We start from the raw sequence: 54,434 nt of genomic DNA, 5'->3' as shown, positions 1-54,434 counted from the left end.
GAGACGAGCCCGGAGAACCCGGCAGCCGACCCGATCAACCCGGGAGACGAGCCCCGGGGGTCGGGGAGGTGGGCCGGGCACAGCCGGAAAGACGAGCCCGGAGGGCCGGGGAGCCAGCCGGGCGGCGCAACCCGAGAAGCGGGCCGGGCGCGGTCGGAGGGGCTGGCCCCGCGGGTAGGCCCCCCGGGGGCGGAAGCGGGTGGGGCTCTACGCCGAGCCCCTTCGTACCAGCTTCGTCGGGAGGACCACGCTTTCCGTCGGGGTCTCGCCCTTGTCGAGGAGCATGCGGGCCATCAGGCGGCCCATCTCCTGGATGTCCTGGCGCACCGTCGTCAGCGGCGGGTCCACCTGCTCGGCCACCGCCAGCATGTCGTCGAAGCCCACCACGGCGACATCCTCGGGCACCCGCCTCCCCCGCTCCCGCAGCACCCGCAGGGCACCCGAAGCCGTCAGATCGTTCGCGGCGAAGACCGCGTCGATGTCAGGAACCCGGTCGAGCAGCTCACGCATCGCCCGCTCGCCGCCCGCCGGGGTGAAGTCGCCCTGCGCGACGAACCTCTCCCCCGCGTCCGGCAGCACGTCGCGGAAGCCGTCGAGGCGGTCCACCGCCGACGTCTGGTCGAGCTCCCCGGTGATGTGCGCGATGCGGGTACGGCCGAGGGAGACCAGGTGGCGCACCGCCTCCCGCGCACCGCCGCGGTTGTCGCAGTCCACGTACGGAGAGGTCACCGTGCCGTCCGGCCACCCCGGACGGCCGCCGAACACCGTCGGCACCCCCGCGCCCTGGATGATGCCGGGCAGCGGATCGTCCAGGTGCAGGGAGAAGACGAGGGCGCCGTCCACATGTCCGCCGGACAGATAGCGTCCGACCCGCTCGTGATCGTCGCGCCCCTCCGTGAGCAGCAGTACCAACTGCACGTCGCGCGACGTGAGCTCCTTGCTGATGCCCCTCAACTGCAGGGCGAAGAACGGGTCCGCGAAGACCCGCGTCTCCGGCTCCGCGATCACCACGGCGACCGCGTCGTGACGGCGGGTCACCAGGCTGCGTGCGGCGCGGTTGGGCACGTAGCCGAGTTCGTCGACCGCCTTCCTGACCTTCTCGGCGAGCACCTCGCGCACCCCCGCGTCGCCGTTGACCACACGGGACACCGTGGCCCTCGAAACTCCGGCCCGGGCGGCCACGGCCTCCAGGGTGGGGCGCGGGGCGGCGCTCGGCGGCTCGGTCACGTGGGGCTCCTCGGGGACGTCCTGCTGGTGCGCCGGTCAGGATACGACCGGCGGGCGTGCCGAGAAGATCCCCCCTGCCCGCGTCACCTCCCCGCGTCCGCCCTGATCAGCTCGGCGGCCTTCTCCGCGAGCGCCACCGTGGGAGCGTGCGTGTGGCCGCGCGTGATGCGCGGCATGACCGACGCGTCCACGACCCGCAGCGCCGTCACGCCCCGCAGCCGCAGCTCCGGGTCGGTGACCGACTCCTCGTCGCTGCCCATCCGGCAGGTGCCGACCGGGTGGTAGAGCGTCTCGGACGCCCCCCGGATCGTCCGGGCGAGCGTCGCGTCGTCGACCGTGCCGGGGTGCGGCCCCATCGGGCCGTCCGTGTACGGGGCCAGGGCGCGGCCGGCGAACAGTTCCTCCGCGCGGCGCACCCCGGCGACCAGGGTGCTGACGTCGGCCTCCGCCGTCAGATAGCCGGGGTCTATGTAGGGCGCGGAGCCGACGCCCGGCCCCTTGGGAGTGATGCGGCCCTCGCTCTCCGGCTGGAGCAGCACCACGCCGATGGTGATGCCGTGTTCGGTGGGCGGGGTCAGGCCGTGGTTGACGAAGGGGACCGGCGCGTAGATCAACTCAATGTCGGGGGCGGTCAGTTCGGGCCTGGTCCTGATGAAGGCGACGGCCTCGCCGACGTTCGACGTGAGGGGGCCTCGACCGCCGAGCAGGAAGCGGCCCACGTTGGCCGGGGAGTCCGCGCCGGTCAGCGTGACGGGCTGCGGGCAGCGCATGGTGACCACGTAGGAGAGGTGGTCCTGGAGGTGGCGGCCCACGCCGGGGGACGCGATGCGCGGCTCGATGCCCGCCTTCGACAGGTCGTCCGGGTCTCCGACGCCGGAGGCCTGCAGAAGCTGCGGGGAGCCGATGGCGCCCGCGCTGAGGATCACCTCGCGGCGGGCGATCAGTCTGCCGGGAACACCGTCGGCGATGACTCCGGCGACGCGTGTCCCGTCGAACTCCAGTCTGCGGACGCGTGCTTCGGTGAGGATGTGCAGGTTGCGGCGGCGCCTCGCCGGTTTCAGGTATCCGTCGGCCGCGCTCCAGCGGCGGCCGCGGCGCTGGTTGACCGGGGTGAGTGCGAACCCGGTGTGGTCGGGTTCGTTCAGCTCCGTCAGCTCGCGCAGGCCCGCGTCGCGGCAGGCGTCGAGGAACGCGGCGGTGGACGGGTTGGCGGCGCGGGGCGGGGAGATCCAGAGCGGCCCCTCGGTGCCGTACACACTGTGCGCACCGGTGCCGCCCGTCCACCGCTCAGCGCGTCGGAAGTAGGGTTCGAACGCCTCGTAGGACCACTCGGGCCCGGCGGCCTCGCCCCAGGCGTCGTAGTCGTCGCGGTGGCCGCGCACCCACATCATGGCGTTCAGCGAGGACGAGCCGCCCAGGGTGTGCCCGCGCGGCCAGTACAGCTCGCGGCCGCCGAGCGCGGACTGCTTCGTGGTGGAGTAGTCCCAGTCGTAGCGCGTCTTGAACAGCTTCGGAAAGGCCGCCGGAATACGGATCTCGGGCTTCCGGTCGCGTGGCCCCGATTCGACGAGCGCCACCCGCACCGCGGGGTCCTCGGAGAGCCGGGCGGCAAGGACGCATCCCGCGGAGCCGGCACCGACGATGACGTAGTCGTACACGCTGTCCTTGCTCAACTCGACTCCCTTGAATGGCTGTTCGCGAAGGGTGCTCACAGGGGACGTAGGGGCGTTGCGCGTGGATGAGCCGTACCAGAAGTACACCCAAAGTGGACCTCTGGGTAAAGGGATGGCGCCTGGAGCGGACTGTCCTACAGGATCTCCACATGACGACCAGAAAGGCCGATGCACAGCACCCCGTCCAGCCCCCCGCGATCCCGTCCGCAGCGGCGACACCACTCACCCCGTACGCCCGGCTGCCGCGCCGCCATCACGACCGCCACATCGCGCACAGCACCGTCGACGCCTTCGGGCAGGCCCACTGGCTCCTCACCGCGCGCGAGCCGGGGCGCGAACCGGGGCGCGGACGCGGCGCGATGAAGCCGTACGACGCGCTGGTCGTCACCGCCGGTCCCGACGGACGGTCACAGGAGACGGAGTTGAGCGCGCTGCGGGCGCGCTTTCCGCTGATCGACGCGCTGCCCGACGGAGGCTTCGTCGTGGCGGACGCGCGCAGCCGCAGGTCCGAGCAGCACGTCCAGGTCTTCGACGCGCTGGGACGCGAGTCGTGGGCCTTCCGCGTCGGGGACGCCGTCGAGGACCTGCTGGCCGACCGGGCGGGCCAGTTGTGGGTCGGCTACTTCGACGAGGGCGTCTTCGGGGACGACGATCTCAGCCGTCCGGGCCTGCGGCGCTGGAGCGCGGGCGGTGAACCCCTGTGGGCGTACGAGGCGGCACAGGGCGCGAGCGAGATCTGGGACTGCTACGCGCTCAACGTGGCCGAAGAGGGGGCCTGGGTCTGCGCCTACGGCGACTTCACCCTCCTGGAGGTGCGCCCCGACGGCTCGGTGCGGCAGCGCGCGAACAGCACGAAGGGGGCCACCGCCCTGGCCGTGCACCAGGGCCGGGTGACCTTCCTCGGCGGCTACCGCGACGACCGGGACCGACTGGTCGACGCCGCACTCCACCACCGGGAGGTCCGCCCCTACGCCTCCGGCCGCCTCGTCGGCCCCGACGGCGCCCCGCTCGGGCGCCGCAGAACGGTCAGCCGCGGCCCGCGCGTCTACGTACAGGAAGAGCCGTACACCGCGTGGACGGTGCTCGACATCAGCACGCAGGGCGGGGCCGGTTCCTAGTTCCTAGTTCCTAGCCGTGATGCTCGTGGCCGGAGGCCTCGGTGTCTCCGGCCTCCTTCTCGGCTGCGGATGACTTCTTCGCGTCCCCGGAGGACTTCTTCGCGGAGGACGCGTGATGCGCCTCGTAGTCCGGGATCGTGCCGTCCGCCTTCTTCACCAGGAAGAGGCCCGCCATTCCCATGTCCGAGTGGCTCTGCACATGGCAGTGGTACATCCAGGCGCCCGCGCCCACCCCCTCCCCCGCGATGACCTGGAAGCCGAAGGAGTCGCCCGGCCCGCAGATCTTGTCGTCGAGGATCTGGCTCGGGTCGTCGGGGCCGGTCAGCAGGCCCGTGCGGTTGTCCGCCCAGCGGTGACCGTGCACGTGGAACGTGTGGTAGTACTCGCCGTGCGTGATCGAGACGAACTCGATCCGGTCCCCCACCGTCGCCTCGAAGTTGGGGGCGTCGTGGCCCGCCTTGTTGTTGATCGTCATGTCGTTGAAGACGATCGTGAAGGTCTTGTCCGGCAGCAGGTCGCCCTTGCGGCGCACAATCAGCGCTCCGTAGAGGCCCTTGCGCACGCCGCCCGTCCCGTGGTCGGTGCCGACCACGTGGTCGTGGTAGTGCCAGTAGCCCGCCGTGCCCGGCCGCCAGGTGCCGTCCTTGCGGCGGCCCGGCGCGTGCGTGCGCCAGGTGTACGTGCGCTTGCCGCCCGGCTCCACGTGGCTCTTGGTGTGTCTGGTGCCGTCGCTGGATATCTCGTAGTCCATGCCGTGGACGTGCAGGCTGGCATCGACGTCCATCAGGTTCTCGAACTCGATGTGCAGGGTGTCGCCCTCGTTCAGCTCGATGAGCGGACCGGGGATCGACGCCTTGCCCTTCTCCAGGCCGTAGCCCATCTGCCCGTCCGGCAGCTTCTCCGCGTACATCTTGATGCGGCGCGTCTCACCCCCGGCCGGCGCGGTCTTCGGCCCTTCGGCGGTGCTCGCCTCGGGCGCCGCGGCCAGCGACAACGATGTCACCCCGGCCGTCGCGGCCACCCCGCCCACGAGCATCCGCCGGTTGAAGCTCCGTCGATCCATGCCGAACTCCCCACTGCGGTACGGAGACTAGCGGGGCGCAGGTGGCCCCCGAGACGGCCACACGGTATCGGGGGGAACCTCGTTTATCCACACGCAGGACAAAGTTCGCGGAATTCCGTCCGTACCTATTGGCGAGTGGCAAAAAGAGGTCTAGCTTCATCCGCGCCTGTTGCTGTGACCGACGAGGGGTGGGTGTACTCATGCGGCTCACACCGCATCAAGAGCCCTTGGCTGTACGAGGGTTGAGCAGAGTCAGACGCAGATCGAACCCCCGGGACCAGGGCCGGAGCCCGGACCGGAACCGTAACCGGACCGGCTCGCGCCGGGCCTGGGCCGCCGCCCTGCTCTCCGGAGCCATGGTCACCGGCGCGCTCTCCACACAGTCCGCGACCGCGCGGCCGTATCCCGAACCGCCGTTGACAACGATGTCCCTTCCCTCGCCGCCCGGCCAGGCGAACGTACGCGTCCTCGTCTTCCACGGATCGGCGGCCGGCGGCGACGAGTCACCGGTCGTGAACGCCGGTATCGAGGCCATCGAGAAGATCGGCCAGAGCGGCCCGGCCGCCGAGCGGTTCAAGATCGTGGCGACCGACGACGCGTCCGTCTTCACGAACGAGGCCAAGCTCGGCAAGTTCAACGCCGTCGCCTTCCTGACCGGCGGCGGCGACATCCTCGACCCCGAGCAGGAAGCGGGACTCGAGGCCTACATGGAGGCGGGCGGCGGCTTCCTCGGCATCCATGACGCGGCCCGCGCCGAGCCGTACTCGAACTGGTTCACCGGCCTGATCGGCGCTCGCCCGGCCGATTCCAGCCCGACGAACGTACAGCGCGCCACCGTCGAGGTCGGCGACCGGGAGCACCCGGCCACCAAGGACCTGCCCCTGCAGTGGAAGCGCCCCGACCAGTGGCTGAACTGGACGAAGAACCCGACCGGCGAGGTCCACACCGTGGCCCGCGTGCGCGAGTCGACCTACCAGCCGGGCGCGAGCAAGAACGGTGCCGACCACCCGGTCTCCTGGTGCCGTGACTACGACGGCGGGCGCTCCTTCTACACCGGCATGGGCGGTACGGCGGCCTCGTACGACGAGACCGACTTCCGCCAGCATCTGCGCGGCGCCCTGAACTGGACGACCCGCATCTCCCGCGCCGACTGCAAGTCGACGATCACCGCCAACTACAAGGCGCAGCGCCTGACCCCGGCCAACCAGCCGGGCCAGAACGACCAGATCGGCGAGCCGCACGGCCTGGTCACCGCGCCCGACGGCAAGGTCCTCTACATCGGCCGGGGCGGCGCCGACTCCTCGCAGCCGGTCATCACCGACTGGAACAACCCGGACATCGGCAAGGGCAAGGGCGAGATCCACGTCTATGACCCCAAGACCAAGAAGTCGACGCTCGCCGGAGCGCTCACCGTCTTCGGCAACAAGGGCGGCGGCGACGAGCTGATCAAGGTCGAGGAGGGTCTGCTCGGCATCGAGCTCGACCCGAAGTTCGAGCAGAACGGGTGGGTGTACCTGCACTACACACCCCATTCGAAGATCAACCGCGAGACGCACATGGCCGAGCGCTACGTATCGCGCTTCACGCTCGACCGCACCACCGACAAGCTGGACATGGCCAGCGAGAAGGTGCTGCTCAAGTGGCCGGTGCAGATCCACAGCTGCTGCCACGCGGGCGGCGGGATGGCCTGGGACTCCAAGGGCAATCTCTACATCGCGACCGGTGACAACAACTCCTCGCAGTTCAGCGACGGTTACTCGGGCAACAACCCGCAGCCCAACTTCAAGGGTGTCTCCTTCGCCGACGCGCGCCGCACCGCGGGCAACACGAACAACCTCAACGGCAAGATCCTGCGCATCCACCCCGAGGACGACGGGACGTACACCCTCCCCTCGGGCAACCTCTTCACCGGCAAGGAGCCGGACGAGGGCGGCGGCAAGACGCGCGGCGAGATCTATGTGATGGGCGTCAGGAACCCGGCGCGCATCTCGGTCGACAAGAAGACCGACACGCTGTACGCGGGCTGGGTCGGGCCTGACGCGGGCGCGCCGTCGACGACGTGGGGCCCGGCGAAGTACGACACGTTCGCGGCGATCACCCACGCGTCCAACCGCGGCTGGCCGTACTGCATGGGCAACAACCAGCCCTACCGCGACCGCAATCTGCCGGACCCGACGAAGCCGCTGGGCTGGTACGACTGCAAGAACCTCAAGAACGAGTCGCCCAACAACGACGGTCTGGTCAACATCCCGCCGGCCGAGCCGAACAACATCTGGTACTCGCCGCAGGGCGGCGGCGTCGACTACCCGCGCGACGCGAAGGGCGTCCCGAGCTACAAGACGGAGGAGCAGAAGATCCTCCTGCCGTGGCTCAAGGGCGGCGGCCAGGCCACGATGAACGGTCCGGTCTACCGCTTCGACGCCACCAGCACGAGCGCGGACAAGTGGCCCTCGTACTGGGACGGCAAGTGGTTCGTCGGTGACTTCTACGACTCCGACCAGCCCCGGCACGCGGTCCTGACCGACCCGAAGACGGTCGGCAGCGGCGGCCTGCCCGTGCACGCCGAGTCCCTGAAGAAGATCATCCCGATCGGCAACGACGGCATCAAGAACCTCATGGACTGGAAGTTCGCCGCCGACGGTTCGCTCTACGTCCTCGACTACGGCCGCGGGTTCTTCACCTCGGACTCCAAGTCGGCGCTGTGGCGCGTCACTTACTCGGGCGGCGAGGCCACACCGGCCGCCAAGGACCTGGCAAGGAAGACCGGATGATGCCCACCGTGAACAAGCGAAGACTCTGGACGGCGCTGTTCGCGTCGCTCCTGATGGTGCTCGGCCTGACCTCGACGGCGGCGAGCCAGCCCGACCGTCCGGGCGCGGCGGCGGCCCAGACGCTGACCTGGACCGCCAACAACGCGATCGACAAGTACGCCTCCGCGCCCACCACGGCGGTCGCGGGCGCGACGACGATCGTCTTCGAGAACAGTGAGGCGACCGGCAACGACACCGGCATGCCGCACACGCTGACGTTCGACGTCTCGGACCCCGAGTACAACAACGACGTGCCGCTGAACATCATGGCCAACCCGAACGACGACCAGGGCGGCAAGCACACGGCGGAGGTCACCCTGACCCCCGGCCGTTACCGCTACCACTGCACGATCCCCGGCCACGGCTCGATGCAGGGCATCCTCGTGGTGACCGAGGGCGGCGGCGAGGACACCACCGCTCCCGAGACGTCGGCCAAGGTCGAGGGACAGACCAACGCCGACGGCGCGTACATCGGTTCCGCCACCGTCGCGGTGACGGCGACCGACGAAGGTTCGGGCGTCGACAAGACCGAGTTCGCGGTCGGCGCGGACGGCGCCTGGCAGCCGTATACGGCGCCCGTGGTCGTCGACCAGATCGGCACCCACAAGATCCGCTATCGCGCGAGCGACAAGGCGGGCAACGTGGCGGCGGAGAAGGCCGTCGACTTCACGGTGGTCGCGCCCGACACCAACGACAAGACGCCCCCGGAGACCTCGGCCACGGTGACCGGCGAGAAGAACGACAAGGGCGAGTACCTCGGGATGGCGACCGTCACCGTGACGGCGTCCGACACCGGCTCCGGTGTCAACAAGATCGAGTACGCGGTCGGTGACGGCGGCGAGTGGACGGCGTACACCGCGCCGGTCATGGTCCACGCGGCGGGCGCGCACAAGATCCGCTACCGCGCGTCCGACAAGGCGGGCAACCAGGCGGCGGAGAAGGCCGTCGAGTTCACCGTGGTCACGCCGCCGGTGGAGGACAAGACGCCGCCGGAGACCAGCGCGAAGGTCGAGGGCGACAAGAACTCGGACGGCGCGTACGTCGGCAAGGCGAAGGTGACGGTCACCGCGACCGACGCCGACTCCGGTGTCGACAAGGTCGAGTACTCGCTCGACGGCGGTCCGTACCTCGCGTACACCGCGCCCGTCGTCGTCGACCGCGTGGGCCGGCACACGGTGGCCTACCGCGCGAGCGACAAGGCGGGCAACACCTCGGCGGCCAAGGACGTCTCGTTCACGGTCAAGGAGGGCGGCGGTGTCCCGGCGCCCAACTGCGCCGAGTTCGACGAGCGGTTGACGGTCATCGTCGGCACGGTCGACACGGGCATCCCGAACCGGGTCACCAACAACCGGTGCCGCATCAACGAGATGATCGAGGACGAGAAGGAGTGGACGTCCCACGCGCTGTTCCTGAAGCACGTCAAGAGCGTCACGGACAAGCTCCTTGCGGCGGGTGAGATCGACAAGCGCGAGTACAACAAGATCAACAAGGCGGCCAAGCAGTCCGGCATCGGCAAGCCCGGCCAGACGGACGGCTACCGCAAGATCTTCGACGGCACCCAGGAGTCCCTGGACAAGTGGGAGCAGGTCGGCGGCGGCAAGTTCGGCCTGAACGAGGACGGTTCGATCACCAGCAGCACCACCGTCGAGGGCATGGGCATGCTGTGGTTCCCTGAGCGCAAGTACGGCGACTTCTCGCTGAAGCTCCAGTGGCGGGACGACGCGCCGGGCAACGGCAACGCCAACGGCGGTGTCTTCGTGCGCTTCCCGCAGGTCCACGACCACCCGGAGGAGTCTCGTCCGGAGTGGGTCGCCATCAAGTACGGGCACGAGATCCAGGCGCTCGACCGGCCTGACGGCGACATGTACAAGACGGGGTCGATCTACGGCTTCGACCGGGTGGGTCTCGCCGGTGCCGGCGTCACCCCGAAGGGCACGTGGAACGACTACGAGGTCAAGGTGGTGGACCAGCACTACTCGATCTACCGCAACGGCGTCCTGATCAACGAGTTCGACAACACGGGCGGCCAGGACTTCACGCCGCCGCGTGGCGACGACCCGGGCACGGACGGCCGGCGCTACTCGTCCGGCTATGTCGGCGTGCAGGTACACGGGGTCACGGACGTGATCTCGTACCGGGACATCAGGATCAAGGAGCTGTAGACCAAGGAGGTTTGACAGCCCGGCGGTTCCTCCCTGCCGATCGACCCGGCTTCGGCGCCCGTGCCCCACAGGGGTGCGGGCGCCTCTGCTGGTTCGGAGACTGACCGCCTAATTCTTCAGATCGGACCGATGCCACGCCTACCGGATACCGGTTACACCCCGCCAGTGACATCGCCACGGCGCCACGTGGAGGGCGGCTCGCCCTGTGTGCGCCCCTCCGCTGCTCCCCCTGTTCTTCCGTTCGCCGACCGCAAGGGCTGTGCAGCACCGACTCGCGGTGGGACCGTGGACAGAGCGCACTTCGGGCGCACGGGGGCGGGGGGAAGCACATGCATATCCGAGTCCGACGAGGGGCTGCACTCCCCTTCGGCGCCGCGCTTGCGACAGCGCTGATCATCGGCACGGCGGGCTGCGGTGGTACTGGTTCCGGTTCACCGGATGTACCGCCGTCCCCGGACCCGGTGTCGACCGAGCCGGACAGCTCCCTGGAACCCTCGAACACCGACGACGAGTCCGCCGACAGCGACAGCGACAACGACAACGACAACCTGAACGGCGGCGACCCCGGCATCAGCGAGGTCCCCGACCCCCCGATCGACTCGGCCGGTGCGGAGCCTCAGGCACCGGGGATCACTCCTGGAATCCCGGCGAGCCCGCTCCCGGGATGTGACGACACACCAGCGTTCGGTGAGACCGCCGAGCCACCGGCTCTGTGCCGTATCCAGCCCTCGAGTTCGACCTCCACGGAACCGGACTTCGCGCCGGAACCCACGCCCACAGAGTCCTGAGCTGCCTGATATGGGCAGGAGCGCTCCAGGGACACCCGACCGACAACCGGCGTCTACCGTGCGCCAGCGAAACCTGCGGGCACAGCGGACAAGCAGACGACGGGCCATGACCCGACCCACACGGGCGCGGGTGATCGGTACGCGACCTCCGCCACCTGATCCGGACTTGATACCAGCACCGCCCCAAGGCCAGGGCGCCACTCCCACGCCCCCCGTACATCAGAGCCACGAGACAAGCCCGGAACTGCTCAACTCGCTTCTCGGAGCGGGTTCGTTCGTCGGCGCCCTGATGCTTTACACAGGCTTCATCCACAGCAGTGCCTACTACGGCTATTTCCACCTGGACACGTTCGCCATCGGCTTCGACACTCTCGAACTGGCACTGCGCAGCCTCCGGCTGGTCACCTTCCCGGTACTGATCGCCCTCGCTCTCATGGTCCTGGGCCCGCGCCTGCCAGACCTGCTGGTCTCCTCCGGGCTGTCGCCGCGCGCCGCCGCCCGGCTGCGCAGTGCCGGGCACGCGGTGGCCCGCACACACCTGGCCCTGGTCGCCGCCGGCGTGGTGCTGATGTTGCTGTGGCGCTTCATCCAGCCCTTCGGATGGCTGCCCCCGCTCTTGGTGGCCGGAGGACTGCTGCTAGGGCAGAGCGGTCCGCAGCGGAGGGTGCGATCCGGCACGAATCCGCTGTGGGGACGGGCGATTCCGATCACCGTCGCTGCGCTCTTCCTTATGTGGGCGGTGGCCCTGGTGGCCGGACAGCTGGGACGGCAAGACGCACGTGCGGAAGCTGATCGGGTCGCACGCAGGGTCTCGGTGATCGTGGTCAGCGAGGATCGGCTGAGCATCGCCCCCGGCCCGGCCGCACCCCGCGCCGAGGACCTGGGGAAGGGCAACCACTATCGCTACCGCTACACCGGCCTGCGACTACTGGTGGAACGCAACAACCGGTACTACCTGTTGACACTTGGCTGGCGGCACGACCGCGATCCGACCTACGTGGTGGAGGATGACGACAGCGTGCGCATCGAGTTGCATCCCGGGACCCGACGGCGCTGATCCGAGTGCCCTATCGAAGCCGGCCGACGTCGGTGGGCAGCAGATTGCCGCGGCCCTCTGGTCGCTGTGCACGGCTGCTTCCGCAAGCACGCAGCTGCCGGGTATTCACTCCTCGTGCCTCGCCCGGCTCGGCTGGACCCGCTTCGGCTCGCCCGGCATCTTGGGGTACTCGGGCGGGTAGGGCAGGTCGCCCATGCCGTGGTCGCGTTCGTCGCGGGCGGCGAGGTCCAGGAGGGGTTCCAGGGAGAAGGCGTGCTGCTCCATGTCCGCGTGTACGTCGCCGATCTCGGCGAACCGCTCCGGCATCGTCGCGATGTCGAAGTCCTCCGGCACCGCGTCGTCGACCTCGTCCCAGCGCAGCGGCGCCGACACGGGGGCGTTCGGGCGGGGCCGCACCGAGTAGGCGGAGGCGATGGTCCGGTCGCGGGCGGTCTGGTTGTAGTCGACGAAGATCCGCTCGCCCCGTTCCTCCTTCCACCACGCGGTGGTGACCGCGTCCGGCATGCGCCGCTCCAGCTCGCGTCCGCAGGCGATCGCGGCCCGCCGTACCCCGGTGAAGTCCCACCGGGGTTCGATCGGCACGAAGACGTGCAGGCCGCGTCCGCCGGACGTCTTGGGCCAGCCCCGGATGCCGAACTCGTCGAGGAGCGCGCGCAGTTCATGGGCGACGCGTACCGCGTCCGCGTAGTCCGTGCCGGGCTGGGGGTCCAGGTCGATGCGGAGTTCGTCGGGGCGGTCGAGGTCGTCGCGGCGTACGGGCCAGGGGTGGAAGGTCAGGGTGTTGTACTGGGCGGCCCAGATGACCGCGGCGATCTCCGTGGGGCACATTTCGTCGGCCGTGCGGCCGCTGGGGAAGGCGATGGTGGCGGTGGGGATCCAGTCGGGGTGGTTCTTGGGGACGCGCTTCTGGTAGAAGAACTCCCCGGCGACCCCGTCCGGGAAGCGCTGGAGCGCCGTGGGGCGGTCCCGCAGGGCGCGGACGATCCCGTCGCCGACCGCGAGGAAGTACCGGGCGACGTCCAGCTTGGTGAAGCCACGCTCCGGAAAGACGACCTTGTCCGGACTGGACAGCCGCACCACCCGCCCACCCGCATCGAGCTCGACCGCTTTACCACCCATACGGCCACGCTATGCGTAAGGGACGAAATGCGCACAGCGGGCGCAAAGCGGCGTATGGCCACAGAATCGAGCCATGGATCTGCCGGTGATGCCCCCCGTCAAGCCCATGCTCGCCAAACCCGTGGCGAGGATCCCGCCCGGCATGCAGTACGAGGCCAAGTGGGACGGCTTCCGCGCGATCGTCTTCCGTGACGGCGCCGAACTGGAGATCGGCAGCCGTACGGGGAAGCCGCTGACCAGGTACTTTCCCGAGCTGACCGAGGCCCTGCTCGACCGTCTCCCGGCCCGCTGTGTCCTGGACGGCGAGGTCGTGATCGCGCGCGACGGGCGGCTGGACTTCGACGCGCTCAGCGAGCGGATCCACCCCGCCGCGTCACGGGTGCGGACGCTGGCCGAGCGGACGCCCGCCTCCTTCGTGGCCTTCGACCTGCTCGCCCTGGATGACGCGGCTCTCGTCGACACGCCCCTCACCGAGCGCCGCGAGCGGCTGGCCGAAGCCCTTCAGGGCGTGCGCGCGCCCGTACACCTCGCGCCCGCCACCACGGATCCGGAGCTGGCACGGACGTGGTTCGAGCAGTACGAGGGGGCAGGGCTCGACGGTGTCATCGCCAAGCCGCTCGATCTGCGCTACCGGCAGAACGAACGCCTCATGTTCAAGATCAAGCACGAGCGCACGGCGGACTGCGTGGTCGCGGGCTACCGCTTCCACAAGAGCGGCCCGATCGTCGGCTCGCTCCTGCTCGGCCTCTACGACGACGGAGGCGTGTTGCAGCACGTCGGAGTCTGCGCCGCGTTCTCCATGAAGCGGCGCGCGGAGCTGGTGGACGAGCTCGAACCGCTCCTCATGGAGTCGGCCGCGGGCCACCCCTGGGCCGCCTGGGGCGACGAGGCCGCCCACGAGTCCTCCCGGATGCCGGGCGCGCCGAGCCGCTGGTCGGGCAAGAAGGACATGTCCTGGGTGCCGCTGCGCCCCGAGCGCGTCTGCGAGGTGGCCTACGACCACATGGAGGGCGGGCAGCGCTTCCGGCACACGGCCCGCTTCCGCACCTGGCGCCCGGACCGCACCCCCGACAGCTGCACGTTCGCGCAGCTGGAGGAGCCGGTCCGGTACGACCTGGCGGACGTGCTGCGGTAGGCCCCTTCTGCCGGACCCGGCCTTCGACCTGACGGACCTAGCCTTCGACGCCCAGCTGCCGCAACAGCTCACCCCGCAGCGCCGCGTACTGGGGGCTTCCCTGACCGCGAGGCGCGGGAAGATCCACCGGTACGTCGGCCGCGATGCGCCCCGCGTCCAGGACGACCACGCGGTCGGCGAGGGCGATCGCCTCGTCGACGTCATGGGTGACCAGGAGCACGGCGGGGCGGTGTGCCTCGCAGAGGCGTCGCAGCAGGGCGTGCATCCGGATGCGTGTGAGCGCGTCCAGTGCGCCGAACGGCTCGTCCGCGAGGAGGAGCCGGGGCTCGCGGACCAGGGAGCGGGCGAGCGAGACCCGCTGCTGTTCACCGCCGGACAGGTCCGCGGGCCAGGCGTCCTCGCGGCCCGCGAGCCCCACCTCGGTCAGCGCGGCGCGCCCGCGGTCCCGCGCTCCGGGGCCCGTCAGGCCCAGTACGATGTTGTCCAGGACCCGCTTCCAGGGCAGCAGCCGTGCGTCCTGGAAGACCACGGAGACATCGCCGGGCGCCGAGAGGTCCCCGCTGCCCTTGACCTCGTGGTCGAGTCCGGCGAGGGCCCGCAGGAGCGTGGACTTGCCCGAGCCGCTGCGCCCGAGGAGCGCCACGAACTCGCCTGCCGCGATGCCCAGTTCGAGGCCGTCGAGAATCTTCCGGTCTCCGAAGGAGCGGACGAGACCCTCGATACGGACCGCAAGGCTCTCGTCCGTCACCCGCTCGTCCGTCGATGCCTCGTCCGCGGGCCCCTCGTCCGTCGGCCTTTCCTCCGTCAGCCCGCCAGTGTGCGTCGCCATGACAGTGCCTTCCTCTCCACGAGCCGGACGAGTGCGTCCGAGATGAGACCGAGGAGGCCGTACACGACGAGGCCGACGATGATGATGTCGGTCTGCCCGTAGGTGCGGGCGAGCTCCATCATGTAGCCGATGCCGCTGGTCGCGTTGACCTGCTCGACCACGACGAGCGAGAGCCACGCCGCGGTGACCGCGAACCGCATGCCGAGCAGGAAACCCGGCAGCGCTCCCGGCAGGACGACGTGCCGCACGAACCCGGCCCGGGAGAGCCCGACCGTTTCGGCGAGTTCGGCGTAGCGGCCGTCGATCGTGCGCAGCCCGTTGTGGGTGTGGATGTAGACGGGCACGAAGACGCCGAGCGCGATGGTGATGACCTTCATCGACTCGCCGATGCCGAACCAGAGGATGAGCAGCGGGATCAGCGCGAGCGAGGGGATGGCCCGCTTGATCTGCACGGGGCCGTCGATGATGCCCTCGCCGATCCTGCTGAGCCCGGCAATGACCGCGAGGACGAGGCCCGCCGCCGTGCCGAAGAGCAGCCCGAGAAGGGCCCGTTCGGCGGAGGTGGCGAGGTTCGACTGGAGCCGTCCCTCGGCGATCAGGTCCCCCGCCGTGCTCACCACGGTCCAGGGTGCGGAGAGGTTACGGGCGTCGATGAACCCGGCGGCCGACCCCGCCGACCAGACCGCGAGCAGCAGCAGGGGGCCGATCGCGCGGCCGTACGGGATGGCCTTGCCGGGACCGAGCCTGCGACGGCGTGTCCTGCCGGGCGCCCGGGCCGCGGGTTCGGTACGGGCGGCGGGTTCGGTACGGGTGACTGTCTTGGTCAGAGCTGGTGCTTCTGCGCTCATGTTCCCTCCCCCGCACCGGACTTGAGGGCGTCGGCCGCGACCGACTCGTAGCGCCGGTCGAAGAGGACCCCCGCGTCGAAGGGCTTCTTCCCCGTCTCCTTCGCAAGCAGATCGACCGTCTTCTGCTGACGCGCGACGGCGGAGGTCCAGTCGGCCGGGAAGTCGGGGTGGCCGACGCCTTTGACCAGGTACTCGCCGTCCTCGCGGGTCAGACCCTGGTCCTTGACGTAGTAGCCGTCGATCCACTCGTCGGGGTGCTTGTCGGCCCATTCGGCGGCGCGCGCCCAGTACTTCACGAACTCCCGGATGGCCGCCGCCTTCTGCGGGTCCTCGACCGACTCGGTCGGCACCCACAGATGTCCGGGGTCGTCGCGCAGTCCGTGCTGGATGGTCTTCGCGCCGTCCTTGCCGTACTTCGCGGGGTAGCGCTTGATGTTGACCCCGCCCAGCGGCGCCGCGTCGACCTGGCCGTTGCCGAGCGCGGAGGGGTAGACGTCGCCGGTGCTCGGCAGTTCGACGAGTTCCACGTCCTCCTTGGTGAGCCCGGCCTTGGCGAGGATGCGCAGGACGAGGGCGCCCTGCGCCTGCCCCGGGCTGTAGGCGATCTTCTTGCCGCGCAGGTCCTTCAGCCTGTCGATGTCCGCGCCGGGCGCGATGCCGAGTTCGTACACGGGGTGCTTCAGCGGGTCCTTGCGGTATTTCGCCGCGACCAATTTCGTGTCGAGGCCCGTCCAATGCGCGTGAATGGACGGTATTTCCGCCGCGGAGCACACGTCCAGGGAATTCGCCCGGAATGCCTCGGAGCACTGGGGGCCGCCGCTGATGTTGGCCCATTTCACCTTGAAGGGCAGCTTGTCGAGCTGTCCGGAGAGTTTCAGGGCGACCTGGGCGTCCGGCGCGCCGATGGTGATCGTGGTCTTCGGATCCACTTTCTCCGGGATCTTGGCGGAGACCTGCTTGGCGTCGACGGTCGTGGTCGACGAGGTGTTCCCGGCGCACCCGGCCAGGAGCAGCGGAGCGACGAGGGCGGCGCCGAGCGCCGCCCGTACATGTGTGGGCATGAATTCTTTCCCGGAGTGTGGACCTTCACGGAGGGGGAAGAGCCGCAGGAAATTCCCTGAGGCCTCGCACGAGGAATCGCGTGTTCCGAAGGTCAGCTACACAGGGCGGCGGCGACGCGCATCAGATCAACAGCGCGCCGCTGCTTGAACCGCCGGGATATTCGCATGGCGTCGAAACTAGCCACGGCCCCGCGAGAGGGTCAAGTCATCTCGCACGGCCCGGCTTTCCGGAAACGCAGCCTTCGTACTCCTGCCATACGGACGACACACCACGCCATGTCTCTGTGGCGGGCGCGCATTCACGCCAAAGTCGGCGCCCCCGCTTCCGCACCGCTTCCGGGTCACCGGCCATGAACGTAAGCTCCAGCGCCCGACACGGGAGTTACTCAAGGTAAGGGGGCCGGTACATGGGGCATTCGGAAGCTGCGGGCAGCACGAGACGTACGTTCGTCGCCGGGGCGGCCGCGGCGGGCGGCGCGGTGGCCCTGGGGGCGCGAGCGCTGCCGGCGGCGGCCGGTGAACGCGCACCGCGGGCGGACCCGGCGAAGCAGGCCGTCGCCGTGCTCGGCGGCGGCGTCGCGGGCCTGACCGCCGCCCATGAGCTGGCCGAGCGCGGCTTCGCCGTAACCGTCTACGAGCGCCGGGCGCTCGGCGGCAAGGCCCGCAGCATGGACGTGCCGAACAGCGCGAAGGGCAACCGCCGGCCGCTGCCCGGCGAGCACGGGTTCCGGTTCATCCCGGGGATCTACCACAACCTCCCCGACACGATGCGCCGCATCCCCTTCCCCGGCCACGCGAACGGCGTCTGGGACAACCTCGCGGCGCCGCGCGAGATGTCCTTCGCGCGGACCGGCCGCGAGGACATCCGGATGCCGATCCCCTGGCCGAGCAGCAAGCCGGAGAAGCTCACCCTCGACGACATCGCCCGTGCGCTCACCGCGCTCCTGGACACGGCCTTCAACCTGCCCGCGCACGAGGCCACGTACTTCGTGAACCGCGCTCTCGTCTTCCTGACCAGCTGTGACGAGCGCCGTGACGACACCTGGGAGGCGACTCCCTGGTGGGAGTTCGTGCGCGCGGCGCAGATGTCGAAGGACTATCAGCGCATCCTCGCGATCGGCGTCACCCGCAACATCGTCGCCACCAAGGCCGAGGTGGCGAGCACCCGTACCGTCGGCACGCTCGGTGAGGCCTTCGTCTTCAACCTGCTGGGCCAGGGCGCGGACGGCCCGCCCGACCGGCTCCTGAACTCGCCGACGAACGAGGCGTGGATCGACCCCTGGGTGACCCATCTCAAGGCACTGGGAGTCGAGTTCAGGACCGGCTGGAACGTACGGCAGCTGGGCTTCGCGGACGGCCGTATCTCCAAGGCGGTCATCGAGGATCCCGGCGGCGTGCGCCGCGACGTCACCGCGGACCACTACGTCCAGGCCATGCCGGTGGAGCACGCGCGCAGGACATGGAGCGCCGAAATGAAGCGCGCGGACTCGCAGTTGGCGCGCTGCGACAAGCTGGAGACCGACTGGATGACGGGCATCCAGTTCTATCTGACCGAGCGCCCGCCCCTGGTGAAGGGGCACTTCAACTGCATCGACTCTCCCTGGTCGCTCACCGGCATCGCGCAGGCGGGCCACTGGGAAGGCCGCGACTTTCCCGCGGAGTACGGTGACGGCGTCGCGGTCGAATGCCTCTCCGTGGACATCTCCGAGTGGGACAAGCCGGGAATCCTCTACGGCAAGACGGCCAAGCAGTGCACGCGCGAGGAGGTGGCCAAGGAGGTGTGGGCGCAGCTCAAGGCCGCGCTCAACGACACCGGCAAGGTCGTCCTGAGCGACGGCAAGCTGCACTCGTGGTTCCTGGACCCCGGCGTCGACGGCATCGGGACGCCGAACCCGACCAACGAGGACGAGCTCCTCATCCACCCCGTCGGCACCTTCCACAACCGCCCGTCGGCCGCCACGAAGATCCCCAACCTCTATCTCGCGGGCGACTACGTGGCCGTGCCGATCGACCTCGCGACGATGGAGGGCGCCAACACCTCGGCACGCCAGGCGGTGAACGCCCTTCTGGAGAGGGCCGGTTCGGATGCCGAGCCGTGCACGGTGACCTCCCTGTTCCGTGCTCCCGCGATCGAACTCCTCAAGCGCCACGACCGCACCCGCTACCGGCTCGGCCTGCGCAACGCCCTCGATCTGGGCTGAGGGGCTGAGAGACCGAGGGGCGGGAGAAGGGCAGGAGCGGAGGGGAGGCGGACGGGGTAGGGAGACCGTATGGGAACGCGGATACGGGCACAGGCACGGACTCGACGTACGACGATGGCGGCGGTGGCGGCCGTCGCCGCCGTCCTGGGCCTGGCGCCCGGCTGCACCATCAGCGACGCCGACGGAGGCGCCGGGGAGGCGCCCGCGGGCGGCGGGCGCGTACTCGCCGTGAAGATCGACAACGTGGGCCCGGCACGCCCGCAGACGGGCCTCGACGCGGCCGACGTGGTGTACGCGGAACAGGTCGAGGCGGGCCTCAGTCGCCTGATGGCGGTGTACGCCGACCGGCTGCCGCCCGTCATCGGCCCGGTGCGCAGTGCGCGGGAGACGGATCTGGAGCTGCTGAGGCAGTTCGACGATCCGGCTCTCGCGTTCTCCGGAGCGCAGTCCAAGCTGCTGCCGCTGATCTCGGACGCTCCGCTGCGGCCGCTGTCGCCGGGCAAGGCACCGGGTGACGCCTACTTCCGCAGCGGCGCCAAGCCCGCGCCGCACAACCTCTTCCTGCGCCCGAAGGCTCTGAAAGCCGACGTGGGCGAAGGGGGCCTGGAGAGCACCGGTTTCGTCTTCGGCCCCCGGCCCGAGGGCGGCACCCCCGAACGCGAGCACACGGTCAGGTTCCCCGCGGCGCGGTTCACCTTCGACTGGTCGGCCGGGCAGAAGCGCTATCTGGTCTCCATGGACGGCGCGCGGGCGCGCACGTCCGACGGCAAGACGCTGGGCGCGTCGACGGTCGTCGTGCAGTACGTGAAGGTGCGCGAGTCCCGCTTTCACGACCGCTCGGGCAACGTCACGCCGTTCACCGAGACGGTCGGCTCGGGCAAGGCGCGGGTCCTGCGGGACGGCCGCGCCTACGAGGCCCGCTGGGAGCGCTCGTCCCCGGACGACGGCACGGAGTTCACGACGGCGGACGGCAGCGGGGAGCTGCCGTTCGCGAAGGGGCAGGTGTGGGTGGTGTACGCGAAGGAGTGACGCCGGCCCGGCGGGTCAGCCGCCCGCCGGGGCGTCAGCCGCCGCCGGGACGATGGAGTCCGCGGGGTTGCGCAGGCCCTCCGCCGCGTCCGAGACCCGCTGGATCAGGTCGAAGAGGACGTGCTGCTCGTCCGCGGAGAGCGGCCCGAGGAAGACCTGGTTCATCCGGGCCGTGCGCACGGTCAGCTTGCGGTGCGTGCGCTTGCCCTCGTCCGTGAGGTGCAGCAGATACCGGCGGCCGTCCTGCGGGTCGCGCACCTTGTCGAGCAGCTCGCGGCGGATGAGGCGGCTGATGACCTCCGCGATGGTAGAGCGGTCGAGGCCGACCCTCTCGCCGACGGTGCGCTGGTCGAGGCCGGGCTCGGCGACGAGGGCGTTCAGGACGGCGAACTGCGGCGAGGTGATCTCCTCGGAGACCATGGTGTTCCACAGCAGGTAGTGGGCCTGCTGCAGACGCCGGGCCAGGTGCCCGGGGTGGGTGGTCAGGTCCACCGCGGCCATGTGTTCCTCCACTGCCTTCACTGCCCTGCAGGGCAGATTTTTCGTAGGTGCACTGAACAGTACTCGCCCTTGACGGCCCGCGTGGCGAGTGGCAGCGTAAGTTCCGCCTCACAGGGAACCTCGCAGAAATAGTCAGTGCGCTGATTAATGTGCGGGGCATCGAAGGCCCGGAAGAGACGGGGCCCGACGGATGGACACGGAGCCGAGAGACATGACCCTCACCGAACCCCTGCCCGACGGGCTGAGCCAGCGGGAGATGGACGCGGAGGTCGCCGAGGCGCAGGCTGCGGCCGCGCCCCGCGACCACCCGCCGCGCGACTATCCCCCGTACCGCAGCAGTCACTTCCGCTTCCCCCGGCAGCCGCTGGTCCCGCTGCGCGACCCGGAGGCGGTGGAGCTGAGCGGTCCCGCGTTCGGCGTCACCGACGTCACGGCCCTCGACCGCGACCTGACCCGGCAGCACATGGGCGAGCCCCTCGGCGAGCGGATCACCGTGTCCGGCCGTGTCCTGGACCGCGAAGGGCGGCCCGTGCGCGGCCAGTTGGTCGAGCTGTGGCAGGCCAACGCGTCCGGCAGGTACGCCCACCAGCTCGACCAGCACCCGGCGCCGCTCGACCCGAACTTCACGGGCTTCGGCCGCTGCCTGACCGACGACGAGGGAACGTACGCCTTCACGACGATCAAGCCGGGCGCGTACCCGTGGCGCAACCACGTCAATGCCTGGCGCCCCGCGCACATCCACTTCTCGCTGTTCGGCACGGCGTTCACGCAGCGCCTGGTGACGCAGATGTACTTCCCCGGCGACCCGCTGTTCGCCTACGACCCCGTCCTGCGCTCGGTCACCGACGAGTCGGCGCGAGCGCGCCTGGTGTCGGCCTACGACCACGATCTCTCCGCCCCCGAGTGGTCGCTCGGCTACCGCTGGGACATCGTGCTCGACGGCCCGTCCGCGACGCTCTTCGAGGAAGGCGACCAGCTCTGATGTCGTACGCTCCCACCCCCTCCCAGACCGTCGGCCCCTTCTACGGCTACGCGCTGCCCTTCCCGCGCGGCGGCGAGGTCGCCCCGGCCGGCCACCCGGACACGATCACCCTGCACGGGTACGTCTACGACGGTGCGGGAAACCCCGTGCCCGACGCCCTCGTCGAGACCTGGCAGCCCGCGCCCGACGGTTCGCGCACCGGGGCGCCCGGCTCGCTGCGGCACGACCCGGTCACCGGCGAGGTCATCGGCCGTGACGGGGTCGCGTTCACCGGCTTCGGGCGCGTCCCGACCGACGCGGACGGCCACTGGGCGGTGCGTACGCTGCCGCCGGGCGGTGTCTCGTACATCGCGGTGGCCGTGTTCGCGCGCGGTCTGCTCCACCACCTCTACACGCGCGCCTATCTGGTGGACGAGCCGGGCGACGCGCTCCTCGGCGCGCTCGATCCGGCGCGGCGCGCCACGCTCGTCACCCGCCCCGAGGCGCAGCGCACGTACCGTTTCGACATCCGCCTTCAGGGCGAGGGCGAAACGGTGTTCCTGGAGTTCCAGTGAGTCTTGACGGTACGGACGCAGGCCTGCTCTCCCCCGGCCGAGCGGGCTCCGCGGCCGAGGCCGCGACGGGCGACGCCGCCTTCCTCCGGGCGATGCTGGACGCGGAGGCGGCGCTGACGCGGGCTCAGGCGGCGGTGGGCCTGGCCCCTGCGCAGGCGGCGACGGCCGTATCGGCGGCGGCCGACGCCGGCCGCTTCGACGTACGGGATGTGGCGCTGCGCGCGCGGGCGGGCGGCAATCCGGTGATCCCGCTGGTCGCGGACCTGACGGCGGCGGTGCCTGCGGACGCGGCGCCGTACGTGCACCGGGGCGCGACGAGCCAGGACATCATGGACACGGCGATGATGCTGGTCGCGCGGCGCACGCTGGACCTGATCCTGGCGGACCTGGCCCGCACGGAGTCGGCCCTCGCCCGTCTCGCGTCACGGCACCGCGACACGGTGATGCCGGGCCGCACCCTGACCCAGCACGCGGTCCCGACGACGTTCGGCCTCAAGGCAGCGGGCTGGCGCTCCCTGGTCCTCGACGCACGGGACAGGGTACGGCGGGTGCGCGAGAGCCTTCCGGCTCAACTGGGCGGCGCGGCGGGGACGTTGGCGGCTTTCGGAGCCTATGCGGGCCCGACCGCGGAGGGGCTCTGCGCGGGCGGCATGCCCGGGGAGAAGCTTGTGTCCGCCTACGCACGGGAGCTGGGGCTCGCCGAGCCGCCGCTTCCCTGGCACACCCTCCGTACCCCGGTCGCCGACCTCGCCGCGGCTCTCGCCTTCACCGCGGGGGCGCTCGGCAAGGTGGCCGCGGACGTCCTCACCCTTGGCCGTACGGAACTTGCCGAGCTGTCCGAGGGAGCGGGGGGCGGCTCGTCCGCCATGCCGCACAAGGCGAACCCCGTTCGTTCCACCCTCGTCGCGGCCGCCGCCCGCCGCGCCCCGGCCATGGCGGCGACACTTCTCGCGTCGATGGCCGCCGAGGACGAACGCCCGGCGGGCGCCTGGCACGCGGAGTGGGAATCCCTGCGCGACCTCCTGCGCACGGCCGGCGGCGCCGGCCACCACGCGGCGGAGCTCACCGAGAATCTCCGGGTCCATCCGGAGGCCATGCGCGAACACCTCGGCCTCACCCACGGGTTGATCGTCTCCGAGCGGCTCACGGCCGAGCTGACCCCCCTCCTGGGCCGGGCCCGCGCGAAGGAACTGCTCACGTCGGCGGCCCGCCGCACCCGCGACGAGGACCGCCCCCTCGCGGAGATCCTCGCCGAAGAGCCCGGCCTCGCGGCCGTCGACCTCACCCGACTCACCGACCCCGCCCGTTACACCGGCTCCGCCGGAACCCTCACGGACCGAGCCCTGGAGCGACGATGACCGCCAAGCTGCCGCACCACACCTCCGAGGGCGCCCCGACAGCGCCCCCTCTGCTCCTCGGCTCCTCGGTCGGCACCTCCACCGCCCTGTGGGACGCCGTGGCGCCCGAACTGTCCGCCACGCACCGGGTCGTACGGTGGGATCTGCCCGGCCACGGCAAGTCCCCCGCCGAGCTGATCGGCCCGGGGGCGAGCGTCGCCGACCTGGCCGCGCTCGTCCTCGCGCTCGCCGACTCCCTGGGCATCGACCGCTTCGCGTACGCGGGCGTCTCCCTCGGCGGCGCCGTCGGACTGCATCTGGCCGTGCACCACCCCCAGCGGGTGCAGAGCCTCGCCGTGATCTGTTCGTCGGCGCACTTCGGCGGCAGCGCCCGCTGGCAGGAGCGTGCCGCGCTCGTGCGCCGCGAAGGCCTCGCCACCCTCGCCGAGAGCGCGCCCGAGCGCTGGTTCACGTCCGGTTTCACGGTGCCGGGCCTGGTGGACGACCACCGGAACGCCGACCCCGGCGCGTACGCCGCGTGCTGCGACGCGCTGGCGGCGTACGACATCAGGGACGCCCTCGCGACGATCACCGTGCCGACGCTCGTGGTCGCGGGCCGCGAGGACCCGGCGACGCCGCCCTCCCATGCGCGCGAGATCGCCGACGCGGTACCGGGCGCATCGCTCACGGAGCTCGCGGGCGCCTCCCACCTGGCGCCCGCGGAGCGGCCGGAGGCCGTGACCGCCGCGCTGCGCACGCACCTGACGGGCACGGCGGCGAGCGGCATGGCCGTACGCCGGGCGGTCCTGGGCGACGCGCACGTGGACCGCGCGCAGGGGAACACCACGCCCTTCACGGCCCGCTTCCAGGACTTCATCTCCCGCTACGCCTGGGGCGAGATCTGGACCGACCCGACCCTCGCGCACCGCGAACGCAGCATGATCACGATGACCGCCCTGGTCGCACACGGCCACTACGACGAACTGGCCATGCACGTCCGTGCGGCCCGCCGCATCGGCCTCACCCCCGAGGAAATCGGCGCGGTACTGCTCCAGACAGCCGTCTACTGCGGTGTCCCGGCGGCCAATTCCGCGTTCGCGGTGGCGCAGCGGGTGCTCGCGGAGGAGTAACGGCCGCACGGGCACCGTTTAGGCTGCTGCTGATCAGGGGGCACGGGGATCAGGAGAGCAGGGGGACGAGGGCCGATGAACCACGCGACTGAGGTGTTCAAGCCGTTGCAGGCGGACGATCCGCCCACGGTGGCCGGCTACCGCCTCGCCGCCCGGATCGGCGCGGGAGGCATGGGCCGCGTCTACCTCTCGCACACGCAGGGCGGCAGGCCGGTCGCGATCAAGGTGGTACGGCCGGAGCTGGCCGACGACCCGGCGTTCCGGCGGCGGTTCAGCCGGGAGATAACGGCGGCCCAGCGGGTCCGCGGCGCCTACACGGCCGAGCTGATCGACGCCGACGCGGACGGCGTACCGCCCTGGCTCGCCACCCTGTACGTGCCGGGCCCCTCCCTGGCGGACGCCGTCACCCGGAGCGGACCGCTGCCGGTGCCCGCGGTGCTGTGGCTGATGGCGGGCGTGGCCGAGGCGCTGCAGGCCATTCACGGTGCGGGCATCGTGCACCGGGACCTGAAGCCGTCGAACGTGCTCCTTGCCGCCGACGGGCCGCGCGTCATCGACTTCGGCATCTCGCTGACCTCCAGTGCCACATATCCGCACACGGTCACGGGCACCGCCGCGGGCACGCCCCAGTTCATGGCCCCCGAGCAGGCGTCCGTGGGCGAGGTCACCGCGGCCACCGACGTCTTCGCGCTCGGCCAGACCGCGGCGTTCGCCGCACTGGGCGAGCCGCTGTACGGGGACGGGCCCTCGGTCAGCGTGCTGTACCGGATCGTGCACTCGGAGCCCGATCTCTCGCTGCTGCCCGCGCAGCTCCGTCCGCTGTTCGCCCGCTGCCTGGCCGCCGATCCGGCCGAGCGGGCGACCCTGGCGGAGATCGTCGACTGGTGCAGGAAGCGGCTCGGCGGGGAGGCGGCCACGGGCGCGGGGCCTGCCGTCTGGCGGGAGATCACGGGCCCGGAGGTGCGGGTTCCGGCTCCGGCCCCGCACCCGACCCGGGTGCATACGCAGCCGTTTGGCGCGCCTGCGTTGAACGCACAGCCGTCGAACGCGCCTCATGTGAACGCGCCTCCCTTGAACGCACCGCTGCTGTTCGCGCCGCCGCAGCAGACGGTGCCGACCGATGCGGACCGGCGACGGGTCCGCCGAAGACGCACCGCGCTCATCACGGCGGGCGTGACGGCGGGCGCGCTGCTGCTCGCGGGCATGACGTGGACGGTCATGGACGCGATGGACGTGCTGCGCCACCGGGACACCTCATCGGAGTCCGGTTCGGGCTCGTCCGACCGTGCGCCGACGTCCGGGGCGGAGTCAGGGTCGGCGTCCGGGGGGTCTTCGCGAGAGGGCGAGAACTCCTCGGCGGACGGCAGGAATGCGGGCTCCGGCGACAAGGGCGACCGGGCCGCGGACGGGTCGCTCCCCTCCTCCGGCTCCTCGTCGCGCGCTCCGGCGAAGCCGCAGGCCGTCGCGTACCCCCAGGAGTGGTTCGACGAGAAGAACTCGGTGAGCCTGCGAGAGCCGGTCCGCCGCAAGGACCGCAAGGGGGACATCCGCTTCGACTGCGGGGCGGACAGTTGCTCGCTGCAGAGCGACAAAAGCGTGATCAGCCTGCTGTATGCCAAGCCGGGGGCCACCCTCGCTTCCTGCCGCATCGCCCTCGACGGCGCCGACAGCCACAATCTTCCGCTGGCCGCGGTGGCGGCCGGCAGCGAGATCTGCGTCAAGAACTCCCAGGGCGACATCGCGCTGCTCGTGGTCCAGGTGAAGTCGACCGCGTTGCCCGATGCGGGGATCAGCTTCCTGACCGCGGACATGACGGTCTGGCAGGCGGACTAGGGGTTCCTGCACCTCGGGCACCCCGGCTTATGTACTAGGTGGCGCTCCGCTCGCTCGCCTCGCGAAACCGCTGCTCCATCGCGTCGACGTACGCGTCGTCGCCCGGCCGCCCCGCCCGCAGCAGGTGCCACCACTGGTCGATGCTCCAATTGGCCGGTTCCGTCGTCGCGATGAACTCCTCCACGAGCGAGAGGAAGCGCCCGGGATCGGCGTGAAAGGGGAAGTGGCCGGCCCCCGGGAAGATTTCCAGGCGGCTGTCGGGCATCGCCTCGTGCGCGGTGAACGCGTGGTCGACCGGCAGGACGCCGTCCCGGTCGCCCCAGACGAGGAGCGTGGGCATGCCCTGGGCGAGATAGCAGCGGTCCAGCATGGTGACCACCTGGCCGCGCCAGTCGACGACGGAGCGCAGCGTGCGGATGAACGCGGCCCGCGCCCACACGTCCGGCAGCGCGTCGACCAGGCCCATGAGTTCGGGCGCGTCCTGCCCCAGGCCGGTGTCGAGCAGCCGGAGCAGGGCGACGACCGCGCGCACCGGCAGGTCGGCGCCGGGCAGTCCGAGCAGCGAGAGCAGCAGCGCGGCGCCGGGCAGCGAGACGCCCCGCAGCACGGGAGTCACCTGCGGTCCCACGCCTCCCGTGCTCACCAGGACGAGCCGGTCGACGCGTTCGGGGAACTGGTAGGCGAACTGCATCGCGACGCCCCCGCCGAACGAGTGCCCCACCAGGGTGACCCGCTCGACGCCGAGCACGCCGAGCAGATCCCGGACGCCGTTGGCGAACGCGGCCACCGAGTAGTCGGCCCGCGGTTTCTCCGACGCGCCGTGACCGAGCAGGTCAGGGGCGATCACCGTGTGATGGCGGGCCAGTCGGGGGATCAGCGGGGACCAGGTCGCCGATGAGTCGCCTATGCCGTGGATCAGCAGGATCGCCGGCCCCTCCCCCGCGACGCGGTACGCGCGCCGGTAACCGTGCACGGTGCGAAACCGCAGGACGGCCTCGCTCTCGTCGCCGGTGGGAAGCCGCCTGGGCTGGAAGGGCAGGATCCGCGCCATGGGCCGGAGTGTAGGCGGGCGCCACGGACCGGTGGTTTCGGATGGGTTTCGGGTGGCGCAATACGGACGCACCGGTGAAAGCCGTCACGCGACGGCGTAGTACCCCAGGAACATGTCGACACCGGCCACGATCAGACGCTCCGTCAGGTCGTCGCTGATGTCGGTTCCGTACGAGCCGAAGACCAGGTGCGGGAAGACCAGCAGGGAGTAGAGCTGGATGACCGCCGCTTCCATGTCCGGGACGGTGAGCCGCCCCCGGTCGGCGAGTTCGCGCAGGGCGCCCGCGATCGCGGGGTGGTGGCTCTCCGGGCCGCGCTCCCCCCAGGCCGTGCCGAGCGAGGGGAAGCGGTGGATCTCGCGGGCCACGAGATGGCGCAGGGCGTTCATCTCCTGGTCGGTGCGGATGACGTGGACCCAGGCGCGGGCCACGTCCAGGAATGCCTCGCGCAGGTCGTCCGCGTCGGTGAGGCCGTCGAGCGCGGCGACCGAGGAGGAGGCGTCGAGGGGTTCGTCGAGTGCGCCCGCGATCACCGCGACGAACAGCGCCTCCTTGCTGCCGAAGTGGTTGTAGACGGTCACCTTGGACACGCCCGCCCCGGCCGCGATGGCGTCCATGCCGACGCCGAATCCCTCGCTCAGGAACAGCGAGCGGGCCGCCCGGACGATCGCCTCGCGCTTGCGCTCCGCGCGCGGCCCCGTGGGCCCCGCGTTCTTTGCCTCGCGGCTTGCCTCGTCTCGCATGCGGCGCACTTTACCAGCGAACTGAACTGAACGGTTGAGTTCACATGAACTGGGCAGTACAGTTCAGATGCGTTACCACCACGGACTCCGGCGACCCCCGAGGACCTGCCATGACGCATCCCCGCCCGACCCCTGCCACCGCGCCCCACCCGGCCGCGCCTCCACCCTCCGGGCCACGCCCCTGGCCGGCTCTCGCGCTCCTGTGCCTCGCCCAGTTCATGCTCGTGCTCGACGTGACCGTCGTGAACGTCGCGCTGCCGAGCATGGCCGCCGACCTCGACCTCGACCGCACCGCGCTGACCTGGGTCGTCACGACGTACACACTCTGCTTCGGCGGCCTGATGCTCCTCGGCGGACGGCTCGCGGACGTCCTCGGGGCGCGCCGCACCCTGCTCGCCGGGCTCGCCCTGTTCACCGTCGCCTCGCTGGTGACCGGCCTGGCCCCCGGACCGGCGACCCTCCTCGCGGGCCGTACCGCGCAGGGCGTCGGGGCCGCGCTGCTCTCCCCCGCCGCCCTCGCGATCGTCACCACGTCCTTCCACGGCCGCGACCGCCATCGCGCCCTTGCCGTGTGGTCGGCGATCGGCGGCGCGGGCGCGGCGATCGGCGTCCTCCTCGGCGGCATCCTGACCGACGGCCCCGGCTGGCAGTGGATCTTCTACGTGAACGTGCCCATCGGGGCGGCCCTGCTCCTTGCCCTGCCCGCCGTCGTCCCCGCCCGCGCGCCCCGGCCCGCCCGTCTCGACGTCCCCGGCGCCCTGCTCGTCACCGCGGGCACGGGCTCGCTCATCTACGGGCTCGTCGCGGCGGGCGACACGGGCTGGTCGGACGCCCGGACCCTGGTGCCGGTGGCCGCCGCCGCGGTGGCGTACGGAGTGTTCGCCGCCGTCGAGCGGGCGCAGCGCACACCGCTGATCGACCCGGCCGTGCTCCGGCGCCGTCCGGTGGTCGCGGGCTCGTATCTGATGCTGGTGGCCACGGCGTTGCTGATCTCGCTGTTCTTCCTGGGGTCGGTCTTCCTCCAGGAGGTACGCGGCTACAGCGCCCTGCGGACCGGCGTGCTGTTCCTGCCGGTGGCCGTGGCCACCGGGGTCGGCGCGCACCTGGGCGGGCGGTTCCTCGGCAGCCTCGGAGCCCGGCCCACGGCGGCCGCGGGCCTCGCGCTCGCGGGGCTCGGCACCGGCCTGCTCACCGGTGCCGGTCCGGACAGCAGTGCGTGGGCGACGCTCGCACCGGGCATGGCCGTGGCCGCCCTGGGGCTCGGCGCGGTGTTCGTGGCCGCCACCACCACGGCGCTGGGATTCATCGCACAGGAGGAGGCGGGAGTCGCATCCGGAGTGGTCAACACCTGCCACGAAGTGGGCGGTTCGGTGGGGGTCGCCGTGGTCTCGACGGTCGCCGCCGCGGGGATCGACGGCGGGACGAGCGGCGGCTTCTCGGACGCGTTCACGCTGTGCGCCGTCGCGGCGGCGGTCAGCGCTGCCGCCGCCTTCGCGCTCGTGCCGCGCGGGAAGCCGCGGTCGACCGGCGGACCGCACGTGCACTGACCCTGACCGGGCGGGGCACCCACACGCCCCGCCCGGACAGGCGCGCGACGTACATCTGATCCAAGGGTGGCTGTCGCGCCACGTCACCGAACGGTCACGCACGTGAGCTTGCCGGCGGTTAAGTTGCTTGGTGACCGTGCGAGTTACGCAGCCATGTGAGGACTCTGCCACTGTGACGGGAGCCGGAGTACGCGGACGGGTACTGCCCGTGGTGCTGCTCGCCGTGCTCCTGGTGGCCGTCCAGTGCTTCGCGCACGGGGTCAACGCATTCGCGTCCGGCGCACCGTCCCGTACACCGCCCGCCACGGCGGCGTACGCGCAGTGCGGCGAGGACACGCACCCGGGCGAGACCTCCGAGCGCTTCCGGACCCGCGGCAGGCCGCACTGCCGTGACCTCGCCCGCGACACGGCCCCGCAACCGCGGGCCGAGGCGGTCACGACCGCGGACGGCGGCACGCGCGCGTGGCGCCCCGTCGCCGTCCCCCGCCACGAGACGAGACCCGCGGGCCGCGAGCTGCCCGCACTTCTGCAGGTCTTCCGCTGCTGACCGGCTCCTCCGGCACGGCCACGCCGTCGGGCCACCCCGCCCGACGCGTCGCCGCGGCCGGACCCGGACACCGGTCCACGTCACACCGATGCGCCCCCCACGGCGCTCAGGAGTCACCGACATGCAGCCTTCCCCTGTCTCCGTACTCGACCGCGCCCGCTCCGTGTTCAGAGCGTCCGGCAACGCGCGGCACGATGTCATCGCCTCCGTGGTCGTCTTCCTCGTCGCCCTGCCGCTGTGCCTGGGCGTGGCGGTCGCCTCCGGAGTTCCCGCCGAACTCGGCCTGGTCACCGGCATCGTCGGGGGTCTGGTCACCGGTCTGCTGCCCGGCAGCAGCCTCCAGGTCAGCGGTCCCGCCGCCGGACTGACCGTCCTCGTCCACGAAGCCGTGCGGGAGTACGGTCTCGCGGCGCTCGGCGCGCTCGTGCTCGCCGCGGGGATTCTCCAGCTGGCCATGGGCGCGCTCCGGCTCGGCCGCTTCTTCCGCGCCATCTCCGTGGCCGTCGTCGAGGGCATGCTCGCCGGGATCGGCCTCCTCCTGATCGCCGGGCAGTTGTACGCCATGGCGGACCGCGAGGCACCCGCGAGCGGCCTCGCCAAGATCGCCGGACTGCCGGGGATGCTCACCGGGATCATCGGCACGGAGCGCGCCCTGACCGCCTTCGGGCTCGGCGTCGGCACCATCGCCGTGCTCGTGCTCTGGCCCCGGCTGCCCGCGAAGGTCCGCGTGGTGCCGGCGCCGCTCGCCGCAGTGGCGCTCGCCATGGGCGCCTCGCTGCTCTTCTCCCTGCCGGTGGCCACCGTCGACGTGCGGGGGCTCATCGATTCCGTGCAGCCGCCGGACGCCGCCGCGTTCGGGGGTCTCCTGAGCGTCGGCGCCCTCGGCACCGTCCTCGCCTTCGCCCTGATCGCGTCGGCGGAGAGCCTGTTCAGCGCGGCGGCGGTCGACCGTATGCACGAGGGTCCGCACACGTCGTACGACAAGGAACTGATGGCCCAGGGCGCGGGCAACACCGTGTGCGGTCTGCTCGGCGCCCTGCCGATGACCGCCGTCATCGTCCGCAGTTCGGCCAACGTGCGGGCGGGCGCACGGACGAAGGCGTCACGCGTCCTGCACGGCGTCTGGCTGCTCCTCTTCGCGGCGCTGCTGCCCGCCGCGCTCGGCCTCATCCCGATGGCGGCCCTCGCGGGTGTCCTCGTGCACGCGGGCGCCAAGCTGGTCCCCGTACGGCAGTTGGCGACACTGTGGCGCGAGCATCGCGGCGAGGCCGTCGTCCTGGTCGTGACGGCCGTGGCGATCGTGTCGGTGAACATGTTCGAGGGAGTCCTGATCGGCCTCGTCCTCGCCGTCATAAAGATCGCCTGGGAGACGCCGCACGCGCGCGTGGAGGTCGTCGACAAGGGCGCGGGCCCCATCCGCGTCCTCCTGTCGGGTCACGCCACGTTCCTGAGCCTCCCCAAGCTCCTCGACGCGCTCGAAGCTCTGCCCCGGGACCGCCCGGTCGAGCTCGACCTGGCGGGGCTGCGGCATCTGGACCACGCGTGCCGTACGTCCCTGGAGACCTGGGCGGCGCGGCACAGCGCGGAGGGCACGGCTCCGGTGTGGGTGGCGTCGGAGAGCTGAGGGGCGGCTGGCTGCCGCGGGTCTGACGGTCGGCTTGCTGCCGCAGGCCTGAGGGTCAACTCGCTGCCGCAGGGCGGTCTCCGTCGGAGGTCGTCCTGCGGCAGGCCACCTCACCGCGCCCCGTACACCCGCTGGGGCGCCTCCGCGTCCGCGAGGAGTTTCAGCGCCGTCTCGCCCGCTTCCGCCGGGGTCCAGCGAGCCCCCTTGTCGGCGGTCGGTCCCGGCCGCCAGCCCTCCATGACGGTGATGCGCCCCGCTTCGGCCTCGAAGACACGGCCCGTGACGCCGGCGGATGCCTCCGAGCCGAGCCACACCACGACCGGCGACACGTTCTCCGGGGCCATCGCGTCGAAGCCGCCTCCCTCGGGCGCGGCCATGGTCTGCGCGAAGGTCTGCTCCGTCATCCGGGTCCGCGCGGCGGGCGCGATCGCGTTGACCCGTACTCCGTAGGAGGCGAATTCGGCGGATGCGGCCATGGTGAGCCCGAGAATCCCGGCCTTGGCAGCGCTGTAGTTCCCCTGCCCGACGCTGCCCAGAAGCCCGGCGCCCGAACTGGTGTTGACCACGCACGCGTGCCGCGCGCGCCCCGCCTTCGCCTCCCCGCGCCAGTACGCGGCCGCGTGCTTGAGCGGCAGGAAGTGCCCCTTCAGATGGACGCGCATCACTGCGTCCCAGTCGTCCTCGTCGAGGTTGACCAGCATGCGGTCCCGCAGGAACCCCGCGTTGTTGACCAGCGTGTCCAGTTGTCCGTACGTGTCGATCGCGGCCCGCACCAGGGACGCGGCGCCCTCGGGTGTCGCGATGTCGCCTCCGTGCGCGAGGGCTTCGCCGCCCGCCGCGCGGATCTCCTCGACGACGTCGTGCGCGGGACCGCCGGACGCTCCGGAGCCGTCGGCCCCCACGCCCAGGTCGTTGACGACGACCTGGGCTCCTTCGGCGGCGTACGCGCGCGCGTGCGCACGGCCGAGGCCGCGGCCCGCACCCGTGACGATCACGACGCGGCCCGCGCAGATGCCGGGGCCCGGCTTGTCGGCTGAGGTCATGCGGAACTCCTCGGTTGCGTTCGGTGGTTGACGGACGCCGCGTCCAGGAACGCGGGGCGTTCGCCGCCCCCGTGCAGATGCAGGGCGGCCCCGCTGATGTAGCGCGCGCCCTCGGAGGCGAGGAAGACGCACGCGTCCCCGACGTCCGACGGATCGGCGAGGCGGCCGAGCGGGACGGTCCGGGCGACCTGCGCGATGCCGTCCTCGTCGCCGTAGTGGAGATGGGCGCTCTCGGTGCGGGCCAGGCCCAGGACGACGGTGTTCACGCGCACCTGCGGCGCCCACTCGACGGCCATCGTGCGCGCGAGGTTCTCCAGGCCCGCCTTGGCCGCGCCATAGGCACCGGAGCCGGGTGAGGGCCGGGAGCCGCTCACGCTTCCGATCATCGTGATGCTGGCCGCGCCCGCGCCGGGCCCCCGGCCGGACTCCCGACCCATCCTTTGACCGGTTTCCTGACCGCGCATCACCTCGTACGCCGCCAGGGAGGCGTACAGCGGGGCAAGGAGGTTGAGTTCGACGATCTTGGCCTGGCGGGCGGGTGCGGACTCGGCGAGCAGTCCGAAGGGGGTGCCGCCCGCGTTGTTCACCAGCGCGTCGAGGCGTCCGTGGTCGGCGGCCACATCGGCGAAGAACGTGTGCGCCGCCTCCGCGTCGCGCAGGTCGAGCGGCCGGAACTCGGCGGTCGCTCCCGCCACTTCGACCGGGTGGTCCGGCGGTCTGCGGGCGCAGACGACGACGCGCGCTCCGGCGGCGAGGAAGCTGCGCGCGATACCGGCGCCTACGCCCCGGGTGCCGCCGGTGACGACGACCACCTGTCGGGTGTCAGTCATCGCTGCTACCTTTCCAACTAACAAATGTTTGATTGAAGGGCCTGGTTGAAAGGTAGCGGATCCTCTGATGTCTGTCTCCACCTCGACCCCGGACAAGGGCGTCGCCGTCGTCACCGTCGACTTCCCGCCCGTCAACGCCCTTCCCGTGCAGGGGTGGTATGACCTCGCGGCAGCGGTGCGCGAGGCGGGCCGCGATCCCGGCACGCGCTGCGTCGTCCTCGCCGCGGAGGGCCGCGGTTTCAACGCGGGCGTGGACATCAAGGAGATGCAGCGCGACAGCGGCCACAGCGCGCTGATAGGCGCCAACCGCGGTTGCTACGAGGCGTTTTCGGCGGTGTACGAATGCGAGGTCCCGGTCGTGGCCGCGGTGCACGGCTTCTGTCTGGGCGGTGGCATCGGTCTGGTGGGCAACGCGGACGCGATCGTGGCGAGCGAGGACGCGACCTTCGGCCTCCCCGAGCTCGACCGCGGCGCGCTCGGCGCCGCGACGCACCTCGCCCGCCTGGTCCCGCAGCACCTGATGCGCGCCCTGTACTACACCTCGCGCACGGCCACGGCAGCCGACCTGCACGCGCACGGCTCGGTATGGCGGGTCGTCCCTCGTCCGGAACTGCACGCTGCGGCGCTGGAGTTGGCCCGTGAGATCGCCCGGAAGGACGGGACACTGCTGCGCTTCGCCAAGGCCGCGATCAACGGCATCGACCCCGTCGACGTGCACCGCAGCTACCGCTTCGAGCAGGGCTTCACCTTCGAGGCCAACCTGAGCGGCCTGGCCGACCGCATCCGCGAGGACTTCGGACAGGAAACCGGTAAGCCCGGCACGTCCGGTAAGCCCAGCAAGTCCGGCAAGGAAGAGAAGGGCAGGGCATGAGGGACAAGACCATGACGCCCGACGCGATCGCGGGGCGGCTGCGGAGCGGGATGACGCTCGGCATCGGCGGCTGGGGCTCGCGCCGCAAACCCATGGCGTTGGTGCGGGCCCTGCTCCGCTCCGGGATCACGGACCTCACCGTCGTCGCGTACGGCGGCCCGGACGTCGGTCTGCTCGCCGCGGCGGGCAAGATCCGCAAGCTGGTCACGGCGTTCGCGACGCTCGACTCGATCCCCCTGGAGCCACACTTCCGCGCGGCACGCGAGCGCGGCGCCTTCGAACTCGTCGAGCTGGACGAGGCGATGTTCATGCAGGGCCTGACGGCCGGCGCCCAGCGGCTGCCGTTCCTGCCGATCCGCGCGGGCCTCGGCTCGGACGTCCTGCGGGTCAACCCCGGGCTACGTACGGTCACTTCGCCGTACGACGACAGGGAGGAGCTGGTCGCCGTACCCGCCCTGCGGATGGACGCGGCGCTGGTCCATCTGAACCGCGCCGACCGCCTGGGCAACGCCCAGTATCTGGGCCCCGATCCGTACTTCGACGACCTGTTCTGCGAGGCGGCCGACACGGCGTACGTGTCGTGCGAGCGCATCGTCGAGTCGAGCGAGCTCACCGGGCAGGCGGCGCCGCAGACGATGCTGATCTCCCGGCACGCGGTGACGGGCGTGGCCGAGACGCCCAAGGGCGCGCACTTCACGTCGTGCGTGCCGGATTACGACCGCGACGAGCGCTTCCAGAAGGCGTATGCCACCGCCGCGGGTGATCCTGACGCCTGGAAGGAATTCGAGGACCGCTTCCTGACGGGCGGCGAGCAGGACTACCAATCGGCTGTCCAGGCCTGGCACAAGGAGCAGCGATGACGCAGACCGACCCGGCGGTGGCGGGCACCGCTTCCGACACGGCCGTCACCCGCGCCGAGTACTGCGTGATCGCCTGCGCCGAGGCCTGGCGGGACGCCGGTGAGATCCTCGCCTCGCCCATGGGCACGGTCCCCTCGATCGCCGCCCGCCTGGCCAAGCTGACCTTCTCGCCGGACCTGCTGCTCACGGACGGGGAGGCGCTGCTGATCGGCGACGTGCCCGCCGTGGGGGCGCCTTCGGCGGTGACGGAGGGCTGGCTGCCGTACCGCAAGCACCTGACGATGGTCATGGGCGGCAGGCGTCACGTGATGATGGGCGCGAGCCAGATCGACCGCTTCGGCAATCAGAACATCTCCTGCATCGGAGACTGGGAGCGGCCCAAGCGCCAGCTGCTCGGGGTGCGCGGCGCCCCGGTCAACACCCTGAACAACCCCGTGAGTTACTGGATTCCGCGGCATTCGAAACGTGTCTTCGTCGAGAAGGTCGACATGATCAGCGGTGTCGGACACGACAGCGCGGCGGCCGCCGGCCCGTCCGCGACCCGCTTCCACGACCTGCGCCGGGTCGTGTCGGACCTCGGTGTCTTCGACTTCGGGGCGGCGGACCACGCGATGCGTCTGGTGTCCCTGCATCCGGGCGTGACAGGTGAGCAGGTGCGCGAGGCGACCGGGTTCGCGCTCGCCATGGCGGACGACGTTCCGTACACCCGCGAGCCGACCGCGGAGGAACTGCGGTTGATCCGGGAGGTGGTGGACCCGCGCGGTCTGCGCGAGCGCGAGGTGCGCGCATGACGTCGGCCCCGGCGCGCATGGAGACGGCGCTGACGAGGCTGGTCGGCGTCCGGTATCCGATCGTGCAGACCGGCATGGGCTGGGTGGCGGGCCCCCGTCTGGTCTCCGCGACGGCGAACGCGGGCGGGCTCGGCGTCCTGGCCTCGGCGACGATGAGCGTCGAGCAGTTGCGCTCCGCCGTCCGGGAGGTCAAGTCCCGTACGGACGAGCCCTTCGGGGTCAACCTCCGGGCCGACGCGGGTGACGCGCGTGAACGGGTGCGGGTCATCGTCGACGAGGGCGTGCGCGTCGCGTCCTTCGCGCTCGCCCCGTCGAAGGAGCTGATCGCGGAGCTGAAGGACGCCGGGGTGGTGGTCATCCCGTCCATCGGCGCGCGTCGGCATGCGGAGAAGGTCGCGGCGTGGGGCGCTGACGCGGTCGTCGTGCAGGGCGGCGAGGGCGGCGGGCACACGGGCGAGGTCGCGACAACCGTGCTGTTGCCGCAGGTCGTGGACGCCGTGGACATACCGGTGATCGCGGCGGGCGGCTTCTTCGACGGCCGGGGTCTTGTCGCCGCGCTGGCCTATGGCGCGGCGGGCGTCGCGATGGGCACCCGCTTCCTGCTCACGTCGGACTCGACGGTGCCGGACGCGGTCAAGGCACGCTATCTGGCCGCTTCGGTCAAGGACGTCACGGTGACCACGCGGGTGGACGGCCTCCCGCACCGGATGCTGCGCACGGAACTGGTCGCTTCCCTCGAGAAGTCGGGGCGTGCGGCGTCCCTGGCGCGGGCCGTCCGGCACGCCGCGGCGTTCCGGAAGATGTCCGGGATGGGCTGGGGCGAGATGGTCAGGGACGGCCTCGCGATGCGGCACGGCAAGGGGATGACGTGGAGTCAGGTCCTGCTCGCCGCGAACACGCCCATGATGCTGAAGTCGGCCATGGTGGACGGGGTGCCGGATGCGGGGGTCATGGCCTCCGGTCAGGTGGCGGGGGTCATCGAGGACCTGCCCTCCTGCGAGGAGCTGATCTCGGGCGTGATGGCCGAGGCCACCAGGGTGACGACCCGACTGGCCTCCCTCACCCCGCCCGCACCTGCCTCTCCCCTCCCCGCAGCGGAACCTCCGCGCGGGGCCCCGCTCCTCGACCGCGAGCAGGGCTGAACCGCCAGCCCGCACTCACCCACATCGCTGCGGGGAGAGCACCGCGCGACTCACACCCCCACCATCTCCAGCGACGCCCGTGCCCTGGCCGCGAGGCCGTCCGCTCCGCATGACTCGGCCAGGGACAGGCCCCGGGCCAGTTCGCTCGCGGACCCCGCCGCGATGCCGTACTCGACTCTGGCGACCGCGTGTTCATAGGCGCACGGCGAGGCCTCCAGGCAGGCGACGGCCCGTGCGTACAGTTCGACCGCACGCGACCCGCTCTCCATGGCCGCCGCGCACCGCAGCGCCTCGCCGATCGCCGTCTCCGTGCCGAAGCGTTCCGCCTGGATCCGGACGTTCTTGACCAGTTCGGCGGCCCGCAGCGGGTCCTCCATGGCGAGCGCGCGGGAGAGATCGTTCGCCCAGGGGGCGACGATCGTGTTGTAGCGGCCGCGTTCGCTCGCCGTCTTCGCCGCCACCTCCAGTTCGGCGACGCCCTCCGCCCGCTGTCCCGTGGCGATCAGCAGACGGCCCCGTACGGAGTGGATGTCGGGCAGGAAGATGGTGGAGGGGTAGGGCGGCGCGATGCCGTAGTGGGAGGCGATCTCCTGGGCCTCGCCGATCTTGCCGCGGGCGAGCAGCGTCTCGATGAGCTTGCACGCCGCGTCCCAGTGCATCGGGAGCCCGCTGCCGACGCGGTCGGAGAGGCGCAGGCTCTCCCGCAGCGAGGCCTCCGCTTCGGTGAGCCGTCCGCGCCTGCGGTAGACCAGGCCGAGCCAGGCTTGGGCGACGGCCAGATGACCTCCGCTCCAGCCCGCGGCCTCATAGGCGCGGACCCCCTCGGCGAAGACGCTCTCGGCGCGGTCGAGGCGGTCGGTGAAGATGTACGAACCGCCCAGCATCGTCAGGAGCTCGAAGCCCCACTCGGTGTCGGTCCAGCCGAGCCCCGGAGCGAGGCGGCCGTTGACGAGGACGCGGTCGCACAGCTCGACGATCTCCTCCGCGCTCTCCCCGCGGGTCATGGCGTCGAAGGCACGCAGGATCAGCAGCGCACGCTCGGAGTTGTCGCGCCCTTGCAGCGGCCCGGCCAGTGCGGCGAGGCGCCGCGAACGGCCCGTCGCGTCCTCCTCGCGCGAGTGGATGCCCTCCCACATGTAGTGGACGCCGTGCAGTCGCATCCGGTGGGGTCCGGGTTCCAGCATGGCCGCCTCCGCGTCGACGACGCGCAGGGCTTCCTCCAGCTGGTCGTTGTGCACGAGGGCCTGGGAGAGGCGGCAGACGGCGTCCACCCTCAGCTGCCGGTCGACCCCCGCCGTGGAGAGGGCCTCGCGCAGGTGGCCGATGGTCGTGACGGGCGAGGTCAGGAGCGTGGCGCAGCCCAGCTCGTAGAGCACGCGTGCGTGGAGCTCGGGCAACGGCGGTTCCGCGAGCGCGCGTTCGAGGCAGCGCCGGGCCGCGTCCGGCGCGCCGACGGCGAGGTGTTCGGCAGCCGCCTCGCGCAGCTGCTCGACCAGTTCGGGGTCGTCGTCCGGATGGACCTCCAGGAGGTGCCGGGACGCGGCGGCCGCGCCACGCCCGGACAGCGTGACGGCCCAGGCGGCCTGGCCGTGCATCGCGGTGCGGGTGGCGGGCGGGATCGAGCGGTAGACGGTGCTCGCGATGAGCGGGTGGACGAACTCCAGGCCCTCTTCGCCGCCGAGCAGGATGCGCGCGGTGCGCAGCCGCTCCGCGCACCGCTCCGCCTTCTCGCGGGGCAGTCCGGCGAGGGAGGCGGCGAGGTCGTGCGAGATGGCGGTGCCGAGTCCTTCGAGGCGTGCGACGAGGCCGCGGCCGCGCGCCGAGCGGTTCAGGGCGCGCAGTTCACCGGCGGAGCTCTCCACCGGCTCCAGCTCGCTGTCCTGCACCTTGGCGAGCAGTTCCACGGATTCGTACGGATTGCCGCCGGTGACCGCCCACACCTCGCGGCAGAACGGGGCGTCCGCGTGCTCGCCGAGGGTGGCGCGGGTGAGCCCGGCCGCCGCGTCCGGGGTGAGCGCGCGCAGGGGCGGCGAGGGGCTGGCCGCCGCGCCGACTGCCGCGAGGTGGCGGGCGCTTTCGCCGGCGGCCTCGTCCGGGCGGTGGGCGACCACCACGAGGACCGGGAGGTCGTCGAGGCGCTGGGCGAACGCGGCCAGCCAGTGCAGGGTCTCCTGGTCGGCCCAGTGCGCGTCGTCGATGAGCAGGACGAGCGGCCAGTGCAGTCCCGCCAGGCGCACGACCGCCTCGACGAGGCCGTCGCACACACCCTGCGGATCGGCCTGCCTGCCGCCGGGCTCGGCTATGCCCAGTGCGGGGCCCGCGATCGCGTACCAGTCGCCGAGGTACTCCCTGGCCTCTTCGGGCGTGAGGGCGACGAGAGCCGACTGCAACAGCTGCCGTACGACGTTGAAGGGGACGGAGGTGACGGTCTCGCCGCCTCGCGCGGACCACACCGTGGCCCTCCCCTGGGCGATGCGGCGCACTTCGGCCAGCAGCGCCGTCTTGCCGATGCCCGCCTCGCCCTGGAAGACGAGAAGGCCGCCCGCGGTCGTGGAGTCGGAACACAGTTCGTCGACGGCGCGTGCGACCGCCGCGAGTTCCGCATCGCGCTCCCACAGCGGGGCCCAGGTGGCACCTCCGGGCCGTCCCTGTGTCATCGCGCTACCTCCCGAGGTCGCTCAGTCGACGTACAGACATCGAGACTAGCCGGGGAGAGGTCCTCGCGGGGCGGGGTCCGGCCAGCAACTCCCGCAACGAGTGAGGGAAAAGCCGACGCGAGAGCCGGGGCCGGGCCCGGAGCGGCGCCCGGTCAGAGGCGCTCGATGATGGTCACGTTCGCCTGGCCGCCCCCTTCGCACATGGTCTGGAGGCCGAACCGGCCGCCGGTGCGCTCCAGTTCGTGCAGGAGCGTCGTCATCAGTTTGACGCCGGTCGCGCCGAGGGGATGGCCGAGGGCTATCGCTCCTCCGTTGACGTTGACCTTCTCCGGGTCGGCGCCGGTCTCCTTCAGCCAGGCCAGGACGACCGGGGCGAAGGCTTCGTTGATCTCGACGAGGTCGATGTCGCCGATGCTCATGCCGGTCTTCTTGAGGGCGTACGCGGTGGCGGGGATCGGCGCGGAGAGCATCCGGATCGGGTCCTCGCCGCGCACGGAGAGGTGATGGATGCGGGCACGCGGCGTCAACCCGTGTTCGCGCACGGCCCGTTCGCTCGCGACGAGCAGTGCGGCGGCGCCGTCCGAGACCTGTGAGGAGCAGGCCGCGGTGATCGTGCCGCCGTCCAGGACGGGCTTGAGGCCCGCCATCTTCTCCAGGGTGGTGTCGCGGCGCGGGCCCTCGTCGGCGGTCACGTCGCCATAGGCGGTCAGTTCGCGGTCGAAGCGGCCCTCGTCGATCGCGCGGACGGCCCGCTGATGCGAGCGGAGCGCGAACTCCTCCATGTCGCGGCGGGATATGCCCCACTTCTCGGCGATCAGCTGGGCGCCGTGGAACTGGTTGACGGGCCGGTCGCCATAGCGGGCGCGCCAGCCCTCACTGCCCGCGTACGGGCCTTCGGTGAGGCCCAGCGGTTCGGCGGCCTGCCGGGAGGCGAAGGCGATGGGGATCATCGACATGTTCTGTGTGCCGCCCGCGACGACGAGGTCCTGTGTGCCGGACAGGACGCCCTGCGCCGCGAAGTGCACGGCCTGCTGCGAGGATCCGCACTGCCGGTCGATCGTCACGCCGGGCACCTCTTCGGGCAGCCCTGCCGCCAGCCAGGAGGTGCGGGCGATGTCCCCGGCCTGCGGCCCGACCGTGTCCAGGCAGCCGAAGACGACGTCCTCGACGGCGGCGGGGTCGATGCCGGTGCGCTCGACGAGTGCCGTCAGGACATGGGCTCCCAGGTCGGCGGGGTGGACGGCAGAGAGACCGCCCTTGCGCCTGCCGACGGGGGTACGGACCGCTTCGACGATGTAGGCCTCGGCCATGACTGCGTACTCCTCGTGCTCCTCGGTCGGTGCGGTCGCCGGGATGGCGACGCGCCTTCTACGTGCGTACGGCGATGCCGTCCAGGACCATCGAGAGGTACTGGCGGGCGATCTCCTCGGGGCTGTGGCCTCCTCCGGGGCGGTACCAGGACGCGGCGACCCAGACGGTGTCGCGCACGAAGCGGTAGGCGAGCCGGATGTCGAGGTCCTCGCGGAAGACGTGTTCGGCGACTCCGCGCTCCAGGGTCGTCAGCCAGGTCTTCTCGAAGCGCTGCTGCGATTCCGTGAGGTACTGGAAGCGCGCCTGGGCGACCAGGTGCCTGGACTCCTTCTGGTAGATGGCGACGGCGGAGCGGTGCCGGTCGATCTCCCGGAAGGACTCGGTGACCAGTGCCTCGAGGGTTTCGCGGGGGCCGAGGTGCGACTGGAGCACGGTGTCGTACCCGTCCCACAGCTCGGTGAGGAAGGTGGAGAGGATCTCTTCGAGCATCGACTCCTTGGAGTCGAAGTGGTAGTAGAGGCTGCCGGCGAGCATGCCGGCGGAGTCCGCGATCTTGCGGACCGTGGTCGCGTTGTACCCCTGCTCGGCGAAGACGTCGGCCGCGATGGCGAGGAGTTCGCCGCGGCGCTCCGGCGCGGGGCTCACCGCGGCCTTCTTGGCCGGAGCCTTCTTGGACGGCGCCTTCTCGGGGCTGGCGCTGGTGTTGGTGCTGGTGGTGGGGCTGGTGCTCGTGCTGCTCTGCTTCGGTTTCGACACACGGTCATTCTCCGCCTAGGCGTGCTGGTTGCTGACCGAGACCGTCTCCCCCGTCATGTACGAGGAGTACGCGCCGGCGAGGAAGACGATGACGTTGGCTATCTCCCAGGGCTCGGCATACCGCCCGAACGCCTCGCGCGCGGTGAGCTCTTCGAGCAGCTCCGGCGAGGTGACCTTCGCGAGATGGGGGTGCATGGCGAGGCTGGGCGCCACGGCGTTGATCCGGATGCCGTGGGGGGCGGCCTCGACGGCGGCGCAGCGGGTGAGGGCCATGACGCCGGCCTTCGCCGCGGCGTAGTGCGCCTGGCCCGCCTGGGCGCGCCAGCCGAGCACCGAGGCGTTGTTCACGATCACTCCGCCACGCCCCGCGGCCCGCATGCGGCGCAGGGCGGCTCTGGTCGAGCGGAACGTGCCGTTCAGTGTCACGTCGATGACCTTGTCCCACTGCTCGTCGGTCATCTCGGTGAGCTCGGCGGTGCCGCCGAGTCCCGCGTTGTTCACGACGATGTCCAGGCCGCCGTGGCGCTGCTCGGCCAGGTCGTACAGACCCTGCACGTGGGCTTCGTCCGTGACATCGCACGGCGTGCCGTCCACCCGGTCGGCGCCGAACTCCCCGGCAAGCGCCTCCACCGTCTCCTTCGTGCGGCGCGGGTGGGCGTCGCCGATGACGATGCGCGCGCCTTCCTCCAGGAAGCGCCGGGCGGTGGCGCCGCCGATACCGGCTCCGGCCGCGGCGGTGATGACGGCGGTGCGGCCCGCGAGCAGATCGTGCCCCCGGACATACGCGGGTGCGTCCACGCTCGGCCCCCTCAGCTCTCGACTCGCTCTCGACGACTGGCTCGACCTCAGGGTAATCTACCAAACACTTGTTAGGGAAGGCTGCCGGAGAAGAACCAGGGACGAAGCCGGCGAGGAACCGACCGAAGAGGTGGGCCACTGATGGACCTCGACTTCACCGCCGGGGAAGGGGAGTTCAGACAGCGCGCACGCGACTGGCTGACGGGGCACGTGCCCCGTGAGCCGCTGCCCTCGCTGGAGACCCGGGAGGGCTTTGCGGCCCACCGCGCCTGGGAGGGCGAGCTCGCGGCGGACCGCTGGTCGGTGGTCTCCTGGCCCGAGGAGTTCGGCGGGCGGGGCGTCGACATCGTCAAGTGGCTGGTGTTCGAGGAGGAGTACTACGCGGCGGGCGGCCCCGGCCGGGTCTCGCAGAACGGCATCAATCTCCTCGCGCCGACCCTCTTCGACTTCGGGACCGCCGAACAGCGCGCGCGGGTGCTGCCCGAGATGGCGAGGGGCGAGGTGATCTGGGCGCAGGCCTGGTCCGAGCCCGGCTCCGGCTCGGACCTGGCGTCGCTGCGCTCCACCGCGCGCCGCACGGACGGCGGCTGGCTGCTCAGCGGGTTGAAGACCTGGTCGTCGCGGGCCGCCTTCGCGGACCGCGCGTTCGGCCTGTTCCGCAGCGACCCCGCCGTCGACCCCGCCAAGCCGCACCGGGGCCTGACGTATCTGATGTTCCCGCTCGACGCGGACGGCGTGACCGTCCGCCCCATCGGGCGCCTGGACGGCAAGCCCGCCTTCGCCGAGCTCTTTCTCGACGACGTCTTCGTGCCGGACGAGGACGTGATCGGCGAGCCGGGCCAGGGCTGGCGGATCGCCATGTCGACGACGGGCAACGAACGCGGTCTGACGCTGCGTTCCCCCGGCCGCTTCGTCGCCTCGGCCGAGCGACTGGTGCGGCAGTGGCGCGCCGACGGCGACCCCGCGGACACCGCGCTGCGCGACCGGGTGGCCGACGCCGTGATCGGGGCCCGCGCCTATCAGCTGTTCACCTGGGCCAACGCGTCGCGCTTCGCCGCGGGCGAGACGATCGGCGCGGAGTCGAGCCTGAACAAGGTCTTCTGGTCCGAGTACGACATCGCGCTGCACGAGACCGCGCTCGACCTCCTGGGCGCGGAGGGCGAGTTGGCGGACGGCGGCGAATGGGCGGAGGGGTATGTCTTCTCGCTCGCCGGACCGATCTACGCGGGCACGAACGAAATCCAGCGCGACATCATCGCCGAGCGGCTGCTCGGACTGCCGAAGGGACGCCGCTGATGAGGTTCCTCCTCGACGCCGAGCAGCGGGAGTTCGCGCGCTCGCTCGACGCGATGCTGACGGCGGCGGGCACTCCGGCGGTCGCGCGGGCCTGGGCCGCCGGGGACCACGCTCCGGGGCGTGCCGTGTGGGGGCGTCTCGCGGACGCGGGCGTGTTCACCCTGACCGTTCCCGAGGAGTACGAGGGGGCGGGGCTGCTTCCGGTCGAAGTGGCCGTCGCCTTCGTGGAGCTGGGGCGGCATGCGGTGCCGGGGCCTCTGGTCGAGACGGTGGCGGCGGGCGCGCTGCTCGCCCGCCTCGCCGAGCGGGGCGAGGCGGCTCCGGCCAAGCGGCTCCTGCCGCCCCTGGCCTTCGGGGAGGCCGTCACGACGCTCGCCCTCCCCGAAGGGGGGCCGTTCGCGCTGGACGCGGACGCGGCGACGGTGCGGCTGACCGCCGCGGACGGCGAACTGCGCCTGGCCTCTGGGCACGCGCGCGTGGAGCGTTCGCTGGACCCGGCGCGGCGCCTCGCCCGGCTCCGGCCCGGCGAACTCCTCGCCTCCGGCCCTTCGGTGACCCAAGCTTCCCGGTACGCGGCCGACTGGGCCGCGCTCGCGACGGCCGCGCAGGCGCTGGGGGTCGGACTGGCGCTCCTGGACAAGACGGTGGCGTACGTGAAGCAGCGCACCCAGTTCGGCACCCCGATCGGCGGCTTCCAGGCGGTCAAGCACCGCCTGGCGGACGTCCTGATAGGCCTGGAGTTCGCCCGCCCCCTGCTGTACGGGGCGGCGCTGACCCTGGAGACGGCGGATGTGGCAGCGGCGAAAGCAGCGGCGAGCGAGGCCGCGTACAGCGCCGCGCGCGCGGCACTGCAACTCCACGGGGCGATCGGTTACACGGAGGAGTACGACCTGTCCCTGTGGCTGACGAAGGCACGGGCACTGCGCACGGCCTGGGGCAGCCCCGCGGAGTGCCGACGCCTGGTGCTGGCCGGGGGCCGGGGGGCCGACTGACGCGGGCTCGGGTTCGGGCTCGGGGTTCGGTTCGCTCTCACGCATACTCCCAACCCCCCTCACCCACCTCCTCGCGAGCGATGCGGTGCCACTCCTGGGTGCCGCCCGCCAGAGGCCACGCCCACGTGGGGCGGTGGCCCGTGCGGAGCTGGTCAAGGCGGTGGGCCAGGGCCGGGCCCGCGAATTCTGCGCCGTCGGGGACGTGGGGCCCCTGCGCGGCACGTAGTTCGGTGAACCTCGCCAGCTCGCTCTCGTAGGTCGCCACGGCCCGCTCCGTGCCGGTGTCCACCTCGTCCTGCGGGGCGGTCCGCCGCAGTTCGAGGACGGCCGGTTCCACGGACTCGGCGATCGCCGCGGCGAGCCGGGCGTGGCCGTCCAGGATCAGATGGCAGTCGAGACCGCTCACCCACCAGAGCAGCACGGGCGGCAGCGTGCCGTCCCTCGCCTGCTTGCGGTACGCCTTGACCCGGGCGTCGTCCGCATCGGGCATGGCCCGCAGCGGAAAGATCTCCCACGAGCCGCTGTGGATCCACCAGTCGATGTACCCGTCGGGGTCACCCTCGACGAGCAGGGAGCTCCAGTACTCTCCGTGCGGCCAGCCTCGGTGATTGGGCCGCAGGAGCAGCGCCGGGTCCGGGGAGAGCACCCAACGCCCGTCGTGCAGGGGACTGTCGGGCGATGAGGCGAGCAGCGACGCGAAGTGGTGGGCCCAGCGCTGCGGGCAGCCGCCGTATCCGCGGGCCGTCCGCGCGCGCAGCGGGGGGACGAGGGAGCGGTGGCGGCCGGTCCGGCAGAAGTCGACGCCCTGGCGGTCCGGGTCCACCAGGGCGAGGAGCAGCGGGACCGCGTCGGCTCCGCGGGTCAGGAGCAGACGGTTGCCCGCGGTGCGCAGGCACAGGCCGGGCCGCGGCTGGTCCCGCACCTGAAGGAGCAGGCCGTTCCAGGAGCCGTCGGATCGGGTGAGGTTCGCGCGGCGCACCCCTGGGCGCACCCCTGGGCGCGGACCGGCCGACGGTCCCGTGGTGCTGCTGGTGCCGGACATGGACCAGTCGCCTCCCTTGCCTCGGTACCGTACCTCCGCATCCGAAACTGGATCGTACGTGCGAGTGCACATGCCGCGTCATCGCTGCGATGATCAAACCCACTGGCCAGGAGAGCCGAGCGAGAGGGGCAAGCACGTGCGCGTAATCGGGCTGATGTCGGGGACTTCGTACGACGCCATCGACGCCGCGGCGGCCGACCTGACGATCGACGGCGACCGTCTGCTGCTCTCTCCGCTGGGCCTCATCACCAGGGGATACGACGAGGCGCTGCGGACGGCGCTCGGCGCCGCGCTGCCGCCCGCCGCCACCACGCTCGCGGACGTCTGCCGCCTCGACACCCGCATCGGCCAGGCCTTCGCCGCGGCGGCGGCCGAGGCGGACCGTGAACTGTGCGACGGGCGGGCCGAGTTGGTGGCATCGCACGGGCAGACCGTCTACCACTGGGTGGAGGACGGCCACGTGCACGGCACCCTGCAGATCGGGCAGCCCGCGTGGATCGCCGAGCGGACGGGGCTGCCGGTGGTCTCCGACTTCCGGCCCCGCGACATCGCCGCGGGCGGCCAGGGCGCCCCGCTGGTCAGCATCGTGGACCGGATGTGGCTGCGCGGCAGGCCGGGCTCCCCCGCCGCGCTGAACCTCGGCGGCATCGCGAACATCACCGCCCCGGACGGCACCGCCTTCGACACGGGCCCGGCGAACGCCCTCATCGACGCCGCCGTTCGCGAACTGACCCGGGGGCGGCTCACGTACGACCCCGAGGGCGAGACGGCCGCGCGCGGCACGGTCGACGAGGGGCTGCTCGCGGACCTGCTCGGCGAGCCGTACTACGCGCGGCCCGCCCCGAAGACCACCGGCAAGGAGCTCTTCCATCTGCCCTACCTCCAGGCGGCGCTCGCCGGATACGAGGCCCTCGCCCCGCAGGACGTCGTCGCCACGCTCACCGTGCTGACGGCCCGCACGGTCGCCGACGCCGTCAGGTCGGTCGGTGCCTCCGAGGTCATCGCCTCCGGCGGCGGTACGCGCAATCCCACGCTGATGGCGTTCCTGCGGGCCGAGTTGGGGGGCGGTATCCCGGTGCGCACCTCCGACGAGCTCGGACTGCCGTCCGCCGCGAAGGAGGCGTACGCCTTCGCGGTGCTCGGTTTCCTGACGGCGCACGGGCTGCCGGGGACGGTGCCGCAGAGCACGGGGGCCCGGCACGCGAGCGTGCTGGGGTCGATCACTCCGGGGCGGGCCGGCATCCAGGTGCCCGCACCGGCGGGCGGCGGGCCGGTGCGCCTGGTGGTGGACGGACTGGGGTGAACTCGCCCCGGCCTCCCCGCGAAGGGGGCGGCCGATCCATGGCCTCCGTAGAGGCCCCCTCTCATCCCACTTTCACCGAATGCTCATACCCTGGCGCTCATGACCCAGGTAACCCCTCCCGGCTGGTATCCCGACCCCGGCCAGACAATTGACGGTCCCCGTACCGAGCGCTGGTGGGACGGGAACGTATGGACGGACCAGGTCCGCGCGGTGGGTTCCGCCGCCGGGTGGGGTTCCGCTCAGGCGGCTCCGCACACTCCTGCGGCCCCGACGGCTCCCCCGGCCTATCCGCCCGACGCCGCGACGGGCTCCCCCGCCGGTGCCCCCGGCTCGTATCCGGGCGGATATCCGGGTTATCCCTCCTATCCGGGGCAGCCTTCCGCCCCGAAGCGGGGCCTGCGCACCGCCATAGCCGTCGGCGCGGCCCTCGTGGTCCTGGCCGGGATAGGCGGCGGCGTCTACTTCCTGACCTCCGACGACGACGGGGACGGCGACAGCGCCGCGAAGGCCCCCTCGTCCTCCGCCCCGGCGAAGCCCGGTCAGCCTCAGGACCCCCGGAACCCGCAGGACCCCGAGCAGTCCCAGCCTCCCGGCGGCTCCCCCGAAGCACCCTCGGAGGAGGGGTACGCCGCCGACATGGCCAGTGGCCTCAGCCTCCCCGTGCCGGACGACTGGACCGGCGCGAGCGGCGAGAACGGCGGCGCCTCGGTGACCACGGGCCCCTACCCGTGCCCCAGGGAAGCCTCCAAGACCTGCACGCGCGGCGGCGCGTACCTCGGGCTCGCCAAGGGCTTCAAGATCGACGCCAAGACGGCGGAGGAAGCCGCCAAGGCCGACATCGCCGTCAATGCCAAGGAGTCCTACGGCGGCAAGACCTACGGCAAGATCACCTCGCACAAGGAGCTGGAGTCCAAGGAGGTGACCGTCGCGGGACAGAAGGGCTACCTCGTCCGCTGGAAGGCCGTCACCGAGAAGAGCGACGACGGCTACGTCCAGTCGCTGGCCTTCCCGTCCCCGGTGATGAAGTCCGAGCTCGTCATCGTCCGCTTCGGCATCGACGTCAACGACAAGTCCCCGAAGCTGTCCGTGATGGACGAGATAACCAAGGGGATCAAGGCCTCGTCCGGCGGCGGCAACGGCCAGGAGGTCTGAGGACGGGCGGGCGGAACCACAGGGATTCCGCCCGCCCGGCCACGGGGGGCCACGCCACCCCCGTCCCCACGGTGCGGCGCGGCGAGGCAGATCGGGGCCCGTCATCCAAGGGACCCCGGTCCACGATCAGGTGGGTCTGGTCAGACCCAGCGCGGGCAGCACGCACGCCTCCACGAACTCGGACAGGTACTGCTCGTCCGCGTGCTTTCCCTCGAGGACCGGGCGGGCCCGGACCACGCCCATGAGCTGCGCCGTGATGAATTTCGTGGCCGGATGGTCCGCCGCGATCTCGCCGCGGGCCACTCCGCGCTCCACCAGGTCGTCGAGCGCCCTGGTCTCCGGCTCCACCAGCGCCTCGCGCAACGCGCTGCGCAGATCCTCGTCCTGAAGCACCGCGTGGCTGAGCGCCTGCACGAGCATGCTGTCGCGCGTCGACCACTCCCCCGCGGCCTTCGCCGCCTCGCGCAGATCACCGGCGAGCGTGCCGGTGTCGATGCCCGCGAAACGCACGCAGCGGTTGGCGCGCAGCGCGGCGGCGACGAACTGGGGCTTGGTCTTCCACTGGCGGTAGAGCGTGGACTTGCTGCACCGGGTGGTCGCGGCCACGCCTTCCATGGTCACGGCGTCGTACCCGCACTCGCGGAGCTGGTCGAGGACCGCGTCGTAGAACTCCTGCTCACGCTCGGGCGTGATCTTGGAGCGGCGCGACGAGCCCACGGGGTCCGCTGCCGCTGCGTCCACTGCCTGGTCCGGCGACGTCATGACTCTTCTCCTCGGTGCGACGGCTTCGACCGGCGCTATCGATACGCAAGTGTACCGGTACGGCTCCGTATCGGTACACTGGCGTATCGGTACACTGGCGTATCGATGAGTAGGGCGCTTCCTCGCTGAGCGGTGCGCCCGTCGCCGAGCGGGGCCGCTCTCCCACTCGATACCCGCGCCGAGCACCCGCACCACACACCCGCACCACCCAGTCATCACGTAAAGGGGCCGGGGGATGAAATCCCGAACCGAGCCCGCAGAAAGGGAACCGGACATAGCCGTCCGGGAGCCGGACACATCTGCCCGACCGCCCCTCGTCCGCGAGCTCCTCCTCGTCGCAGGACTCTTCCTCGTCTACAAACTCGGCAGGCAGCTGGCCAACGGCCACACCGCTGAGGCCTTCCGCAACGCCCACCACGTGTGGAACGCCGAACGCACCCTGCACCTGCCGGGCGAGGGCGCCGTACAGGACGTGCTGCTCGGCAGCGACACCCTCGTGCACGTCGCGAACACCTACTACGCGACCGTGCACTTCCCGGCCACCGTTCTGTTCCTGGTCTGGCTCTACCTGCGCCGGCCCCGGCACTACGTCTGGAGCAGGCGGGTGCTGGCCGCGCTGACCGCGGCGGCCCTCGTGCTGCATCTGACCTTCCCGCTCGCGCCGCCCCGGATGCTGCACGCGGCGGGGCTCGTGGACACCGGGCAGGTGTACGGACCGAGCGTCTACGGCGCCGCCCCGCAGACGGACACGATGGCCAACCAGTTCGCCGCCATGCCGTCCCTGCACTTCGGGTGGGCGCTGATGCTCGCCGTCGGGCTCATCGCCGCGACCTCGTCACGGTGGCGGTGGCTGTGGCTGCTGCACCCGCTGATCACCCTGCTCGTGGTCGTCGGGACCGCCAACCACTACTGGCTCGACGCCCTCGCGGTGACCGCGCTGCTCGGCATCGCGCTCGCCGTGATCCAGCTGCCGGGCCACGGGCACTCCCTGGTCGTACGGCGGCACGCGCCCGTCCGCCGGCTGGCCGCTCCGGGGGTACGACGATGAACTCGACGCTCCTCGCCGTCGCGCTCTCCCTCGTGTCGGCCGCCGCGTACGCCTGCGCCGCCGTGGCCCAGGAACGCCTCGCGTCCCGCGTCAGCGGCGACGGCTTCCTGCGGCTGCTCGGCAGCGGGGCCTGGTGGTCGTCCGTGGGGCTCAACGCCTCCGCGGCGCTGCTGCACGTGGCGGCCCTGAAGTACGGCCCGCTCACCCTGGTCCAGCCGCTCGGCGCGCTCACCCTGGTCGCCGCCGTGCCGCTGGGCGCGCGGCTCGCCGGACGGCGGGTGACGCCTCCGGAGTGGCGCGGCACCGGGCTCACGCTCATCGGCCTCGGCGCCCTGCTCCTGGCCGCGTCCGGGCCCGCTCCCGACGACACGCTGACCCTGACGGAGGCGCTGGCCGTCGCGGGCACCACGGTCGCCGTGATCGGCGTGCTCTCCCGTCCGGGTACGCGGCCGGGGCTGCGGCACGCGACGGCTTCCGGGTTCGCTTCGGGTGTCGCCTCCGCGCTCACACAGACCGTGACGGTCGCCGCCACGGACCGCTCGGGTCCGCTGCTCAGCCCGCAGGTGATCGTCGTGGCGGTACTCGTCGCCGCGTTCGCCGTGGGCGGCCTCGCCCTGTCCCAGACCGCGTACCGCGGGGGCCTCGGGGCACCACTGGCCGTCGTCACTTTGGCCAACCCGGTGGCCGCGGCCGCCATCGGGCTCGCCCTGCTCGGCGAGCGCCTCCAGGGCGGCGTGGCCGGCCTCTTCCTGGCGGCGGGGGGCGCGGCGATCGCGGCGTACGGGGTCGTGGCCCTGACCAAGTCACCGCGAGCCGAGACGCACACAGAGGCGCCGCCGGAACTCTCCCCGGAGGACTTCCTGCCGTCCGTCCCGAGCCAGGCAGAGCCGGTCGCGCTGCACGTGCGGTAGCCCCGGGAAAAGCAAGGGCCCCGGCCCCCTGAGCACAGGGGGCCGGGGCCCGTTTCCGCGAGGGGCGGACTCACCCGAAGCCGCGGGAGTCCTGCTTCAGTGCCGTGTCGACCGTCAGGGCCGTCGCCACCACGAGGCTCAGGAGCGGCTCGGGCAGCTGGTAGTGGATCTGCAGGACGTAGTTGTCCGCGGTCGTGAACATCGTCTTGGCGAGGCCTTCCCAGGTCTTCGTGATCCGGGCGACCTCGTTGTCCGCGTGGTCGACGATCGAGAAGTTCCAGGCGCGCCAGTTCTCGGCCTTGATCGCGCCGGCCTGCTGGCCGTTGACCATGATCGCGAAGTTGATCTTCCCGATCATGTTCTGCTGGACGATCTCACCGATCGGCTGACCGTCGGCGCGCTCGACGATGACCCGCGACTTCACGAACTTGCGCGGCCGGGTCAGGTGGAGCACCGGCTGGCCGTACGCGTCGCGGATCTCGAGCTTGTGCGTCATGAACTGGTCGACGCTGGAGACGAAGCGCGCGACCTTCTTGAGCGTGCTCTGACCGATCTGGACGACCGAGCCGAGCGTGTTGCCCGACTGGTCCATGACGCTGTACTCGTTGGTCAGCTCGATGAGCTTGGCCTTCTGGTTCACCACGAGGACCGGCTCGGTGAACAGCGTGCCGCCGCCCTGGGCCGTGGTCGCGACGCCAGCCTGCTGCTGGACCTGACGCTGCACCTTGGCCGGGTCGGCCTGCGGCGCCGCCTGCTGGGGGTGACCGTACTGGCCCTGCTGCTGGCCGAACTGCCCTTGCTGCGGGCCGGGCTGAGCCTGCGGCTGGCCGTACGAGGCCTGCGCCTGCTGCGGGGCCTGCTGCGGCTGGGCCGCCGGGGCCTGCTGCGGGACCTGCTGGGCCTGCGCGGCCTGGCCGCCGCCCTGCTGGTCCGCGCTGGTGTGCTGGGTCCACTGGGAACCGTCCCACCAGCGCAGCAGCTGGGGTGCGCCCTGGGGGTCCGGATACCAGCCTGCAGGAGTGTTCGATTGCGTTGTCACCCGCGCACACTACCCCGATGGGACGGGCGGTTCGCCAGCGTTTGGCGGGACCTGTGATGTCGGCCTCACCGCACGCCCCTTCCCCTGACGCCGCACGGGCTGCGCCCGCGGACGGACTACAGCCGGACCTCGATCTCCAACGGCGCCCGAGCCTCCCTGAGTTCCACCGCGGCGACCCGCCCGGCCGCCCGCACATCGGCCCGCGCGCGCTCGAATCGGTCCAGGCTCGCGCGCGGCCCCGAGACGACCACCCCCGCCACCTCTGCCCGCATGGACAGCCGCGCCTCGGACTTCGCCCGCCGGATCGCCGCGATGGCCTCCGAGGCCGTCGCGAGGACCCCGGCGTCCGCCCCCGCGGGAACCTCCGGGGCGGGCCACGCCGCGCGGTGGACCGAGCCCCGCGCGTACCAGGACCACACCTCCTCCGTCACGAAGGGAAGGACCGGCGCGAGCAGCCTGAGCAGCGCGTCGAGCACGGTCCGCAGCGTCGCGCGCGCCGATCGACTACCGGCGCCCTCGCCCTGGTCGCCGTACGCCCGCGACTTGACCAGCTCCACGTAGTCGTCGCAGAAGCGCCAGAAGAACCGCTCCGTGCGTTCGAGGGCCCGCGCGTAGTCGAAGTCGTCGAAGGCCGCCGTCGCCTCCTCGACGGTCGCGGCGAGTTCGGCGAGCACCGCCCGGTCGAGCGGCTCGGTGGCCGCGGCCGGGCCCGCGGGGCCGGCCTCCCCGCCGAGGCTCAGCACGAACTTGCCGACGTTCAGGACCTTCATGGCCAGGCGGCGGCCGACCTTCATCTGGCCGACGTCGAACGCCGTGTCCGTGCCGGGCCGTCCGCTCGCCGCCCAGTAGCGGACCGCGTCCGAGCCGTGCCGCTCCAGCAGGTCCCCCGGCGTGACCACGTTCGCCTTGGTCTTCGACATCTTCTTGCGGTGGGGGTCGAGGATCCAGCCGGAGATCGCGGCGTGCCGCCACGGCAGTTCGCCCTGCTCGGCGTGCGCGCGCACCACCGTCGAGAACAGCCAGGTGCGGATGATCTCGTGGGCCTGCGGCCGGACGTCCATGGGGAAGACCCGCGCGAACAGGTCCGGGTCCGAGCGCCAGCCGCCCGCGATCTGCGGGGTGAGCGAGGAGGTGGCCCAGGTGTCCATGACGTCCGGGTCGCCGATGAAGCCGTGCGGCACCCCGCGCCGGTCGTCCTCGTAGCCGGGCGGAGCTTCCGCGCTCGGGTCGACGGGCAGCGCGGAGGCATCCGGGACGATCGGCCGGTCGTACGTGGGCTCGCCATGGCCGTCCAGCGGGTACCAGACCGGGATCGGCACGCCGAAGAAGCGCTGGCGGCTGACCAGCCAGTCGCCGTTGAGACCGCCGACCCAGTTCTCGTAGCGCACCCGCATGTGCGGCGGATGCCAGGCCAGCTCGCTGCCGCGCGCCATCAGTTCGTCCCGCAGCCGCTCGTCGCGTCCGCCGTTGCGCAGATACCACTGCCGGGTGGTGACGATCTCCAGGGGCCGCTCGCCCTTCTCGTAGAACTTCACGGCGTGCGTGACGGGCCGCGGCTCGCCCCGGAGTTCGCCGCTCGCCCGCAGCAGTTCCACGACCCGCTCCCGCGCACCGTGCGCCGTGGCGCCCGCCAGCTTCGCGTACGCCGCGACGGCCTCCGGCGTCTCGATCCCGCTCGGCGGCTGCGCCAGGAAGCGGCCGTCCCAGCCGATCACCGGCCGTGTGGCGAGCCGCAGCTCACGCCACCAGGTGACGTCGGCCGTGTCGCCGAACGTGCAGATCATCGCGATCCCCGTGCCCTTGTCCGGGACCGCGGCGCGGTGGGCGACCACGGGGACCTCGACGCCGAAGAGCGGGGTGCGG

46 protein-coding genes (1 of these 46 only partly in view) are annotated in these 54,434 nt (G+C 71.7%); 26 read left to right on the top strand and 20 right to left on the bottom strand.

Going from position 1 to position 54,434, the window contains the following annotated elements:
• Nucleotides 1–207: 207 nt before the first annotated feature.
• Nucleotides 208–1,227, bottom strand: coding sequence for a LacI family DNA-binding transcriptional regulator (locus ABZ906_RS04070; protein ID WP_361185323.1), 1,020 nt, complete (start codon nt 1,225–1,227; stop codon nt 208–210).
• Nucleotides 1,228–1,310: 83 nt separating this feature from the next.
• Nucleotides 1,311–2,900 carry a GMC family oxidoreductase N-terminal domain-containing protein gene (locus ABZ906_RS04065; protein WP_361377048.1) on the bottom strand — a complete coding sequence of 530 codons (1,590 nt, stop codon included), beginning with the start codon at nt 2,898–2,900 and terminating at the stop codon, nt 1,311–1,313.
• A 149-nt stretch (nt 2,901–3,049) separates the two neighbouring features.
• Here ABZ906_RS04065 and ABZ906_RS04060 point away from each other — a divergent pair, with 149 nt between their 5' ends.
• Nucleotides 3,050–4,018, top strand: a complete 969-nt coding sequence (locus ABZ906_RS04060) for a hypothetical protein (RefSeq protein ID WP_361377045.1) — start codon at nt 3,050–3,052, stop codon at nt 4,016–4,018.
• Between the two features lie 10 nt (nt 4,019–4,028).
• Here ABZ906_RS04060 and ABZ906_RS04055 read toward each other — a convergent pair whose 3' ends face one another.
• On the bottom strand, nt 4,029–5,081 hold the full coding sequence (locus ABZ906_RS04055) for a multicopper oxidase domain-containing protein (RefSeq protein WP_361377042.1): 1,053 nt from the start codon (nt 5,079–5,081) through the stop codon (nt 4,029–4,031).
• Nucleotides 5,082–5,437: 356 nt separating this feature from the next.
• Between ABZ906_RS04055 and ABZ906_RS04050 the strand changes: the two genes are divergently transcribed.
• The 4 genes from ABZ906_RS04050 to ABZ906_RS04035 all read left to right on the top strand — a co-directional run bounded on the left by ABZ906_RS04050 (nt 5,438) and on the right by ABZ906_RS04035 (nt 11,898).
• Nucleotides 5,438–7,852, top strand: coding sequence for a ThuA domain-containing protein (locus ABZ906_RS04050; RefSeq protein ID WP_361377039.1), 2,415 nt, complete (start codon nt 5,438–5,440; stop codon nt 7,850–7,852).
• 53 nt (nt 7,853–7,905) lie between these two features.
• Nucleotides 7,906–10,053: a family 16 glycoside hydrolase gene (locus ABZ906_RS04045; RefSeq protein ID WP_361378071.1), complete on the top strand. Its 2,148-nt coding sequence runs from the start codon at nt 7,906–7,908 to the stop codon at nt 10,051–10,053.
• Nucleotides 10,054–10,382: 329 nt separating this feature from the next.
• Nucleotides 10,383–10,841, top strand: coding sequence for a hypothetical protein (locus tag ABZ906_RS04040; protein WP_361377037.1), 459 nt, complete (start codon nt 10,383–10,385; stop codon nt 10,839–10,841).
• 289 nt (nt 10,842–11,130) lie between these two features.
• Nucleotides 11,131–11,898 (top strand): hypothetical protein, encoded by a 768-nt coding sequence (locus ABZ906_RS04035; protein ID WP_361377035.1) that lies wholly within the window; start codon nt 11,131–11,133, stop codon nt 11,896–11,898.
• 105 nt (nt 11,899–12,003) lie between these two features.
• Here the strand turns inward: ABZ906_RS04035 and ligD are convergent, their stop codons facing one another.
• Complete coding sequence (gene ligD / locus ABZ906_RS04030) at nt 12,004–13,017, bottom strand: non-homologous end-joining DNA ligase (RefSeq protein WP_361377032.1); 1,014 nt, start codon at nt 13,015–13,017, stop codon at nt 12,004–12,006.
• A gap of 73 nt (nt 13,018–13,090) precedes the next feature.
• On the opposite strand from ligD, the gene ABZ906_RS04025 reads away from it, so the two are divergent.
• A complete protein-coding gene (locus tag ABZ906_RS04025; RefSeq protein WP_361377029.1) occupies nt 13,091–14,152 on the top strand; it encodes an ATP-dependent DNA ligase in 1,062 nt (353 codons plus the stop codon).
• 37 nt (nt 14,153–14,189) lie between these two features.
• Here ABZ906_RS04025 and ABZ906_RS04020 read toward each other — a convergent pair whose 3' ends face one another.
• The 3 genes from ABZ906_RS04020 to ABZ906_RS04010 are packed head-to-tail and all read right to left on the bottom strand — an operon-like array spanning nt 14,190 to nt 16,890.
• On the bottom strand, nt 14,190–14,981 hold the full coding sequence (locus ABZ906_RS04020; protein WP_361377026.1) for an ABC transporter ATP-binding protein: 792 nt from the start codon (nt 14,979–14,981) through the stop codon (nt 14,190–14,192).
• The gene (locus ABZ906_RS04015; protein WP_361377023.1) at nt 14,957–15,829 is read right to left on the bottom strand and encodes an ABC transporter permease; all 873 of its coding nucleotides are present in this window, start codon (nt 15,827–15,829) and stop codon (nt 14,957–14,959) included. Before ABZ906_RS04015 ends, ABZ906_RS04020 begins: the two co-directional genes overlap by 25 nt.
• Entirely contained in the window at nt 15,826–16,890 is a 1,065-nt protein-coding gene (locus ABZ906_RS04010; RefSeq protein WP_361377020.1) for an ABC transporter substrate-binding protein, read from the bottom strand. The genes ABZ906_RS04015 and ABZ906_RS04010 overlap by 4 nt, the downstream gene beginning before the upstream one ends.
• 407 nt (nt 16,891–17,297) lie before the next feature.
• Here ABZ906_RS04010 and ABZ906_RS04005 point away from each other — a divergent pair, with 407 nt between their 5' ends.
• The gene (locus tag ABZ906_RS04005; protein ID WP_361377017.1) at nt 17,298–19,091 is read left to right on the top strand and encodes an FAD-dependent oxidoreductase; all 1,794 of its coding nucleotides are present in this window, start codon (nt 17,298–17,300) and stop codon (nt 19,089–19,091) included.
• A 69-nt stretch (nt 19,092–19,160) separates the two neighbouring features.
• A complete protein-coding gene (locus ABZ906_RS04000; RefSeq protein ID WP_361377014.1) occupies nt 19,161–20,120 on the top strand; it encodes a DUF3048 domain-containing protein in 960 nt (319 codons plus the stop codon).
• Between the two features lie 15 nt (nt 20,121–20,135).
• Here ABZ906_RS04000 and ABZ906_RS03995 read toward each other — a convergent pair whose 3' ends face one another.
• Nucleotides 20,136–20,621 (bottom strand): MarR family transcriptional regulator, encoded by a 486-nt coding sequence (locus ABZ906_RS03995; protein WP_361377011.1) that lies wholly within the window; start codon nt 20,619–20,621, stop codon nt 20,136–20,138.
• A 256-nt stretch (nt 20,622–20,877) separates the two neighbouring features.
• Here ABZ906_RS03995 and pcaH point away from each other — a divergent pair, with 256 nt between their 5' ends.
• The 5 genes from pcaH to ABZ906_RS03970 all read left to right on the top strand — a co-directional run bounded on the left by pcaH (nt 20,878) and on the right by ABZ906_RS03970 (nt 26,457).
• A complete protein-coding gene (gene pcaH, locus ABZ906_RS03990) occupies nt 20,878–21,603 on the top strand; it encodes a protocatechuate 3,4-dioxygenase subunit beta (RefSeq protein ID WP_361378068.1) in 726 nt (241 codons plus the stop codon).
• Complete coding sequence (pcaG, locus tag ABZ906_RS03985; protein WP_361377008.1) at nt 21,603–22,157, top strand: protocatechuate 3,4-dioxygenase subunit alpha; 555 nt, start codon at nt 21,603–21,605, stop codon at nt 22,155–22,157. The genes pcaH and pcaG overlap by 1 nt, the downstream gene beginning before the upstream one ends.
• The gene (pcaB, locus tag ABZ906_RS03980) at nt 22,154–23,515 is read left to right on the top strand and encodes a 3-carboxy-cis,cis-muconate cycloisomerase (RefSeq protein WP_361377005.1); all 1,362 of its coding nucleotides are present in this window, start codon (nt 22,154–22,156) and stop codon (nt 23,513–23,515) included. The genes pcaG and pcaB overlap by 4 nt, the downstream gene beginning before the upstream one ends.
• Nucleotides 23,512–24,624, top strand: coding sequence for a 3-oxoadipate enol-lactonase (gene pcaD, locus ABZ906_RS03975; RefSeq protein ID WP_361377002.1), 1,113 nt, complete (start codon nt 23,512–23,514; stop codon nt 24,622–24,624). The genes pcaB and pcaD overlap by 4 nt, the downstream gene beginning before the upstream one ends.
• A gap of 75 nt (nt 24,625–24,699) precedes the next feature.
• Nucleotides 24,700–26,457 carry a serine/threonine-protein kinase gene (locus tag ABZ906_RS03970; RefSeq protein WP_361376999.1) on the top strand — a complete coding sequence of 586 codons (1,758 nt, stop codon included), beginning with the start codon at nt 24,700–24,702 and terminating at the stop codon, nt 26,455–26,457.
• A 34-nt stretch (nt 26,458–26,491) separates the two neighbouring features.
• Here ABZ906_RS03970 and ABZ906_RS03965 read toward each other — a convergent pair whose 3' ends face one another.
• Both ABZ906_RS03965 and ABZ906_RS03960 read right to left on the bottom strand, forming a co-directional pair.
• Entirely contained in the window at nt 26,492–27,508 is a 1,017-nt protein-coding gene (locus ABZ906_RS03965; protein WP_361185277.1) for an alpha/beta fold hydrolase, read from the bottom strand.
• 84 nt (nt 27,509–27,592) lie between these two features.
• Complete coding sequence (locus ABZ906_RS03960) at nt 27,593–28,249, bottom strand: TetR/AcrR family transcriptional regulator (protein ID WP_361185274.1); 657 nt, start codon at nt 28,247–28,249, stop codon at nt 27,593–27,595.
• 110 nt (nt 28,250–28,359) lie between these two features.
• Here ABZ906_RS03960 and ABZ906_RS03955 point away from each other — a divergent pair, with 110 nt between their 5' ends.
• The 3 genes from ABZ906_RS03955 to ABZ906_RS03945 all read left to right on the top strand — a co-directional run bounded on the left by ABZ906_RS03955 (nt 28,360) and on the right by ABZ906_RS03945 (nt 31,967).
• Nucleotides 28,360–29,796: an MFS transporter gene (locus tag ABZ906_RS03955; RefSeq protein WP_361376996.1), complete on the top strand. Its 1,437-nt coding sequence runs from the start codon at nt 28,360–28,362 to the stop codon at nt 29,794–29,796.
• Nucleotides 29,797–29,968: 172 nt separating this feature from the next.
• Nucleotides 29,969–30,343 (top strand): hypothetical protein, encoded by a 375-nt coding sequence (locus ABZ906_RS03950; protein ID WP_361185271.1) that lies wholly within the window; start codon nt 29,969–29,971, stop codon nt 30,341–30,343.
• Nucleotides 30,344–30,464: 121 nt separating this feature from the next.
• Nucleotides 30,465–31,967: a SulP family inorganic anion transporter gene (locus ABZ906_RS03945; protein WP_361376993.1), complete on the top strand. Its 1,503-nt coding sequence runs from the start codon at nt 30,465–30,467 to the stop codon at nt 31,965–31,967.
• A gap of 110 nt (nt 31,968–32,077) precedes the next feature.
• Here ABZ906_RS03945 and ABZ906_RS03940 read toward each other — a convergent pair whose 3' ends face one another.
• Nucleotides 32,078–33,010: an SDR family oxidoreductase gene (locus tag ABZ906_RS03940; RefSeq protein WP_361376990.1), complete on the bottom strand. Its 933-nt coding sequence runs from the start codon at nt 33,008–33,010 to the stop codon at nt 32,078–32,080.
• Nucleotides 33,007–33,840 (bottom strand): SDR family oxidoreductase, encoded by an 834-nt coding sequence (locus ABZ906_RS03935; protein ID WP_361376987.1) that lies wholly within the window; start codon nt 33,838–33,840, stop codon nt 33,007–33,009. Before ABZ906_RS03935 ends, ABZ906_RS03940 begins: the two co-directional genes overlap by 4 nt.
• A 67-nt stretch (nt 33,841–33,907) precedes the next feature.
• Here ABZ906_RS03935 and ABZ906_RS03930 point away from each other — a divergent pair, with 67 nt between their 5' ends.
• Genes ABZ906_RS03930 through ABZ906_RS03915 form a run of 4 tightly spaced genes read left to right on the top strand, consistent with a single transcriptional unit; the run spans nt 33,908 to nt 37,504 of the window.
• Entirely contained in the window at nt 33,908–34,711 is an 804-nt protein-coding gene (locus ABZ906_RS03930) for an enoyl-CoA hydratase family protein (protein WP_361376984.1), read from the top strand.
• On the top strand, nt 34,708–35,571 hold the full coding sequence (locus ABZ906_RS03925; protein ID WP_361376981.1) for a CoA-transferase: 864 nt from the start codon (nt 34,708–34,710) through the stop codon (nt 35,569–35,571). The genes ABZ906_RS03930 and ABZ906_RS03925 overlap by 4 nt, the downstream gene beginning before the upstream one ends.
• Nucleotides 35,568–36,362 carry a CoA-transferase gene (locus tag ABZ906_RS03920; protein WP_361376978.1) on the top strand — a complete coding sequence of 265 codons (795 nt, stop codon included), beginning with the start codon at nt 35,568–35,570 and terminating at the stop codon, nt 36,360–36,362. The genes ABZ906_RS03925 and ABZ906_RS03920 overlap by 4 nt, the downstream gene beginning before the upstream one ends.
• 17 nt (nt 36,363–36,379) lie before the next feature.
• On the top strand, nt 36,380–37,504 hold the full coding sequence (locus tag ABZ906_RS03915) for a nitronate monooxygenase (protein WP_361378065.1): 1,125 nt from the start codon (nt 36,380–36,382) through the stop codon (nt 37,502–37,504).
• 50 nt (nt 37,505–37,554) lie between these two features.
• Here ABZ906_RS03915 and ABZ906_RS03910 read toward each other — a convergent pair whose 3' ends face one another.
• From ABZ906_RS03910 to ABZ906_RS03895, 4 genes are all read right to left on the bottom strand, one after another.
• A complete protein-coding gene (locus ABZ906_RS03910) occupies nt 37,555–40,161 on the bottom strand; it encodes an AAA family ATPase (protein WP_361376975.1) in 2,607 nt (868 codons plus the stop codon).
• Between the two features lie 152 nt (nt 40,162–40,313).
• Nucleotides 40,314–41,471 (bottom strand): acetyl-CoA C-acetyltransferase, encoded by a 1,158-nt coding sequence (locus ABZ906_RS03905; protein ID WP_361376972.1) that lies wholly within the window; start codon nt 41,469–41,471, stop codon nt 40,314–40,316.
• A gap of 58 nt (nt 41,472–41,529) precedes the next feature.
• Nucleotides 41,530–42,117, bottom strand: a complete 588-nt coding sequence (locus tag ABZ906_RS03900; protein WP_361186058.1) for a TetR/AcrR family transcriptional regulator — start codon at nt 42,115–42,117, stop codon at nt 41,530–41,532.
• 126 nt (nt 42,118–42,243) lie between these two features.
• Nucleotides 42,244–43,026 (bottom strand): SDR family oxidoreductase, encoded by a 783-nt coding sequence (locus tag ABZ906_RS03895; RefSeq protein ID WP_361185254.1) that lies wholly within the window; start codon nt 43,024–43,026, stop codon nt 42,244–42,246.
• Nucleotides 43,027–43,167: 141 nt separating this feature from the next.
• On the opposite strand from ABZ906_RS03895, the gene ABZ906_RS03890 reads away from it, so the two are divergent.
• Both ABZ906_RS03890 and ABZ906_RS03885 read left to right on the top strand, forming a co-directional pair.
• Nucleotides 43,168–44,322, top strand: a complete 1,155-nt coding sequence (locus tag ABZ906_RS03890; RefSeq protein ID WP_361376969.1) for an acyl-CoA dehydrogenase family protein — start codon at nt 43,168–43,170, stop codon at nt 44,320–44,322.
• Nucleotides 44,322–45,314, top strand: a complete 993-nt coding sequence (locus ABZ906_RS03885) for an acyl-CoA dehydrogenase family protein (RefSeq protein WP_361376966.1) — start codon at nt 44,322–44,324, stop codon at nt 45,312–45,314. Before ABZ906_RS03890 ends, ABZ906_RS03885 begins: the two co-directional genes overlap by 1 nt.
• Nucleotides 45,315–45,351: 37 nt before the next feature.
• On the opposite strand, the gene ABZ906_RS03880 is transcribed toward ABZ906_RS03885, so the two are convergent.
• Nucleotides 45,352–46,356, bottom strand: coding sequence for a hypothetical protein (locus tag ABZ906_RS03880; RefSeq protein ID WP_361376963.1), 1,005 nt, complete (start codon nt 46,354–46,356; stop codon nt 45,352–45,354).
• 136 nt (nt 46,357–46,492) lie between these two features.
• Here ABZ906_RS03880 and ABZ906_RS03875 point away from each other — a divergent pair, with 136 nt between their 5' ends.
• Together ABZ906_RS03875 and ABZ906_RS03870 are read left to right on the top strand one after the other, a co-directional pair.
• The gene (locus ABZ906_RS03875) at nt 46,493–47,659 is read left to right on the top strand and encodes an anhydro-N-acetylmuramic acid kinase (RefSeq protein ID WP_361376960.1); all 1,167 of its coding nucleotides are present in this window, start codon (nt 46,493–46,495) and stop codon (nt 47,657–47,659) included.
• 99 nt (nt 47,660–47,758) lie between these two features.
• Nucleotides 47,759–48,811, top strand: coding sequence for a DUF2510 domain-containing protein (locus ABZ906_RS03870; protein WP_361185247.1), 1,053 nt, complete (start codon nt 47,759–47,761; stop codon nt 48,809–48,811).
• A gap of 126 nt (nt 48,812–48,937) precedes the next feature.
• On the opposite strand, the gene ABZ906_RS03865 is transcribed toward ABZ906_RS03870, so the two are convergent.
• Complete coding sequence (locus ABZ906_RS03865; RefSeq protein WP_361185244.1) at nt 48,938–49,573, bottom strand: TetR/AcrR family transcriptional regulator C-terminal ligand-binding domain-containing protein; 636 nt, start codon at nt 49,571–49,573, stop codon at nt 48,938–48,940.
• A gap of 235 nt (nt 49,574–49,808) precedes the next feature.
• Between ABZ906_RS03865 and ABZ906_RS03860 the strand changes: the two genes are divergently transcribed.
• Nucleotides 49,809–50,621, top strand: coding sequence for a phosphatase PAP2 family protein (locus ABZ906_RS03860; RefSeq protein WP_361376957.1), 813 nt, complete (start codon nt 49,809–49,811; stop codon nt 50,619–50,621).
• On the top strand, nt 50,618–51,532 hold the full coding sequence (locus ABZ906_RS03855) for a DMT family transporter (protein ID WP_361376954.1): 915 nt from the start codon (nt 50,618–50,620) through the stop codon (nt 51,530–51,532). Before ABZ906_RS03860 ends, ABZ906_RS03855 begins: the two co-directional genes overlap by 4 nt.
• 70 nt (nt 51,533–51,602) lie before the next feature.
• Here the strand turns inward: ABZ906_RS03855 and ABZ906_RS03850 are convergent, their stop codons facing one another.
• The gene (locus tag ABZ906_RS03850) at nt 51,603–52,571 is read right to left on the bottom strand and encodes a phospholipid scramblase-related protein (protein WP_361185236.1); all 969 of its coding nucleotides are present in this window, start codon (nt 52,569–52,571) and stop codon (nt 51,603–51,605) included.
• 116 nt (nt 52,572–52,687) lie between these two features.
• A protein-coding gene (valS, locus tag ABZ906_RS03845) for a valine--tRNA ligase (RefSeq protein ID WP_361376952.1) crosses the window boundary here: on the bottom strand, nt 52,688–54,434 show its 3' portion. It continues 809 nt past the right edge of the window; the window shows 1,747 of its 2,556 coding nt (coding positions 810–2,556); the start codon falls outside the window, past its right edge; the stop codon is at nt 52,688–52,690.

The organism is Streptomyces sp. NPDC046925, from assembly GCF_040644915.1.
In the GTDB taxonomy this organism is placed as follows: domain Bacteria; phylum Actinomycetota; class Actinomycetes; order Streptomycetales; family Streptomycetaceae; genus Streptomyces.
This window is presented reverse-complemented; position numbering and strand designations above follow the sequence as displayed.

What these genes read in the sequence shown, in the direction of transcription:
- ABZ906_RS04000 (WP_361377014.1), top strand. Translation starts at nt 19,161, where the DNA reads ATGGGAACGCGGATACGGGCACAGGCACGGACTCGACGTACGACGATG.
- ABZ906_RS03860 (WP_361376957.1), top strand. Translation starts at nt 49,809, where the DNA reads ATGAAATCCCGAACCGAGCCCGCAGAAAGGGAACCGGACATAGCCGTC.
- ligD (WP_361377032.1), bottom strand. Translation starts at nt 13,017, where the DNA reads ATGGGTGGTAAAGCGGTCGAGCTCGATGCGGGTGGGCGGGTGGTGCGG.
- ABZ906_RS04010 (WP_361377020.1), bottom strand. Translation starts at nt 16,890, where the DNA reads ATGCCCACACATGTACGGGCGGCGCTCGGCGCCGCCCTCGTCGCTCCG.
- ABZ906_RS03930 (WP_361376984.1), top strand. Translation starts at nt 33,908, where the DNA reads ATGTCTGTCTCCACCTCGACCCCGGACAAGGGCGTCGCCGTCGTCACC.
- ABZ906_RS03870 (WP_361185247.1), top strand. Translation starts at nt 47,759, where the DNA reads ATGACCCAGGTAACCCCTCCCGGCTGGTATCCCGACCCCGGCCAGACA.
- ABZ906_RS03910 (WP_361376975.1), bottom strand. Translation starts at nt 40,161, where the DNA reads ATGACACAGGGACGGCCCGGAGGTGCCACCTGGGCCCCGCTGTGGGAG.
- ABZ906_RS03880 (WP_361376963.1), bottom strand. Translation starts at nt 46,356, where the DNA reads ATGTCCGGCACCAGCAGCACCACGGGACCGTCGGCCGGTCCGCGCCCA.
- ABZ906_RS03955 (WP_361376996.1), top strand. Translation starts at nt 28,360, where the DNA reads ATGACGCATCCCCGCCCGACCCCTGCCACCGCGCCCCACCCGGCCGCG.
- ABZ906_RS03925 (WP_361376981.1), top strand. Translation starts at nt 34,708, where the DNA reads ATGAGGGACAAGACCATGACGCCCGACGCGATCGCGGGGCGGCTGCGG.
- ABZ906_RS03960 (WP_361185274.1), bottom strand. Translation starts at nt 28,249, where the DNA reads ATGCGAGACGAGGCAAGCCGCGAGGCAAAGAACGCGGGGCCCACGGGG.
- ABZ906_RS03890 (WP_361376969.1), top strand. Translation starts at nt 43,168, where the DNA reads ATGGACCTCGACTTCACCGCCGGGGAAGGGGAGTTCAGACAGCGCGCA.
- ABZ906_RS04025 (WP_361377029.1), top strand. Translation starts at nt 13,091, where the DNA reads ATGGATCTGCCGGTGATGCCCCCCGTCAAGCCCATGCTCGCCAAACCC.
- pcaD (WP_361377002.1), top strand. Translation starts at nt 23,512, where the DNA reads ATGACCGCCAAGCTGCCGCACCACACCTCCGAGGGCGCCCCGACAGCG.
- ABZ906_RS03915 (WP_361378065.1), top strand. Translation starts at nt 36,380, where the DNA reads ATGGAGACGGCGCTGACGAGGCTGGTCGGCGTCCGGTATCCGATCGTG.
- ABZ906_RS04040 (WP_361377037.1), top strand. Translation starts at nt 10,383, where the DNA reads ATGCATATCCGAGTCCGACGAGGGGCTGCACTCCCCTTCGGCGCCGCG.
- ABZ906_RS03865 (WP_361185244.1), bottom strand. Translation starts at nt 49,573, where the DNA reads ATGACGTCGCCGGACCAGGCAGTGGACGCAGCGGCAGCGGACCCCGTG.
- ABZ906_RS04045 (WP_361378071.1), top strand. Translation starts at nt 7,906, where the DNA reads ATGGTGCTCGGCCTGACCTCGACGGCGGCGAGCCAGCCCGACCGTCCG.
- ABZ906_RS03905 (WP_361376972.1), bottom strand. Translation starts at nt 41,471, where the DNA reads ATGGCCGAGGCCTACATCGTCGAAGCGGTCCGTACCCCCGTCGGCAGG.
- ABZ906_RS03965 (WP_361185277.1), bottom strand. Translation starts at nt 27,508, where the DNA reads ATGGCGCGGATCCTGCCCTTCCAGCCCAGGCGGCTTCCCACCGGCGAC.
- ABZ906_RS03945 (WP_361376993.1), top strand. Translation starts at nt 30,465, where the DNA reads ATGCAGCCTTCCCCTGTCTCCGTACTCGACCGCGCCCGCTCCGTGTTC.
- ABZ906_RS04050 (WP_361377039.1), top strand. Translation starts at nt 5,438, where the DNA reads ATGGTCACCGGCGCGCTCTCCACACAGTCCGCGACCGCGCGGCCGTAT.
- ABZ906_RS03995 (WP_361377011.1), bottom strand. Translation starts at nt 20,621, where the DNA reads ATGGCCGCGGTGGACCTGACCACCCACCCCGGGCACCTGGCCCGGCGT.
- ABZ906_RS04005 (WP_361377017.1), top strand. Translation starts at nt 17,298, where the DNA reads ATGGGGCATTCGGAAGCTGCGGGCAGCACGAGACGTACGTTCGTCGCC.
- ABZ906_RS03855 (WP_361376954.1), top strand. Translation starts at nt 50,618, where the DNA reads ATGAACTCGACGCTCCTCGCCGTCGCGCTCTCCCTCGTGTCGGCCGCC.
- ABZ906_RS03885 (WP_361376966.1), top strand. Translation starts at nt 44,322, where the DNA reads ATGAGGTTCCTCCTCGACGCCGAGCAGCGGGAGTTCGCGCGCTCGCTC.
- ABZ906_RS03935 (WP_361376987.1), bottom strand. Translation starts at nt 33,840, where the DNA reads ATGACTGACACCCGACAGGTGGTCGTCGTCACCGGCGGCACCCGGGGC.
- ABZ906_RS03940 (WP_361376990.1), bottom strand. Translation starts at nt 33,010, where the DNA reads ATGACCTCAGCCGACAAGCCGGGCCCCGGCATCTGCGCGGGCCGCGTC.
- ABZ906_RS04055 (WP_361377042.1), bottom strand. Translation starts at nt 5,081, where the DNA reads ATGGATCGACGGAGCTTCAACCGGCGGATGCTCGTGGGCGGGGTGGCC.
- ABZ906_RS04015 (WP_361377023.1), bottom strand. Translation starts at nt 15,829, where the DNA reads ATGAGCGCAGAAGCACCAGCTCTGACCAAGACAGTCACCCGTACCGAA.
- pcaG (WP_361377008.1), top strand. Translation starts at nt 21,603, where the DNA reads ATGTCGTACGCTCCCACCCCCTCCCAGACCGTCGGCCCCTTCTACGGC.
- ABZ906_RS03920 (WP_361376978.1), top strand. Translation starts at nt 35,568, where the DNA reads ATGACGCAGACCGACCCGGCGGTGGCGGGCACCGCTTCCGACACGGCC.
- ABZ906_RS04020 (WP_361377026.1), bottom strand. Translation starts at nt 14,981, where the DNA reads ATGGCGACGCACACTGGCGGGCTGACGGAGGAAAGGCCGACGGACGAG.
- ABZ906_RS04035 (WP_361377035.1), top strand. Translation starts at nt 11,131, where the DNA reads ATGCTTTACACAGGCTTCATCCACAGCAGTGCCTACTACGGCTATTTC.
- pcaH (WP_361378068.1), top strand. Translation starts at nt 20,878, where the DNA reads ATGGACGCGGAGGTCGCCGAGGCGCAGGCTGCGGCCGCGCCCCGCGAC.
- ABZ906_RS03970 (WP_361376999.1), top strand. Translation starts at nt 24,700, where the DNA reads ATGAACCACGCGACTGAGGTGTTCAAGCCGTTGCAGGCGGACGATCCG.
- ABZ906_RS04060 (WP_361377045.1), top strand. Translation starts at nt 3,050, where the DNA reads ATGACGACCAGAAAGGCCGATGCACAGCACCCCGTCCAGCCCCCCGCG.